Origin of the sequence: Nocardioides nematodiphilus (assembly GCF_020216525.1) — a bacterium.
GTDB classification, from domain to species: Bacteria; Actinomycetota; Actinomycetes; order Propionibacteriales; family Nocardioidaceae; genus Nocardioides; species Nocardioides nematodiphilus.
In genome coordinates, this window is the sequence record NZ_JAIWOY010000010.1 from 56,660 (window position 1) to 114,330 (window position 57,671).

Consider the following 57,671-nt stretch of genomic DNA (forward strand, 5'->3'; position numbering starts at 1 on the left):
CGGCGTCGAGGCCCGTGCCCTGCACGACGTTGAAGACCCCGGCCGGGACGCCGGCCTCGTGCATGATGTCGGCGAGCAGGCTGGCGGTCAGCGGCGCCCACTCCGGCGGCTTGACCACGATGGTGTTGCCGGCGGCCAGCGCCGGGCCGATCCGCCAGGTGGCGAGCATCAGCGGGGCGTTCCACGGGGTGATGATCGCGACGACGCCCGCGGGGTCGTACGAGATGCGCTCGCGGTGGCCCCGGTTCGGGACCTCCATGTCGGGGTGGCCGAGCTTGTGCTCGGCGTAGTCGGCGAAGGCGCGGAAGTTCATCGCCACGCGCGGCATCACGCCGCGACGGTGGCTGCGGATCAGCGAGCCGTTGTCGCGCGTCTCGACGAGGGAGAGGTCCTCGATCCGGGCCTCGATCCCCTCGGCGACCCGGCGCAGGATCGCTGCCCGCTCCCCGACGGGCAGCGCCGCCCAGGCCGGGAACGCCGCGCGGGCCGCGGCGACGGCCGCGTCCACCTCAGCGGACGTCCCGGCATGCACGTACGCGATCACGGTCTCGTCGATCGGCGAGACGTCCTCGAACGTGGTCGCCGAGGCGACCCGCTGCCCGCCGATCCAATGGCGGGTGTCGACCTCGACGCCCTCGACGCTCGCGCAGTCCTGACGCATGGATCCTCCATCGAGCTAGATCGTTTGGATCCAAACGTATGACTCGGAACAGGCGTCGTCAAGGGAGTCAGGACGCTCGAAAAATTTCCCAGGCGACTCTCGACAGATCGTTTGGATGCAAACTAATGTGCGTGGCCTGCATCACGTTCCTGACGTGACATCGCCCCGGAGGTCCCCCTGATGAGCACCCCGACCCACACCGTCGCCGACTCGGCGACGCCCGGCGAGAGCCTCTCGCGCAACAAGCTCGGCATCGCCGGCATCGTCTTCTTCGTCGTCGCGGCAGCAGCGCCGCTGGTCGGCATGACCGGCGCCGTCCCGGTGGCCATCGGCCTCGGCAACGGCGCCGGCGCCCCGGGCGCCTACCTGGTCGCCGGCATCGTGCTGCTCATCTTCAGCGTGGGCTACTCCACGATGAGCCACGAGGTCTCCAACGCGGGCGCCTTCTACGCCTACGTGGGCCGCGGTCTCGGCAGCATCGCAGGCGTCGGCTCGGCGTTCACCTCACTGGTCGCCTACCTCGCGGTCCAGCTGGCCATCTTCGGCTTCTTCGGCTCCGTCGCCTCCACCCAGCTCAACGCCAAGCTCGGCACCGACCTCTCGTGGTGGGCCTGGTGCCTCATCGCCTGGGCGATCGTCACCGTGCTCTCGGTGCTGCAGGTCGACATCGGCGCCAAGCTGCTCGGCGTGCTGATGGGCGTCGAGGTGCTCTCGCTGGTCCTCACGGCGCTCGCGGTGATCTTCCAGGGCGGCGGCAAGGACGGCCTCGACCTGGCCGCCTCGTTCGCCCCGAACCACATCTTCGCCGGCGGCTTCACCGGCGGCGCGGGCATCGCGCTGGCCTTCGCCTTCGCCTCCTTCATCGGCTTCGAGGCCACCGCGATCTACGCCGAGGAGGCCAAGGACCCGAAGCGCGCGGTCCCGATCGCGACGTACACCGCCATCGGCCTGATCTCCGTGCTGTTCGCGGTCACCTCCTGGGCGATCGTGTCGGGCATCGGCAGCGCCGACGCCGTCGGCAACGTCATGAAGGCCTCCGACAACCTGGGCAACCCGGCCGAGGTCGTCTTCTCGGTGGCGCGCGAGTTCGTCGGCGGCTGGCTGGCGACCACGATGAGCTGGCTGGTCCTCTCCTCGCTCTTCGCCGGCCTGCTCGCCTTCCAGAACAGCGCCGCCCGCTACTTCTTCGCGCTCGGCCGGGCCCGCGTCCTGCCGCGCGTCTTCGACCGGGTCAACAAGCACGGCGCCCCGGTCGTCGGCGCCCTCGCCACCTCGGTCATCGCCGGCGTGGTCATCGTGATCTTCGCGATCGCGAAGAAGGACCCGTTCCTCAACATGTTCAGCTGGTTCAGCTCGATGACCGTGCTGGCCATCCTGCTGGTCGAGGCGCTGGTGTCGCTGTCGGTGATCGTGTACTTCGCCAGGAAGGGCGCGTCGCACTGGTGGCGCACGCTGCTCGCCCCGGCCCTGTCGATCCTCGGTCTCGGCATGGCGTTCTACCTGGTGATGGCCCGCTTCGGCCTGCTCGCCGGCACCGTCGCCGCCGGTGTCGACCCGACCACGCAGACGTTCGGCCTCTCAACGCTCGGCTGGTTCCTGGTGCTCCTGCCCGCCATCAGCCTGGTCGTCGGCCTCGCGGTCGGCGCGCTGCGCAGGAACACCGAGAACGCCGACGCGATCGCGGACCTCGTCAGCTAGCTCGCGGCGACGCCGTACGTCCGGGTGGCCCAGTCACTCAGGCGTACGGCGATCGCCTGCATCGCGTCGGCAGCCACGCCGGCGCCGTCCCAGGCCGCGACCAGCCGGACGCTGAGCAGCCCCCCGCCCGGCAGCGCCACCGCGAGCGGCACCAGGCCGTACCGGGGATCGTCGGAGACGACCGCGATCCCGCGGCCCGAGGCGGCGAGGGCCTGGGCGACGGTGCCGTTGGCGGCCTCGGTGAGGCGTGCGGCCGAGAGTCCGGCGCTCACCAGCGCGGCGTCCAGCGCCTCGCGGGCGGTGAAGGTCGTGGGCAGCGCGATCAGGTCCCGCTCGACGAGCTCGCCCAGCTCGACCCGCTCGCGTCCGGCCCACGGGTCGTCGGGACGCACGTGCGCCCAGACCGGGAGGACCGCCAGCGGAAGCCAGCGGTGCGGACGCCCGGGGCGGTCGGTCCCGATCGCCAGGTCGGCCCCGCTCTCCAGCATCGCCGCGCTCGTCATCCCGTCGCCGGCGACGACGTCGATGACCGGCTCGTCAGGGGCCATCGTGGCCACGAACGGTGAGACCACGTCGACCATCGTCACGGTCGGCGCCGCGACCCGTACGCGCTCGACCCGACCGCGCGCGTGGAAGGCGGCGGCGTCGGCGAGGGCGTCGACGTCCCCCAGCACGCGTCGCACCGCGGGCAGCAGCTCGCGCCCGGTCCGGCTCAGCACCAGCCGCCCGGCGCCGCGGTCGAACAGCGGTACGCCGAGCTCGTCCTCGAGCTGGCGCAGCTGGCGCGACAGGTTGGGCTGGGTGACGTGCACGCGCTCGGCAGCGGCGGAGACCGATCCGGCGTCCGCGACCGCGACGAGATACCGCAGATGTCGCAACTCCATCGCATGCCTCCTGAGCATGGGAAAGATCAGAAAGAAGTATTGGACAGCATAGGCCTGGCGGTCGAACACTGGGAGCATGAGCACCGAAACCCCCACGGTCAACGGAGTCCCCCAGGAGCGTCGCCTGGTCACCGACCTGCCCGGCCCGCGCTCGGCCGAGCTGATGGCCCGCAAGCTCGCCGCGGTCGCCGGCGGCGTCGGCACCACCATGCCCGTCTTCGCCGCCAAGGCCGCGGGCGGCATCATCGTCGACGTCGACGGCAACCACCTGATCGACCTCGGCTCGGGTATCGCCGTCACCACCGTCGGCAGCTCCGCCACCCAGGTCGTCGAGCGCGCCAAGGCCCAGCTCGACGCCTTCACCCACACCTGCTTCATGGTCACCCCCTACGACGCGTACGTGGAGGTCTGCGAGGCGCTCGCCGAGCTCACCCCGGGCGACCACGACAAGAAGTCGGCCCTCTTCAACTCCGGCGCCGAGGCCGTCGAGAACGCCGTGAAGATCGCCCGCGTGCACACCGGTCGCGACGCGGTCGTCGTGTTCGACCACGCCTACCACGGGCGCACCAACCTGACGATGGCGATGACGGCCAAGCAGATGCCGTACAAGCACGGCTTCGGGCCGTTCGCGGGCGAGGTCTACCGCGCCCCGATGTCGTACCCGCTGCGCGACGGCGGCCTGTCCGGCGAGGAGGCCGCGGCGCGCGCCATCGACGTGATCGAGAAGCAGGTCGGCGGCGACCAGGTCGCCTGCGTCGTCATCGAGCCGATCCAGGGCGAGGGCGGCTTCATCGTCCCGGCCGACGGCTTCCTGCCGGCCATCGCCGAGTGGTGCACCAAGAACGGTGTCGTCTTCGTCGCCGACGAGATCCAGGCCGGCTTCTGCCGCACGGGCTCGTGGTTCGCCGTCGAGCACGAGAGCGTCGTCCCCGACCTGATCACCACCGCGAAGGGCATCGCCGGCGGCCTGCCGCTGGCTGCTGTCACCGGCCGCGCCGAGATCATGGACTCCGTCCACGGCGGCGGCCTGGGCGGCACGTACGGCGGCAACCCGGTCGCGGCCGCCGCGGCGCTCGGCGCGATCGCCGAGATGAAGGAGCACGACCTCAACAAGCGCGCCCTGCAGATCGAGTCGATCATCGTCGCCCGCCTGCTCCAGCTGCAGGAGATGCACCCGGCCATCGCCGACATCCGCGGCCGCGGTGCCATGATCGCGATCGAGCTGACCAAGCCCGGCACCCTGGAGCCGGACGCCGCCCTCGCGGGCGCGATCGCCAGCCGGGCGCGGGAGGCCGGCATCGTCGTGCTGACCTGCGGCACGTATGGCAACGTCTTCCGCTTCCTGCCGCCCCTGAGCATCAGCGACGAGCTGTTGCACGAGGCGTTCGACGTGCTCGCGACCGTGATGGGTGACCTCGCATGACCGGGCAGTTCGTCGTCCAGAACCCCGCCACCCTCGAGCCGATCGCCGAGGTCCCCGACCTCGGCGTCGACGAGGCGATCGCGGCCGTCGAGGCGGCGCACGCGGCGTTCCCGTCGTGGTCCGCCACTCCCCCGCGCCAGCGCAGCGTCATCCTCCACACGGCGTTCGAGCTGATGATCCGCGACAAGGACCGACTCGCCGCGCTGATCTGCCAGGAGAACGGCAAATCGCTCACCGACGCGCACGCCGAGGTCGCGTACGCCGCCGAGTTCTTCCGCTGGTTCAGCGAGGAGGCGGTTCGGTCCGGTGGCGACTACACCGAGTCGCCCGCGGGCGGCACCCGCACGATCGTGCGCCACAAGCCGGTCGGCGTCGCCGCCCTCGTCACGCCGTGGAACTTCCCCGCCGCGATGGCGACGCGCAAGATCGGCCCGGCGCTCGCGGCCGGCTGCACCGCGGTGCTCAAGCCGGCGGAGGAGACCCCGCTGACCGCGCTCGCGATCGCCGAGCTGCTGCGCGAGGCGGGCCTGCCCGACGGCGTCCTGCAGATCGTCACCACCACGGACGCGCCCGCCGTGGTCGCGGCCTGGCTGGAGGACCGCCGCGTACGGAAGATCTCCTTCACCGGCTCCACCGGCGTGGGGCGCCAGCTGCTGCGCCAGGCCGCCGACCGGGTCGTCAACGCATCGATGGAGCTGGGCGGCAACGCCCCCTTCGTGGTCGCCGACGACGCCGACCTCGATGCCGCGGTCACCGGCGCGATGATCGCGAAGTTCCGCAACGGTGGACAGGCCTGCACCGCGGCCAACCGGTTCTACGTGCACACGCGCGTGGCCGAGGAGTTCACCACCCTGCTCGGCGCCGCGATCGAGAAGCTCGTCGTCGGCGACGCCGCCGACGGCGCCGCGATCGGCCCGCTCATCAGCGCCCGCCAGCTCGCCGGCGCCCGCGCCCGGCTCGACGAGGCGATCGCCGCGGGCGCGCACGTCGCGGCCCAGGCGCAGCTGCCCGACCTGCCGGGCCACTTCCTGGCCCCGACGCTGCTCACCGGCGTCGCCCCGGACGCCACGGTCGTCACCGAGGAGCTCTTCGCCCCCATCGCCCCGATCGTGACCTGGGACGACGACGAGGACCTCGTGCGGATGGTCAACGACAGCGAGTACGGCCTGGCCGCCTACGTCTTCTCCGGCGACCTCAAGCGGGCCATCAGTCTCTCCGAGCGGATCGACGCTGGCATGATCGGCGTCAACCGCGGCCTGGTCTCCGACCCGGCGGCGCCGTTCGGCGGGGTGAAGCAGAGCGGCCTCGGGCGTGAGGGCGCGCGGGAGGGGCTACTGGCGTTCCTGGAGCCCCAATACCTCAGTGTCGACTGGAGCTGATCGAAGAGATGACCACGCGGACCGACCCGACCACGCCCGCTGCGACCCGGGTCGAGCACGATCTCCTCGGGGATCGTGACGTTCCCGCCGACGCGTACTGGGGCGTCCACACCCTGCGCGCGCTGGAGAACTTCCCGATCACCGGCGTGCCGATCGGCGACAGTCCGTACCTCGTGGAGGCGCTGGCGGCCGTCAAGGAGGCGGCGGCCAGCGCCAACCACGATCTCGGCCTCCTCGACGACGAGCGCTACGGCGCGATCGCGCAGGCCTGCGCCGAGATCCGCACCGGCGGGCTCACCGACCACTTCGTGGTCGACGTCATCCAGGGCGGCGCCGGCACCTCGACCAACATGAACGCCAACGAGGTGATCGCCAACCGCGCCCTCGAGCTGCTCGGGCACCCGCGTGGCGCCTACGACGTGCTGCACCCCAACGAGCACGTCAACCTCAGCCAGTCGACCAACGACGTCTACCCGACCGCGGTGAAGATCGCGATCGTCAAGGCGACCTACGCGCTGCTCGACGCGATGGCGCAGCTGCAGGAGAGCTTCGCCCGCAAGGCCGCGGAGTTCCACGACGTGCTCAAGATGGGCCGCACCCAGCTGCAGGACGCCGTCCCGATGACGCTCGGGCAGGAGTTCGCGACGTACGCCGTCATGCTGGGCGAGGACCGCGACCGGCTCGCCGAGGCGGTCACCATGCTGTACGAGATCAACCTCGGCGCGACCGCCATCGGCACCCAGCTCAACGCCCCCGACGGCTACGTCGAGGCGGCGCGCCAGCACCTCGTACGGATCACCCAGCTGCCGCTGGTCACCGCCACCGACCTGATCGAGGCCACCCAGGACTGTGGCGCCTTCGTGCACCTCTCCGGTGTGCTGAAGCGGGTCGCGGTCAAGACCAGCAAGATCTGCAACGACCTGCGGCTGCTCTCCTCCGGCCCGCGGGCCGGGTTCAACGAGATCAACCTGCCCGCGCGCCAGGCCGGGTCGAGCATCATGCCCGGCAAGGTCAACCCGGTCATCCCCGAGGTGGTCAACCAGGTCGCCTTCGAGGTGGTCGGCTTCGACATGACCGTGACGATGGCGGCCGAGGCCGGCCAGCTGCAGCTCAACGCCTTCGAGCCGGTGATCTGCTACTCGCTCTCGGCGGGCCTGTGGCGGCTGCGCCAGGCGATGATCGTGCTCGCCGAGAAGTGCGTCGACGGGATCACCGCCAACCAGGAGCGGCTGCGCGAGTCGGTGGAGAACTCGATCGGGCTGGTGACCGCGCTCAACCCGTACATCGGCTACCAGGCGGCCACCGACATCGCCCGCGAGGCGCTGTTCACCGGCGCCGGTGTCGCCGAGCTGGTCGTCGCGCATGGCCTGATGGACGCCGAGCAGCTCGCCGCGATCCTGCGTCCGGAGGTGCTGGCCCACCTGCAGCACGCCGAGACGACGCCGAGCGCCCCCGAGGCGACCGGCGACGATCCCGAGACGGAGTGATCGCTCAGGTCGTCTCAGCGCCGGCCGAATAGGGCATGCGAGCAAGGACTCGCTCACCCCGCGCCGATGGAACGGCACGCTTCACCGAAGAGAGCTTCGTGCCTTGAGTGCTACCCGTTCCACGGCTGACCGCGGCCTGCGCGCCGTTGCGCGCGTCCGCGGCGTGCGAGAGCACGACAGCCGCCTCGGCCTGCAGATGGCCCTGGTCGAGCAGCAGGCCCTCGAGGAGCGTGCCACCTCCGTCGCCGAGCGACTCGCCTCCCTGCCCGGTGACGGCGCCCGTACGCCCGCCGAGCTCCTGACCTTCCGCAACGGCGTCGCAGCCCTCGGCCTGCACTACCGCGAGGCCTTCGAGGAGGCGATCTCCCACGAGATCGTCGTCGAGGGCGCCCGGGCGCAGTGGCACTCCGACAAGACCCAGCTCTCCGCGGTCGAGAACCTCCTCGCCCGGCGCGCCGAGCGCCGCCGGGTCGAGCGCAACAAGGCCGAGGCCAAGGAGCTGGACGACCTCGCGTCGGTCCGCTGGGCCCGCGACGCCGCCGCCATCAAGGCGGCCGCCGCCCGAGCCACGGCGGGTGCCCGATGAGCCTCGGCCTCGAGACCGCCATGATCACCGACATCACCGCGCGGATCCAGCAGATCCAGGGCACCCTGAGCGCGCTCTCCGGCCCGACGGCCACGACCGGCGGCGACACCGCCACCGCGTTCGCCACCGCGCTGCGCGCCGCGACCCCCGGCTCCACCGCCGGCAGCGGCGTCATCCTCCCGGGCTCCTCGGGCGCGACCGGCTCCGCGGCGGGCAGCGACGTGATCACCGACGCCCGCAAGTACCTCGGCACCCCGTACGTGTGGGGCGGCACCAACCCGGCCACCGGCCTGGACTGCAGCGGCTTCACCCAGCAGGTCTACGGCGACCTCGGCATCGACCTGCCCCGTGTCTCGCGCGACCAGGCGAACGTCGGCACCCCGGTCTCCTCCCTCAGCGATGCCCAGGCCGGGGACCTCCTCTTCTTCGGCTCCCCGGTCCACCACGTCGCCATCTACGAGGGCAACGGGATGATGATCGAGGCCCCGCACACCGGCGACGTGGTCAAGGAGATCAAGGTCGCCGACTTCGGCGAGCCGGTCTCCGGCATCCGCCGGGTCCTCGGCAGCTCGCTGGACACCTCCGGCGCCGCCCGGGTCGCCACGTCCGCGAACCCGATGGTCACCGGTGCACCGTCGGCGGGGGTCTCGGGTGACACCCCGTACGCGAGCGTGATCAACGCCGCCGCCGCTCGTACGGGTGTGCCCGCCTCCCTCATCGCCGCGGTCGCCAAGCAGGAGTCCGGCTTCAACGCCAAGGCCGTCAGCGGCGCCGGCGCGCAGGGGATCATGCAGCTGATGCCGGCGACCGCGAAGGGGCTCGGCGTGAGCAACCCGCTCGACCCGGTCCAGTCGATCAACGGCGGTGCGAACTACCTCGCCTCCATGCTCAAGAAGTTCAACGGCGACACCTCGCTCGCCCTGGCCGGCTACAACGCCGGTCCCGGCGCAGTCCTCAAGTACGGCGGTGTGCCGCCGTATGCCGAGACGCAGAACTACGTCCGCAACGTCCTGGCCCTGACGGAGGCATCGTGAGCATCGCTCCCTTCCAGCCCGCTTCGGCGGCGCCCCCGTCGCCCCAGAAGACGGAGGGCAAGTCCGCCGCGGCCGGCAAGGGCGACCGGCACGACGACGCCGGCACGGACAGCGGCCTCGGCTTCCTCGCCGAGCTCGCCGCCGCCTCGGTGGCGATCACCCCGGTCATCCCGCAGGCTCCCGTCCCCACCCTGCTGACCGGCCGGACCGGCGACGCGCTCGCCGGTGGGACGAAGGGCGCGGCCACCACGGCCCTCATGGCCGAGCTCGCGGCCAACGCCGCCGACGGCATGACGGCGACCGGCCTGCCGACCGCGCTCGCCGCCACCACCGGGCTTCCCGGCACCACGACCCCGGCACCGGCCGGAACGGCGCAGGTGCTCGCCACCGGCGCGGTCGCCGCCTCGGCCGCAGCGCTCACCCAGGCGGCTCAGCCGATCCCGGCCACCGCCGCGACGCCCGCGAAGCCGGGCGCCGCCGCCGCGAAGACCGCCTCCACGACCATCGCCGCGCCGACGGCGCAGGCCGCCGACACGCCCGCCGCCGATGCGCCGCCCGCTGCGGACGCGACCGACCTCACGGCTCTCCCGGCCACCGGCGACCCGACCGCGACGGACACCGCGCCCGTCCCGGCCACGCCGGCTCCGGCAGCCACCGACGCGGCCCTCGCCACGATCGCCGCCTCGGCCGCGACGGACTCCCTGGCGGCCGCTGCGGTCTCCGCGCCGACCCCGATCGCCAACGACCAGCCGCCGGCGCAGACCACCGCCGTCCTGCGCCAGGTCTTCCCGGAGATCACCAAGGCCGCGGCCACCGGGCCCGGCACCCAGCGCATCGCGATCACGCTGCACCCCGACGACCTCGGCGAGGTCCGGGTGACCGTCGTGGTCCGCGGCGACAGCGTCCGCGTCGACGTGGCCACCGACCCGCTCCACGGCGTCGCCCGGACGGCCCTCGAGCACGGTGCTCCCGAGCTGCGCCGGCTGCTCGAGGCCACCGGCGCCGACGCGAAGGTCACCTTCCGCGAGTTCGGCACCCCCGGCAACGGCTCGACGACCGGCTCGGCCGCCGATGGGGGCCGCAGCCAGGGCTTCGCCCAGGCGCAGGCCCAGCTGCAGGCCCAGGCCGAGGCCCGCTCCAACGGCCAGGGCGGCAACACCTCGTACGCCTCCGCCCGCCCCGACGGAACCGAGCCCTCCGACCCCACGACGCCCGCGGGCGCACCCGAAGACACGTCCGCCCCGACCGCTCGACGCGCCACCTCCGGCGTCGACCAGCTCATCTGAGGAGTCAGACCATGACCGTCTCCCCCATCACCGGCGACTACGGCATGTTCGCCGCGAGCAACGCCACCGGCGCCACCGGCGCCGCCGACACCCAGGCCGACTCCAAGATGTTCATGGACCTGATGGTCGCGCAGATGAAGTACCAGGACCCGATGAACCCCGCGGACACCTCCACCATGCTCACCCAGAACGCCACCTTCACCCAGGTCCAGGCGGTCCAGGAGATGCAGAAGGAGATGGGCCTGGTCCTCTCCAGCCAGCTGGCCTCCAGCACGGTCGCGATGATCGGCAAGAACGTCAGCTGGGTCGGTGCCGACGGCACCCTGAAGAGCGGCACCGCGACCGGCACCGTCTACACACCCTCCGGCCCGGTCCTCATGGTCGGCGACGAGAAGGTCCCGGTCGGCTCGGTCGCCGGCGTCGGCGACACCACCGGCTACGACTACTCCGCCAGCAACACCGACAGCACCCAGGTGTACACGCCGCCGACCGGCTACGTCACCCAGAACGCCTGACCCAACCCGTACGCCCAATCCACCACCGAACAAAGGACATCGCGATGCTTCGTTCACTCTTCGCCGGCATCAGCGGCCTGCGGGTCAACCAGACCGCGCTCGACGTCACCGGCAACAACATCGCCAACGCGAACACCGTCGGCTTCAAGAGCTCCAGCACGGTCTTCTCCGACACCCTCTCCCAGATGCTGACCGCAGCCTCCGCCCCGGCCGGGAACGGCAACCTCGGTGGCACCAACGCCATCCAGATCGGCCTCGGCACCCAGCTCGCGGCGGTGAAGACCAACTTCACCCAGGGCGCCAACGAGACCACCGGCGTCCCCACCGACATGATGGTCAGCGGCGACGGGTTCTTCGTGGTCGGCGACGGCTCCAACAGGTACCTCACCCGCGCCGGTGCGTTCTCGTTCGACACGAACGGCAACATGGTCGCGCCCGACGGCAAGCTCGTCCAGGGCTACGCGGTGTCCGGCTACGCCGACACCGAGGACCTGACCACCACGCCGCCGACCCACGTCGGCGACCCGATCTACGCCAACCGCGCCAACGACGGTGGCACGCCGCCGGTCATCGACAGCACCGACACCGCCGGCACCGGCCTCGGCACGATGAACCTCAAGATGAACGACGACGGCACCACCAGCGGTCCGCTCGGCACCTACTGGGCCGCACGCGGCTACGACGGCTCCACCCCCGCACTCGCGATCCCGAAGCTGCAGTCGTACACGATCGGCCGCGACGGCACCGTCACCGGCACGTACTCCAACGGTGAGCGCCTCGCCATCGGCCGGATCGCCATCGCCAACGTGCAGAACCCGCAGGGCCTGGAGAAGGCCGGCGACTCGGAGTACGTCTACAGCCCCAACTCGGGTCTGATCGAGTACGGCGCTCCGGGCGAGAACAGCGACTACGGCCAGAACGGTCTCATCACCACCGGTGCCCTGGAGATGTCGAACGTCGACCTCTCGCAGGAGTTCACCAATCTGATCCTGGCCCAGCGCGGCTTCCAGGCCTCCTCGAAGGTGATCACCACCTCCGACGAGGTCCTGGAGACGCTGGTCAACATGAAGCGCTGATCCCGACGCTTCGCAGGTTCGGGGTCCTCCCTCGTTCCCCGTACTACGGCGGGCCGCTCCCCGGGAGCCGCCCGCCGTTGTCGTTCCTCGACTCGCTCAGGTCCATCCGTGCAACGCCGATCAGCAGTGTGGACCGGCCACGGACGGCTGGAGCACAACCGCTAACTCGCACAAGGACGGTGCGCCCATGATCACGCTCACCCGCCTCTCCGGGTCGGTGTTCCTGCTGAACCCCGACCTGATCGAGCGCGTCGACAGCACGCCCGACACCATCGTCACGCTCCTCGACGGCAAGAAGTACGTCGTCGCCGAGTCGATGAGCCAGGTGGTCGACTCGATCGTGGCCTTCCGCGCCGAGATCATCGCCCTGGGTGCCGTGCTCGAGGCCGTCAACCCGCACATCACCCGCACGCTCACCGAGATCCCCGAGCCGCGCACGCCGTACCTGGCCGCCGTCTCGGAGATCGCCACGACGCCTGGCATCCGCCGGACCGGAAACGAGGACTGATGGATCTCGCAACCCCCGTCGGCGTGATCCTGGGCTTCGCCGTCGTCATCGTCGCCAACATCATGGAGGGCGGCCACCCGAGCAGCCTGTTCCTGATCCCGCCGATGCTGCTCGTCTTCGGTGGCACGCTCATGGCGACGATCGCCGGCGGCACGATGGCCGACGCGAAGACCGCCGTGAAGTCGCTCAAGCGGGCCTTCACGGGCAAGGTCGCGCCGGCCGGCGACCTGGTCCCGCACATCATCACGCTCGCCGAGCGCGCCCGTCGCGAGGGCCTGCTGGCCCTCGAGGACGCCCTGCGCGACATCGAGGACCCGTTCCTGGTCAAGGGCGTCACGATGGCGATCGACGGCACCGACCCGGACGAGCTGCGCGACATCCTCGAGGCCGAGGTGCACGCCAAGAAGGCCGAGGACAAGCAGGCCGCGAAGTTCTACACTGACGCCGGCGGCTACGCCCCGACGGTCGGCATCATCGGCACCGTCATGGGCATGGTGCACGTGCTCGAGAACCTCACCACCCCGGCCGCCCTCGGCCCCCTCATCGCCGGCGCCTTCGTCGCCACGCTGTGGGGCGTCGGCTCGGCGAACCTGCTCTTCCTGCCGCTCGGCAGCCGCCTCAAGCGCCTCGGCGCCCTCGAGGCCGCGCGGATGGAGCTCACCGTCGAGGGCATCTCGGCGATCCAGTCCGGCTCCAACCCGCGCCTGGTCGCGGAGAAGCTCAAGTCGCTGCTCCCCGCGGACCAACAGAACGCTGAAGAGGCCGCGTAATGAGTGCCAGCAAGGGGTCGGCGGTCGCCCCGGCGCGCCGGCGCAAACGGCAGGAGGAAGAGGAGGAGCACGAGAACCACGAGCGCTGGATGATCAGCTACGCCGACATGGTGACGCTGCTCCTGGTCCTCTTCATCGTGCTCTACGCCCTCTCCCAGATCGACATCTCGAAGTACTCCCAGTTCAAGTCCGGCCTGGTCTCGGGCTTCGGCCGCGCGGACCACATCCTGTCGGGTGACAGCCCGATGTCGGACCGGACCGGCGGCTCCTCGGGCGGCTCGGAGATGGTCAACCCGCAGATGATCTCCAACCTGCCGGCCGATCAGGCCGCGCTGGTGAAGAACGCGGTCGCCGAGGCCAACATGCAGGCCAAGCAGCGCGCCTACTCCGACGCCGAGGGCCAGGTGAAGTCGCTGCTCCAACTGTGGAAGCAGATGCAGAGCGCCCTGAGCAAGAAGGGCCTCGCCGGAGACGTCCGGGCCGCGATCGACGAGCGCGGCCTGGTGGTCTCGCTGGTCTCGCGCCACGTCGTCTTCGAGCCGAACGTCGCCACCCTCACCCCGCGCGGCCAGCTGATCCTGGACACGATCGCACCGGTGATCGCCTCGATCAGCGAGCCGATCGACGTGGACGGCCACACCAACCAGGTGAAGGTGAAGCCGAAGTACTACCCCACCGACTGGGAGCTCTCCTCGGCGCGCGCCGTCACCGCGCTGCGCCGGCTGAGCGAGCACGACGGCATCCCCGACCGGCGCCTGCGCGCGACCGGCTTCGGCCACACCAAGCCGCTCGAGAACCCCGCCATCAAGGGTTCGCAGCAGATCAACAAGCGGGTCGACATCGTCGTCCTGTCCCAGGCCCCGGCCGAGTCCCGGGCCCTCTACCAGCAGGCGTACGCGCAGCTGACGAAGACCGAGCACACGACCGGAGACAAGCCGTGACCATCACCGCCATGCCGCAGACCGACGCTGCCGCCAAGCCCAAGGGCAGCAAGCGCAAGCTCATCCTCGCCGTGGTCGCCGTCCTGGTGATCCTCGGCGCCGGTGCGTGGTTCGTGCTGAAGCCCGCCGGCAAGCCGGCGGCGCCCAAGCCCGGCCCCGTGGTCAAGCTCGACTCGATCCAGCTCAACCTCGCCGGTGGCCACTACCTGCGTCTGGGCCTGGCGCTGCAAGAGACCACCTCCGCGAAGGAGGACGTCGACGGCAGCAAGGCGCTGGACGCCGCCATCGACCTGTTCAGCGGCCAGTCGGTCACCGACCTCGATCAGGGCCAGGCCCGCAACGCGCTGAAGACCAAGCTCAGCCACACGGTGACCGCGCTCTACGAGGGCGACGTCATGGGCATCTACTTCACCGAGTTCGTCACCCAGTAGCTCCCAGCCCGGGCCACCCTAGGCCCGTTCGGGCTATGAGGTCAGGACCTTCAGCCAGGGCCGAACGTCTCAGATGCCCCGGCGCAGCGCCGAACCCAGGAACGTGACCATCGCTCCCCCTTCGGCCTCGCGCCCGGGCCACACCGGTTCGCGGCCCCGGAGGCGTACGCGTGCCGGCGAGCCGGTGCCCTACGACTTCCGCCGGCCGATCCAGCTCTCCCGCGAGCACCAGCGGATCCTCATGCTCGGCTTCGACGGGTTCGCCCGCCAGGCCACGACGGTCTTCACCTCGTCGCTGCGCACCGTGTGCCAGCTGACGCTGCAGACCATCGAGCAGCGGACCTACAACGAGTACGTCGAGTCCCTCGGCCAGCAGACGTACATGATGCTCTTCGCCGCCGACCCGATGACCGGCCTCGGCGTGCTCGAGATGCCGGTTCCGGCGGTCATGTCCTGCGTGGACCACATGCTCGGCGGCCCCGGCAGCGACGACCAACCCGACCGTCCCCTCACCGAGATCGAGGGCGGCGTCATCAAGGGCTTCATGGACCGCCTGCTCAACGAGATGCGGTACTCCCTGGCCGCCGTGCTCCCGCTGGAGCCGGCCGCCGCAGCGGTCGAGTACGCCCCGCAGTTCGCCCAGGCCGCGAGCCCGGCCGACGTGATGGTCGTGGTCGAGTTCGAGCTGCGGATCAACGAGCGCGCCCACCGCTCCACGATCTGCCTGCCGTTCAGCGGCCTGCACCCGTACCTGACGAACTCGTCGAACCCGGGCCCGGTCTCCGACCGCGAGCGCGCCGCCCGCGCACACGCCGGTCAGATGCTGCGCCAGCAGATGGACCACGTGCCGGTCTCGGTGGCGGTCCGCTTCCACCCGACCCAGCTCGGCCCGACCGACCTCAGCCAGGTCCAGGTCGGCGACGTGCTGCGGCTCTCGCACTCCTCCACCGCACCGCTCGACGTCACCCTCGACGGTGCGACCTTCGCGCACGCCACCCCCGGCGCGCACGGCCAGCGGCTCGCCGCACTGATCGTGAACACCCCCAAGGAGAACTCATGACCGACATCTCTCACGACGACCTCGCTGCCGCGGCAGCCGAGGCCGCCGCGGCCGTGCTGCCGTCGGCCACGCCGCTCTCCGCGGGTCCGGCCCAGCCCGGCTCCCCCTTCGTCACCGCTGCCTTCGCCGGCGCCACCATCGCCGACCTGGCCGGCCCCGTGTCCGGCCGGATCGCCGTTCTCGTCGGCAAGGACCTGGTCGACGCGTTGGCCGACTCGCCCCTGGGCGGTCTCGACCTCGCCGCGGCCACCCAGCCGGCTCTCGATGCCGCCGCGAACATCCTCGGTGCGCAGGCCCGGCCGGCCACCGAGGTCGACCTCGCCCTGGTCGTCAACGACCTCGGCGGCGAGTTCACCACCGTCCCCCTCATCGGCGCCGGCATCGCCGCCGCGGTGCTCGTGCCGCAGGCCACCTTGCAGAACGCCCAGCCGAACCTGTCGGGCGCTCCGCTCGCGCTCGACCTCTCCGACGTGCTGAGCGCGGCCGACGCCGCCGACAGCGGCCCCGCCGCTGCTCCGGCCGCCCCGGCTCCGGCCGCCGTCAGCTTCGACACCCCGCTCGCCGCGGCCCCTCCGGGCAGCGGCATGCCGCGCGGCATGCAGGCCCCCGCCGGCTCCGGTGCGGCTCCGGCCCCGGTCCACGTCCCGGTCGCGCGCGGCATCGAGATGCTGCACGGCGTCGACATGGAGGTCACGGTCGAGCTCGGCCGTACCCGCATGACGGTGCGCGACCTGCTCGCGCTCTCGCCCGGCGCCGTCCTGGAGCTGGACCGCGCCGCCGGCAGCCCGGCCGACCTGCTGGTCAACGGCCGTCTCATCGCCCGCGGCGAGGTCGTCGTCGTCGACGAGGACTTCGGCCTGCGCGTGACCGAGATCCTCGACCCCGACGCCGTCACGGTCTGATCCTGTGACCGCACTCGCCCTCCGCCTGGTCTTCTCCCTGGCCATCGTCGTCGGACTGCTGCTGCTCCTCGCGCGGTTCGCCGGTCGACGGTTCCAGGGGAAGACGGGCGCCGTCATCCAGGTCGTCCACCGCCAGCAGCTCTCCCGGGGAACGGGCGTCGCCGTCATCACGGTCGGCGAGCGGGTGCTGGTGCTCGGCACGACCGAACAGCAGGTCACCCTGCTGACCGAGCTGGAGCCCGACGAGCTCCTCCTCGACGACGACCTCGAAGAGCTCGACGAGCTCCTCGAGCACGATCTTGAGCACGCTCAGGCCGCGGAGGAACCGCGCGCCCGTACCGTGCTGGCCCACCGGGCCGCCACGCCGCAGACCAAGGATGGTTCGCTGGCTGGCTCGGTGTTGTCCGCGGAGACCTGGCGCCAAGCGCTCAAGGTCGCCCGCGGCACCGCACGCGACGCCTCATGAGGGCGCTGCTGCGCCGGACCGCCACCGTCAGCGGTGTCCTCGCGGTCCTCCTCATGACGACCGCCACCGGCGCGCTCGCTGCGCCGGGCGACGGCACCGGCGTCACCATCGACGTCGGCGGGATGGCCGACAAGCCGTCCACCTCGCTGGTCACGATCATCGCGCTGACGCTGCTCAGCCTCGCCCCGGCGATCCTGCTCAGCTGCACCGCGTTCACCAAGATCCTGGTGGTGCTCGGCCTGACCCGCAACGCCCTGGGCCTGCAGGGCACGCCTCCCAACCAGGTGCTGGCCGGTCTCGCGCTCTTCCTGAGCCTCTTCATCATGGCGCCGGTCCTCTCGGCGATGAACCACACCGGCGTGCAGCCCTACCTGAGCGGCCACCTGAGCGCTCAGAAGGCGTACGACAAGGGCATCCAGCCGCTCAAGACGTTCATGCTGCACAACACCGACGACGACAACCTGCAGCTGCTCGACAGCGTCGCCAAGCGGGAGGCGCCGGCACAGCGCGCCGACACCCCGATGGCCACCCTGGTCCCGGCGTTCGTGCTCTCGGAGCTCAAGGACGCCTTCGTCATCGGGTTCATCATCTTCATCCCGTTCCTGATCATCGACGTCGTCGTCTCCGGCGCGCTGATGGCACTGGGCATGATGATGATGCCTCCGGTCGTGGTGTCGCTGCCGTTCAAGATGCTGCTGTTCGTCCTGGTCGACGGCTGGGCGCTGATCATCAAAGCACTGGTGGCCAGCTATGGGACCTAGCTTCTTCGGGCTGAGCGTCCTCGAGGTCACCGACACCGCGATCCTGCACCTGGCCATGCAGGTCATCCAGGTCTGCCTCAAGCTGAGCATGCCGATCCTCGCGACGGCGCTGGCGATCGGCTTCACCGTCTCGCTCTTCCAGTCGATGACGCAGATCCAGGAGGTGACCCTGTCCTTCGTCCCGAAGGTGCTGGGCGTCTCCGCGGTCCTGCTCGCCAGCGGCAACTGGATGCTGCACACGATGATCGCCTTCACCCAGCAGCTGTTCGCGCAGATCCCCGACCTGCTCAAGTAGTGAGGGCGCTGCGATGACCCTCACCATCAACGGCGTCGCGCTGCTGGCGTACCTGCTCGCGGCCGTACGGATCCTGGGCTGGATCGCCCTGGCGCCCCCGTTCAACAGCAAGAGCATCCCGAACATGGCGAAGGTGACCCTCGCTCTCGGGCTCTCCTTCGCGATCGCGCCGACGCTGGCCAAGCAGCCGGTTCCGCAGAACTCGATCGACCTGGTCGTGGTCGCCCTCACCCAGGTCCTCATCGGCGCCGCGATGGGCTTCGTCACCCAGCTGCTCTTCGACACCATCGCCGCGGCCGGCTCGATCATTGACGTCCTGGGCGGCTTCCAGGTCGCGGCCGCCTTCGACCCGTTGTCGTTCAACGTCAACAGCGTCTTCGGCAAGTTCCACTCCCAGCTGGCCGTCATGCTGCTCTTCGCCTCCGGCGGCCACCTGATGGTGATCGGCGGACTGCTCAAGACCTTCGAGTTCGTGCCGCTGATGACGTTCCCCGACATCACCGGGTGGGGCGATGCCATGACGACCGCGATGTCGATGTTCTTCAGCGTCGCGCTCCAGATCGCGCTCCCCCTCGGCGCGGTCTTCTTCATCACCGACCTCGCGCTCGCCCTGCTGACCAAGGTCTCCCCCGCGCTGAACGCGATGAGCATGATGTACCCGGCTAAGATCGGGCTGACGCTCCTGCTGGTCGGCATGTCCTTCCCGGCGCTTCCCGAGGCCACCTCCCGGATCACCGACCTCATCATGCAGGCGATGAACGCCATGGCCGGGTCCGGCTGACATGGCGGGCGAGGACAAGACCGAGAAGCCGACCGGGAAGCGCCTGAGCAAGGCGCGCAAGGACGGCAACATCGCCCGTACGCAGGAGTTCGGCCAATGGGGCTCGCTCTTCATCCTGACGCTCGCGATCGGCCCCCTGCTCACCCACGAGGCGATCCGGCTCCAGGACCTGATGAAGGGCTCCCTCCAGGCCATCGGCAACCCCGACCCGAAGGTCGCCGCGCAGCTCCTGCGCAGCGCCGGGATCCAGACCATGCTCACGCTGGTCGCGCTCGGCACCGGCATCATGATCATCGGCGTCGTCGCCGCGGTCGCGCAGGGCGGCATGAACGTCTCCACCAAGCAGATCAAGCCGAGCTTCAAGAAGCTCAACCCGATCAGCGGCCTGAAGCGGATGTTCGGCCCGCAGGCGCTGTGGCAGGGCCTCAAGACCCTGTTGAAGAGCGCCCTGCTCGGCCTGGTCGTCTACAGCGCGGTCAAGTCGATCATGCCGATCATCGGCGGCGGCCTGATGCCGATGAGCGAGGTGCTCGAGGTCCTCCGCACGCACGCCATCTCGCTGATGCGCACGGCCGCCGAGATCGGCCTCGTGCTCGCCGCGGTCGACTACGTCGTCGCCCGCCGCAAGCGGATGAAGGGCCTCAAGATGACCAAGCAGGAGGTCAAGGACGAGCACAAGCAGTCCGAGGGCGACCCGAAGGTCAAGGGCGCGATCCGCTCGCGCCAGATGGCCATCGCCCGCCGCCGGATGGTCAACAACGTCGCCGAGGCCGACGTGCTGCTGGTCAACCCGACGCACGTCGCCGTGGCGCTCAAGTACGACCCCGCGCTGGGAGCCCCCCGCGTCGTCGCCCGCGGCGCCGGCGCGATCGCCGCCCGGATCCGCATGGTCGCCGCCGAGGCCGCCGTCCCGACGGTGCACGACGTCCCCCTGGCACGGGCGCTCTACCGCTCCTGCGAGGTCGGCCAGGAGATCCCCCGCGAGCTCTTCGCCGCGGTCGCCTCGGTGCTCGCGTTCGTCATCTCCCGGCGCAACCGCGGCGAGTCCGGCGGCTCGCACCAGACCCCCCGCCTCCTCGATGAGGAGCTGCCGGCCGTACCGCGCTCGACGCAGCGCCGCCGGCGCATCACGCCACCTGACTCAGATCGCTCCGAACCCGGCCGATAGGCCCCGTGGCACCAGGACGGTGCCACCCCTGTGGTGCCACGGACGGCGCGAACCCAGCGGCCCGAGAGGCATTGGTTGTGCCCGCGAAGTCCCTCGCCAAGCTAGGCGTGCCGATCGGCATCGTCATGATCGTGGTGATGCTCGTCGTCCCGCTGCCGGCGGCAGTGCTCGACCTCCTCATCGCTGCGAACATCGCCGCCTCGCTCCTGGTGCTCCTGACCGCGATCTTCGTCAACCGCGCGCTCGACTTCGCGTCGTTCCCGTCGGTCATCCTGGTCCTGACGCTGTTCCGGCTCGCGCTCAACGTCTCCGCCGCCCGGCTCGTGCTCCTGCACGGCTACGCCGGCAAGGTGATCAACACGTTCGGCCACTTCGTCGTCGGCGGCTCGCTGATCGTCGGCCTGATCGTCTTCGTGATCCTGCTGATCATCCAGTTCGTGGTCATCACCAAGGGTGCGGGCCGCGTCGCCGAGGTCGGCGCGCGCTTCACCCTCGACGCCATGCCCGGCAAGCAGATGTCGATCGACGCCGACCTCAACGCCGGCCTGATCGACGACGAGGAGGCCAAGCGCCGTCGCGCCGAGGTCCACGCCGAGGCAGACTTCCACGGCGCCATGGACGGTGCGACCAAGTTCGTCCAGGGTGACGCCGTCGCCGCCATCATCATCACGGTGGTCAACCTGATCGGTGGCCTCGCCATCGGCATCATCATGAACGGCCTCGACGTCCTCGAGGCGATCAACACCTACTCGCTGCTCTCCATCGGCGACGGTCTGGTCTCCCAGATCCCGGCGCTGCTGCTCTCGGTCGCCACCGGCCTCATCGTGACCCGCGCCGCGGGCACCGAGGACATGGGATCCGACATCGTCCGCCAGATCGGATCGCGCCCGCTCCCGCTGCGCATCGCCGGCATCGGATCGCTCGCGATCTGCCTGATCCCCGGCCTGCCGAAGATCCCGTTCGTCATCGTCGGCGGCCTGATGCTGCTCGCCTCGACGCGCGCCCAGGCGACGCTGGACGCCGCCGCCGAGGAGGCGGGCGCCGCCTTCGACCCGCTGCTCGACGCCCCGGCGCCGAAGAACCCCGACGCCCCCGAGCAGCTCGCGGCCGACATCCAGGTCGACCCGCTCGGCCTCGAGCTCGCCGCCGACCTCATCGACCTGGTCGATACCTCCGCCGGCGGTGACCTGCTCGACCGGGTCAAGGCCCTGCGCCGGAAGATCGCCACCGACCTCGGCATCGTCATCCCGCCGGTCCGTACGCGCGACAACCTCGACCTGCCCCTGCGGCACTACGCGATCACCCTCTTCGGTGTCGAGGTCGCCCGCGGCGAGGCGCCGCGAGGCATGGTGCTCGCCATCGGCGACTTCCTGGGCGCCCTGCCCGGCCAGGCCACCCGCGAGCCGGTCTTCGGCCTCGACGCGAAGTGGATCCCCGCCGAGCTGCGCCACCAGGCCGAGATGGGCGGCGCCACCGTCGTCGACCGTGCCTCGGTCGTCACGACCCACCTCTCCGAGGTCGTCACCGCCCACGCCGCCCGGCTGCTGGGCCGCGAGGACGTCCGGCTGCTCACCGACGTGGTCAAGCGCAGCCACCCCGTCGTGGTCGAGGAGCTCACCCCGGTCCTGCTGTCGCTGGGCGAGGTTCAGCGGGTGCTGCGCTCCCTGCTCGACGAGGCCGTCTCGGTGCGTGACCTGGTCCGGATCTTCGAGGCGCTCTCCCTGCGGGCCGCGGTCTCCAAGGATCTCGACGGCCTGGTGGAGGCGGCCCGCGCGGCCCTCGGCCCGGCGATCGTCGCGCCGTACCTCAGCAACGGCACCGTCGCCGCGATCAGCCTCGACCCGCTGCTCGAGCAGGGCATGCTCGAGGCGCTTCGCGCCACCGACCAGGGTGCCGTGCTCGCGCTCGACCCCGACGCCGCGCAGAACGTCCTGACCAGGGCCGCCCAGCTCGCCGAGAAGGCCGAGAACCAGAACCTCCGGCCCGTGCTGGTCTGCGCGCCGCAGGTGCGCGCGGCCGTACGCCGCCTGCTGGCACCCGCCCTGCCGCGGCTGCCGATCCTGTCCTACAACGAGATCAACGGCGCCACCTCCATCAACTCGGTCGGCGTGGTCAGCGCTAGCCGGGTCGACGGCGGCGCCAACCTGTCGGTGGTGGGAGCGTGACGACGATGCAGCTGCACTCGATCGAGCCGACGAGCGCCCCGCGCGTCTTCACCGGTGCCCTCTCCCCCGAGGTGTTCACCGTGAGCGCGCTGCTGAGCATGCCGGCGGTGTGGACCGCCGTGGTCGAGCAGGCGCTGCCGTTCGACGTGCTCACCGAGCGGTTCCTGATCGTGCTCTTCACGATCGCGCTGCTCGCCGAGCTGATCCGTCGCCTCGGCGAGGGCGGCGCGCTGGAGACCGATACCCGAGCGATGGGCAACGCCGTCGCGACCACCGGCGCGGGTGCCGGGCTGACCGCCACGCAGCTCTTCGACGACGCCGCGTACGACGCCGATCCGTACGGTGCGGACCCACTCTCGACCGACGGGTTCAGCGGCTTCTCCGACGACTTCTCCAGCCCGCTGGACGCTCCGCTCGCCGGCTTCGGCGACGACATGGACGCCGACAGCCCGCTCGCGCTCGGCACTGGCGACGACTTCGGTCTCGGCGACCTCGACGCGATGGATCTGGCGCCGCTCGACCTGAGCGCCGACCCGTTCAACGACCCGGTCTGATCCGGACCGCGCGCACCATGGCGGCCCTCGCCGGGTCGTCTCAGCGGTGGGTCGGGACGATCCAGTCGAGCCGGTTGCGCTCGATCCGCAGCAGCCCGCCGAGTCGCTCGGCGCGGGTGCGGAGGTTGGTCAGGCCGCTGCCCAGCGATCCGTTCTCGCCAGCCGGGATGCCGACGCCGTCGTCGCCGATGCGCAGCAGGGTCCAGCGCGGCGAGACGTGCAGCTCGATCGCGGCCGAGGTCGCCCGGGCGTGCTTGACCACGTTGGAGAGCGCCTCGCGCATGGTGGCCAGGACGTGGTCCCCGAGGTCACCCTCGAGCAGCTCGTCGACCGGTCCGCTGTGCTCGAGCGTGGGCCGGAAGCCGAGCGGGGCGGCGTACTCCTCGGCGAGTGCCTCGATCTGGTCGAGCACCGTGCCGACGCGCGAGCTGCGCAGGCCGTAGATGGTGGCGCGCAGGTCGCGCATGGTGGCGTCCAGGTCGCGGATCATGCCGGTGAGGGTCTCGCCGGTCGGCGCGTCGACGGTGCGCCGCAGCGCGCTGAGCTGGAGCCCGGTGGCGAACAGCCGCTGCACCACACCGTCGTGCAGGTCGCGGGCGATGCGCTCGCGCTCGGCACCGACCGCGGGTGCCTCGTCGGCCGGGAGGGCCCCTGCGCCGGCGGCCACGGCCCGTCGATGGACGATGGCGTTGCTGATGGCCTGCCCCGTCGCGGCGGCGAGGCGCCCGACGAGCAGCACGTCGCGGGCGTTGAACGGCTCGCCGTCGGCGCGCGGCGCCAGGTGCAGCCGGGCGTACGGGGCGTCGTCCGCCGGGATCTCGGCCACCAGGCCGCCACGGGCCTCGGCGAACGCGTCGGCGCCCGCCGCCTCACGTGCCTCGCCGTACAGGATCGCGCGGTCCTCGCCGCTCTCGCCGACGTCGAGCCCGACCATGCCGTGCGAGGCGCCGGTGAGGACGCAGGCCGCCTCGACCGTCCGCCGCAGGATCCCGTCGAGCTCGAGGTCGACCGAGACCGCCAGGACAGCCTCGATCAGCAGCTCCACCGAGGGGGACAGCTCGGCCGAGCACAGGGCAGCACCCGCCGCGCCATCGGTCAGGGACGCGCGGCGGCGTCCTTCGGCTTCTCCCATGATGCGTCCATGGTAGTGATCCGGGACACCTCGCGCCGAGGTTCTCCTCACTCCGCTCCGCGTGCCGCGCTTACTCTGGATCCATGTGCCGCAACATCCGTCCCCTGAACAACTTCGAGCCGCCGGCGACCCCGGACGAGGTCTCCGCCGCCGCTCTGCAGTACGTGCGCAAGGTCAGTGGTACGACCAAGCCCTCGCAGGCCAATCAGGCCGTCTTCGACCGGGCCGTCGCCGAGATCGCGCACATCACCCAGCACCTGCTGGAGGACCTGGTCACGACCGCTCCGAAGAAGGACCGCGAGATCGAGGCGCAGAAGGCCAAGGAGCGCGCCGCGCTCCGTTACGCGACCTGATCGTGACTGTCGCCGCCGCTCGCTGACGTCCGGCTTCAGGAGCCGGGGTGGCCGAGCACCCCGCGGAGCTCGCCGAGCAGGTCGACGACGTCGTGCAGGCCGGCCTTCTCGGGCCGTACGTCGGTGTCGGTCATCCGCTCCGCGGCGAGGTCGATCGGGAGCCGCGCACCGATGCGCAGGTTGTAGTGCGGGTCGTGGCCGTCGCCGCCCACCGCGATCACGGTCGCGCCGTGGAACTCGCCGTCCTGATCGGTGACCACCAGGTCGTCGCCGACCTCGAGGACGTCGTCCAAGCCGGTGCGGGCGTGGGGAACCACGACGCGGCCGTCACCGACCAGGTCCTCCGCAGCAAGACGAACGTGCACCAGCTCCACCGGGAATCCTTCCCCCCGACCCTGCGATCCTTCGCGGGTCCTACAGCTTCTTTACGAAGATATGATCGGCAGCTTCGGTCACGATCTCTGCCGTCTCGCCGCCCGATCCCAGCAGAATCCCTTCCGGAGTGGCGATCACGGTCACGGTTCGGTCGGGAAGCGCCCCCACGCGGCGCAGCGCGGACATCAGGGTCTCGTCCTTCTGCATCTCCTCGGAGATGCGGCGGATCAGCACGGTGGTGCCTCGCGTGGTGTCACTGTTGGGGCCGACGACCTTCGACAGCGCCTCGACGCCCGTACGGAACTCCTCGCCGGTGCTCTCGGCGCCGAGCTCGGCGAGCCCCGGGATCGGGTTGCCGTACGGCGACTCGGTCGGGTGGTCGAGCAGCTCGAGCAGCCGCTTCTCGACGGTCTCCGACATGACGTGCTCCCAGCGGCAGGCCTCCTCGTGGACCAGCTCCCAGTCGAGGCCGATCACGTCGGTCAGCAGGCGCTCGGCGAGGCGGTGCTTGCGCATCACGCGGGTGGCGAGGCGCTCGCCCTCCTCGGTGAGCTGGAGGTGGCGATCACCCTCGACGGTGAGCAGGCCGTCGCGCTCCATCCGGGCGACGGTCTGGGAGACGGTCGGGCCGCTCTGGTGCAGACGCTCGGCGATCCGGGCACGCAGCGGGACGATGCCCTCCTCGACCAGCTCGTAGATGGTCCGCAGGTACATCTCCGTGGTGTCGATGAGGTCGCTCACGCCTCCATCCTACGGGCAGGCAAGGCTTCCCTTTGCTCTTGCTGTGGCCGAAGGTGACGCAGGGCACGGACCCGTAAAGTTGCCGGTGTCAACCATTTGGCGTAAAGTTGACCCCATCAACCATTAGGTACGCAACCAAGCGCCCGTCCGTACGAGAGATCAGAGATACATGTCGCAGGACGTCACCGTCGCCGCTCCGGCTGAGCAGGCACCCATGTCGCACAAGGAGATCCTCGAGGCACTCTCGGGTCTCCTGATCGCGATGTTCGTCGCGATCCTCTCCAGCACCGTGGTCACCACGGCGCTGCCCACCATCGTCTTCGACCTGCACGGCACCCAGACCGGCTACACCTGGGTCCTGGTCGCCACCATGCTCGCGATGACCGCTACCACCCCGATCTGGGGCAAGCTCGCCGACCTGTTCAGCAAGAAGCTGCTGATGCAGATCGCGCTGCTCGTCTACGTGTCCGGCTCGGCGCTCGCAGGTCTGTCGCAGTCCATGTCGATGCTGATCGGCGCCCGGGTCATCACCGGTCTCGGTGTCGGCGGCGTGATGGCGCTGATCCAGATCATCATCGGCTCGATGGTCTCCCCGCGCGAGCGCGGCCGCTACTCCGGCTACATCGGCGCCTCGTTCGGTCTCGCGACCCTGCTCGGCCCGCTCGTCGGCGGCGTCATCGTCGACAGCGCCTTGGGCTGGCGCGGCTGCTTCTACGTCGGCCTGCCGTTCGCGATCATCGCGTTCGTCGTGCTGCAGATGAAGCTCCACCTGCCCACCATCAAGCGTGAGGTCAAGATCGACTACCTGGGCGCGACCCTGCTCATGGGCGGCGTCAGCATCCTGCTGATCTGGGTCTCCCTGGCGGGCCAGCAGTTCGAGTGGGCCTCCTGGACCACCGTCGCGATGGTCGTCGGCGGCCTGGTCGTGCTGGGTCTCGCGATGCTGGTGGAGGCCAAGCACGCGGCCGAGCCGATCATCCCGCTTCAGCTCTTCAAGGACCGCACCATCTCGCTGGCCACCTTCGCCGCGATCATGGTCGGCGTCGCGATGCTCTCGGCCACCACGTTCATGGCCGAGTACTTCCAGACCGCCCGCGGCATGAGCCCGACCCACGCCGGTCTGATGTCGCTGTCGATGGTCGTCGGCCTGATGAGCACCAGCATCATCTCCGGTCGCATGATCAGCAGCACCGGCAAGTGGAAGATCTGGCTCGTGTGGGGCATGGTCGCCGTCACCGCCGGCACGGCGCTGCTCGGCACGATCGACCACACCACCTCGCTGTGGGTGGTCGGCACGTGGATGTTCATCCTCGGTGCGGGCCTCGGCTGCACCCAGCAGAACCTCATCCTCGCGGTGCAGAACAACGTCGACCAGGCGAACATCGGCGCCGCCAGCTCGGTGGTCGCGTTCTTCCGCACGCTCGGCGGCGCGATCGGCGTCAGCGTCTTCGGCGCGATCCTGTCGCACCAGGTCATCTCGAAGGTGACCCACGGCGTCCCGGCGCTCATCTCCGGCGGCCTTGTGACGCCGGCTGAGGCCAAGTCGCTCAGCGCGGGCAGCGTCGAGACCTCGGGGACCCTGCCGCCGGCCCTGGGCCGTCTGCTCGAAGCCGCCAACGGCGACGCGACCGGACACATCTTCCTGTTCGCGGTACCGTTCGCGGCGCTGGCCCTGATCACCGTGCTGTTCATCAAGGAGGGCACGCTGCGGACCACGCTGGACACGATCAAGGAGCCGGAGATCGACATGGAGCTCGCTGCCGAGCTGGAGATCGGCGAGGCCCTGAAGGGTTCGCGGAAGTGAGCGAGCGGAGCGCAGCGTTCGATGCGGTGACCGCGGAGCTGCGGGTCATCGGGCGACGGATGAAGCAGGTGATCGCGGAGCGCGCGACCGCCATCCACCCGCAGCTGCAGTCCGCCTCGTACTACCTGCTCGTCCACCTCGTCGAGAACGGCCCGACGCGCGGCAGCGAGCTGGCGTGCCAGTTCGGCATCGACAAGGGCGCGATCAGCCGACAGATCCAGCACCTGGTGGACCTCGGCCTCGCGGAGCGGACCCCGGACCCGGAGGACGGCCGCGCCCAGCTCGTCTCCGCCAGCGAGGAAGCGGTCCGGCTGATCGACGAGACCGTCGCCAAGCAGCGCAGGGTCTGGCGCGAGCAGCTCGCCGACTGGTCCGACGCCGAGCTCGCCTCGCTCGCCGCACAGCTGGGTCGCTTCAACACCGATCTCGGCTGAGTACCTACGGACAACACCACGGCGGTCGCTCCCACCAGGGAGCGACCGCCGTTCTGCATGTGATCGGGCGCTCGGCCGCCTACGCGACCTCCTCCTCGTCGTCCAGGCCGCCGGCGAACTGCGACTGGTAGAGGCGGGCGTACGCGCCGCCCGCGGCGAGGAGCTCGTCGTGGGTGCCCTGCTCGACGATCGCGCCGGCCTCCATCACCAGGATCAGGTCCGCGTCGCGGATCGTGGAGAGCCGGTGCGCGATGACGAACGAGGTCCGGTCCGACCGCAGCGCCGCCATCGCCTGCTGCAGCAGCAGCTCGGTGCGGGTGTCGACGCTCGAGGTGGCCTCGTCCAGGATCAGCAGGTCGGGCTGGGCGAGGAACGCCCGCGCGATCGTGATCAGCTGTCGCTCGCCGGCCGACAGCTTGCCGCCGTCGCCCTCGATGAGGGTGTTGTAGCCCTCCGGGAGGGAGTGCACGAACCGGTCGACGAAGGTCGCGCGAGCCGCCTCGAGCATCTCCTCCTCGGTCGCGTCGGGCCGGGCGTACGTGATGTTGTCGCGGATCGTGCCCTCGAAGAGCCAGGTGTCCTGCAGCACCATGCCGATCCGGCTGCGCAACGCGGCGCGGGGCATCGCGGTGATGTCGACGCCGTCGAGCGTGATCCGCCCCGAGCGCAGCTCGTAGAACCGCATGATCAGGTTGACCAGCGTGGTCTTGCCGGCTCCCGTCGGGCCGACGATCGCGACCGTCTGGCCGGGGCTGGCCACCAGCGAGAGGCCCTCGATGAGGGGCGTCTCCTCGTCATAGCGGAAGGAGACGTGCTCGAAGCGCACCTCTCCCCCGCCCACCGGGACGGAGGCGCCGGAGCCCGCCTCGACGACGGGGTCCAGGCGCTGCTCGTCGGCGTCGAGCAGCTCGAAGACACGCTCGGCCGACGCGACGCCCGACTGCAGCAGGTTGGTCATCGAGGCGACGGTGGTCAGCGGCTGGGTGAACTGGCGGGAGTACTGGATGAAGGCCTGCAGGTCGCCGACGGTGATGTGGCCGCCCGAGACCCGTAGACCGCCGATGACGGCGACGAGGACGAACTGGATGTTCCCCACGAACATCATCAGCGGCATGATCAGGCCGCTGACGAACTGAGCGCGGAACGACGCGTCGTAGAGCCCGTCGTTCTGGTCGCGGAAGATCCGCTCGACCTCGTCCTGACGCCCGAAGACGGTGACGAGCTCGTGGCCCGAGAAGGTCTCCTCGATGTGCGCGTTGAGCGCACCCGTGCGCCGCCACTGGGCGATGAACTGCCCCTGCGACCGCTTCATCACGTTGCCGGTCAGGAACATCGCCACCGGCACGCAGACCAGCGCGACCAGGGCCAGCAGTGGACTGATCCAGAACATCTGGATCAGCACGAAGACCACCGTCAGCAGCGAGGTGAGCAGCTGCGACATGGTCTGCTGCAGGGTCTGGCTGACGTTGTCGATGTCGTTGGTGACGCGGGACAGCAGCTCGCCGCGCGGCTGTCGGTCGAAGTACTCCAGCGGCAACCGGTTGACCTTGTCCTCGACGTCGGCGCGCAGCCGCTGGATGGTGCGCTGCACCACGCCGTTCATGATCCAGCCCTGGGCGCCGGCCAGCAGCGAGCCGAGCAGGTAGACCGCGAGCACGATCTCGAGGCGGTGGGCCAGCGCGGTGAAGTCGATGCCGGCGCCACCCCGCTGCTGGCTGAACCAGCCGTCGACGATCACGTTGGTGGCGTGGCCCAGCAGGCGCGGGCCCAGCGACATCAGGAAGACCGAGACCACCGCGAGCGAGACGACGCTGATCGCGGCGGCGCGCTCGGGGGTCAGGCGGTGGATCAGGCGCCGGGTCGAGGCCTTGAAGTCGTGCGCCTTCTGGCCGACCTGGCCGCCACCCATCGGGCCGGGGCCGTGCTGAGCGACGATCCGCTCGGTGACCTTCATCTGGCCACTCTTCGTGGACTCGGACATCAGGCCGCCTCCTCCGCGCTCAGCTGGGAGGCGACGATCTCCTGGTACGTCGCGCAGGTCTCGAGCAGCTCGTGGTGGGTGCCGCGGCCGACCACCAGCCCGTCCTCGAGCACGATGATCAGGTCGGCGTCGCGGATCGTGGAGACGCGCTGGGCGACGATCACCACGGTGGCATCGCGCGTCTCGGGCGCGAGCGCGGCGCGCAGCCGGGCGTCGGTGGCCAGGTCGAGCGCGCTGAAGGAGTCGTCGAACAGATAGATCTCCGGCTTGCGGACCAGCGCCCGCGCGATCGCGAGCCGCTGCCGCTGCCCTCCGGAGAAGTTGCTGCCGCCCTGCACCACCGGCGACTCCAGCCCGTCCTCGAGCGTCTCGACGAAGTCACGCGCCTGTGCGACCTCGAGGGCGTGCCAGAGCTCCGCGTCGGTGGCGTCCGGCTTGCCGTGCAGCAGGTTGGAGCGGATCGTGCCGGTGAAGAGGAACGCCTTCTGCGGCACCAGCCCGAGTCGGCTGTGCAGCGCGTGGGGATCGAGGAGACGTACGTCCACGCCGTCGACCAGGACGCGGCCGGCGGTCGCGTCGAAGAGCCGCGGGATGAGGTTGACGAGGGTGGTCTTGCCGGCGCCGGTGGAGCCGATCACCGCGACCGTCTGGCCGGGGCGGGCCGACAGGCTGACGTCGGCGAGGACGGGCGACTCGGCGCCCGGGTAGGTGAACGCGACGTTCTCCAGGTCGAGCTCGCCGTGGCTGCGCACCTCGGTGATGCCCGCGGTCGGCGGGACGACGCTGGAGACGGTGTCGAGGACCTCGGCGATGCGGTCGGCGCAGACGGTCGAGCGCGGTATCTGCATCAGCAGGAAGGTCCCCATCATGACCGACATCAGGATGAGCATGAGGTAGGAGAGGAACGCCGTCAGCGGGCCGACCATCATCCCGTCGGCGACCCGGTGCCCGCCGAACCAGAGCACGGCGACGCTGGCGGCGTTGACCACCAGCATCACCAGCGGGAACATCATCGCCATCCAGCGGCCCGCGGCCATCGAGACGGCGGTGAGGCCGTCGTTGGCGTCGCCGAAGCGGGCCGTCTCGAGGGGCTCGCGGACGAAGGCGCGCACCACCCGGATGCCGGTGAGCTGCTCGCGCAGCACCCGGTTGACGCTGTCGATCCGGGTCTGGACGAGGCGGAAGTTGGGCACCATCCGGCTGACCACGAAGCCGACGGCGGCGAACAGGACCGGGACGACGACCGCGAGCAGCCAGCTCAGCCGGAGGTCCTGGCGCATCGCCATGATGACGCCGCCGACCATCATGATCGGGATGGTGACCGCCATCGTGCAGCCCATCAGGCCGAGCATCTGGACCTGCTGCACGTCGTTGGTGTTGCGGGTGATCAGGGACGGGGCGCCGAAGCCGCCGACCTCCTTGCCGCTGAAGCTCCCGATCCGGTGGAAGAGGTCGCGGCGCAGGTCACGGCCGAAGGCCATCGCCGAGCGTGCCCCGAAGTAGACGGCGCCGATCGAGCACGCGATCTGGACCAGCGAGACGAGCAGCATCACGGCGCCCTTGCGGACGATGTAGCCGTTGTCGTTGAGCAGGACGCCCTTGTCGATGATGTCGGCGTTGACGCTCGGCAGCAGCAGCGCCATCAGCGTGCTGACGAACTGCAGCACCACCACGACGGCGAGCCACTTCTTGTACGGGGTCAGGTAGTCGCGCAGGACGCGAAGCAGCATGCGATCTCCGGTCGAGAAGTCAGTTGTTGCGGTTCGAGAGGTCAGATCTCGAGGATCGAGTGGTCAGTGTGCGTCAGGGCGCCAGTCGATGAGTGGTCCAAGCGTCACGGTTTCGGACGTAGACGAGCCGGTCGTGCATCCGGCCGATCCGGCCCTGCCAGAACTCCACGCTCGTGGGGACCACGCGGTAGCCGCCCCAGTCGCCAGGGACCGGGACGTCCTGCCCGGCGAAGCGGGCCTCGGCGGCCGCGTACGCCTCGTCGAGCTCGCCGCGCCCCGCGACGACCTCCGACTGGTGCGAGGCCCAGGCGCCCAGCTGGGAGCCACGCGGACGCTGCGCGAAGTAGGCGGCGACCTCCGCGCGCGGCAGCGGCACCGCGGTGCCCTCGACGCGCACCTGGCGCTCCAGGTCGTGCCAGGGGAAGAGGAGTGCGATCCGCGGGTCGGCGGCCAGCGCCCGGCCCTTGCGGGAGGCCTGGTTGGTGTAGAAGACGAAGCCGTCGGCGTCGAACGACTTCAGCAGCACGAACCGCGATGAGGGAGCCCCGTCCGAGTCGGTGGTGGAGACCACCATCGCGTTGGGCTCGCGCACCCCGGCCGTACGCGCCTCGACGTACCAGCGCTCGAACATCACCACCGGGTCGGGCGCCAGATCAGCCTCGCTCAGACCGCCCCTGCTGTACTCCTCACGCGCGGTTGCCAGATCCATGGACACGAGACTAGACGCCCTGCCGGCCGTGCTGTTCAGGCGCTGGGCCAGCGTGAGAGCGTGAGGGTTGCCCTCTCGGCGAGGTCGTCCGGCAGAATGCCCGACGGACTCCGAGAAGTAAGGACTGAGGATGACCGAGGTACACCACGGGCTTGAGGGCGTCGTCGCGTTCGAGACGCAGATCGCCGAGCCCGACAAGGAGGGCTCCGCGCTCCGCTATCGCGGCGTCGACATCGAGGAGCTCGCCGGCCGGGTGCCGTTCGAGAAGGTCTGGGGCCTGCTGGTCGACGGCACCTTCGCGCCGGGGCTGCAGCCCGCCGAGGCGTACTCCCTGCCCGTCCACACCGGTGACGTCCGCGTCGACCTGCAGTCCGCGATCGCCCAACTGGCGCCCGCGTTCGGGATCACCTACACCTACGACTCGACGCCGGAGAAGGTCCGCGAGGACCTCGGCCGCGTCGCCGTCATGGTTCTCGCCTGGGCCGGCCAGTCCGCTCGCGGTATCGGCCACCCGGTCGTCCCGCAGCGCGAGGTCGACAAGGGCCAGACCCTGGCCGAGCGCTTCCTCATCCGCTGGCGCGGCGAGGCTGATCCGCGTCACGCCAAGGCGATCGACGCCTACTGGTCCAGCGCCGCCGAGCACGGCATGAACGCCTCCACCTTCACCGCCCGCACCATCACCTCCACCGGTGCGGACGTCGCGGCCGCCATGTCGGGCGCCATCGGCGCCATGTCCGGCCCGCTGCACGGCGGCGCCCCCTCCCGCGTGCTCGGCATGATCGAGGACGTCGAGCGGATCGGCGACGCCCGCAAGTACATCAAGGGGCTGCTCGACTCCGGTGAGCGCCTGATGGGCTTCGGCCACCGCGTCTACCGCGCCGAGGACCCGCGGGCCCGGGTGCTGCGCCGCACGGCCAAGGAGCTCGGCGCCGAACGCTACGCCGTCGCCGAGGCCCTCGAGCAGGCCGCCCTGGCCGAGCTGCGCGAGCGTCGCCCGGACCGCGTGCTCGAGACCAACGTGGAGTTCTGGGCGGCCATCGTCCTGGACTTCGCCGACATCCCGGCGCACATGTTCACCTCGATGTTCACCTGCGCCCGCACGGGTGGCTGGTCGGCGCACATCCTGGAGCAGCGCACCACCGGTCGTCTGATCCGCCCGTCGGCCGTCTACACCGGCCCCGCCACCCGCCCGGCCTCGGCCATCGAGGGCTGGGACGGCGCCTGGGCTCAGTAACCCGCCTCGCCACAGGGTCACGGTGACCTCTTGCGGCGAGAGTGACCCTTCCTAGAGGTCACTCTCGGCGCAAGAGGTCACGGTGACCCTGTGGCGTCTCCGGGGTCAGAGCCGCTTGGCGAAGCAGCGGCAGAGCGGGTGCTCGGCGTAATGCCCGAACGGCTCCACCAGCTCGTAGCCCGCGGCCCGGTAGAGCCCGACGGCAGCGACCTGTGGCGCGCCCGTCGAGAGCACGAGCGCCTCGTGGCCCGCGGCCCGTGCCGTCTCCTCCAGGTGGGCCAGCACCACGCGCGACAGGCCCTGGCCCCGCAGCTCGTCGACGACGTACATCCGCTTGATCTCCGCCAGGCGGGAAGTGCCGAGCCGGGTCAGGTCGTCGCGTCGGCGCCAGCCTCCGGCGGCCACCGGCCGGCCGTCGAGATACCCGACGACGAAGTGTCCGATCGGCGCGACGAAGTCCTCGGCGTGGGTCTCGTCGGCGTCGCCGCCGTCCTCGCCGCCGTAGAGCGCGACGTAGAACGCCAGCGCGCCCGCGACGAGCATCCGGGCGTCGGGATGGTCCAGCCGTACGTCACGCAGCTCCAGCACGGGCTTCACGCTAGAGGCGGCCGCAACCCGTTTCAGGCCAGCGCGGTCCCGCAGGCGTCGCAGAAGCGGGCGCCGGCATCGTTGCGCACACCGCACGTCGAGCAGTACGGCCCGCTCGCCGCGGACCCGGGCTGCTCCTTGCCGATGCCCAGGATGCCGGCACCGTCGGTGAGGTAGGACGCGGTGTCCTTGAGGACCGGCGCGGCCTCGCCCGCGACGTAGCGCGACGCGGCGCCGAGGAAGCCGGCCTGGAGCATCCACCCGCCGACGGCGAGCAACGGTAGCCCCGCGAAGACCATCCAGAAGTTCCCCGGCCCGGAGTCCTCGCTGAAGGGCTCGGCGTTGAACGAGTGGAAGAAGGAGACCATCCCGCCGATCACGAGACCCAGGGCGATCAGGCTGACGATGGTCCCCCCGACCCGCAGGAACGTGCGGACGCCGGACTGCTGCCGAAGACCGGGGCTGGTGACCATGGATGGCTCCTATTTCTGTGACGGCGCGTGCGACTGGGACAATTCCCACGACGAACCAGCCGAAACAGAAGGTTGCCCGATGACTGCCGCTGATCTCCGGATTCCCGCCGACCTTCTGCCCGCCGACGGCCGCTTCGGCTCGGGCCCGTCCAAGGTCCCGGACGGCCGTCTCGAGGGGCTGGCCGCGACCGGCCGCTCGCTCATCGGCACCTCGCACCGCCAGCCTCCGGTGAAGCAGCTGGTCGGGCGGGTCCGCGCGGGCCTCTCCGAGCTCTTCGCCCTGCCCGAGGGGTACGAGGTCGTGCTCGGCAACGGCGGCTCGATCGCGTTCTTCTCGCTCGCCACGTACGCGCTGATCCGCGAGCGCAGCCAGCAGGTGGTGTACGGCGAGTTCGCGAAGAAGTTCGCCTCGGAGGCCCAGGCCGCGCCGTGGCTGGGCGACCCGACGATCGTCTCCGCCCCGCACGGCACCCTCGCGGTCCCGGTCGCCGAGGAGAGCGTGGACGTCTATGCCTGGACCCACAACGAGACGTCGACCGGCGTGATGTCGCCGGTGCTGCGTCCCGATGGCGCGACCGCGGACCAGCTCACCCTCGTCGACGCGACCTCCGCGGCCGGCGGCCTGCCGCTGGACGTACGACAGAGCGACGTCTACTACTTCGCTCCGCAGAAGTCGTTCGCCTCCGACGGCGGGCTGTGGGTCGCGCTGATGTCGCCGGCCGCGATCGCGCGCGCCGAGGAGATCGCGGCCTCGGGCCGCCACATCCCAGCGTTCTTCGGTCTCGCCGACGCGATCAAGCAGTCGCGGCAGGACCAGACGGTCAACACCCCGGCGGTCGCCACGCTGTGGCTGATGGCCGAGCAGATCGACTGGATGAACGGCGCCGGCGGCCTGGACGGCATGGTCGTGCGCACCACCGCCAGCTCCACGGCCCTCTACGACTGGGCCGAGGCCTCCTCGTACGCCTCGCCCTTCGTCGCCGAGCCGGCGCACCGCTCGCTCGTCGTGGGCACCATCGAGCTCGACCCGGCCATCGACCGGGGCGTCGTGATGGACGTGCTGCGCGCCAACGGCATCGTCGACGTCGACGCGTACCGCGGCGTCGGCACCAACCAGCTGCGCATCGCGATGTACCCCTCGGTGGACGCCGCCGACGTCACCGCGCTGACCCAGTGCATCGACCACGTGGTGGCCCACCTCTAGGACATCGTCCGACGCGACGCGCGTCGATCTGAGGTAGCGGATCGGGAGGACTCCCGATGTGGCCGCCTACCTCAGACGCCGAGGCTCGTCGCATGAGCCTTTACGACCCCACCTCCGTCCACGCCGAGCACGCCTACCGCTCGGAGCAGATCCGCAAGCAGATCGTCGACGCGCACCACGCCCGCGAGCTGCGCAAGCAGCGTCGCCGGCACCGCCAGTCGCTGGCGATCATCCGCTGGTATCTCGGATGACCGCAGCCCCGTCAGCGGGGATCATGTCTGATGTGGTGCACGCCAGCCGGACCCTGATCGGACGCGACGAGGAGCTCGACGAGCTCGAGCAGCGGCTCACCGCGGCGACCGCGCGCAGCCACGTGCTGCTCGCCGGCGACGCCGGCGTCGGCAAGACCCGGATCCTCCAGGAGCTGTGCGCCCGGACCCGGTCCGCCGGCGCTCAGGCGTACGTCGGCCACTGTCTGGACCTCGGCGAGTCGGCGCTGCCCTACCTGCCCTTCTCCGAGCTGCTCGACCGGGTCGCCGGCGACGTGCCGGAGATGGTCGAGGAGGTCGGTCGCGACTACCCCGACCTGGGTCGCCTGCAGCCCGTGCGGCGACTCCTCGGCGCCCGGGGCGACGCGGGCGGCGACGTCGACCGGATGCAGCTGTTCGCCGGCGTCCAGGCCCTGCTCGAGGCACTCGCCGCCCGCGCACCGCTGCTCGTCGTCATCGAGGACGTGCACTGGGCCGACCAGTCCACGCGTGAGCTGTTGACGTTCCTGCTCACCCGGCCGCTGACCGGCCCGGTCTCCATCGTCGCCAGCTACCGCACCGACGACCTCCACCGCCGTCACCCGCTGCGCCGCCAGGTCGCCGAGTGGTCGCGGCTGACCGGGGTCGCCCGGATCGCGCTCGCCCCACTCGGCGAGGCGGAGGTCCGCTCGCTGGTCAGCGCCCTCGACCCGCAGGCGAGCGAGCCCGAGAAGGCCGCCATCGTGGCCCGGGCGGAGGGGAACGCGTTCTTCGTCGAGGAGCTCGTCGGCGCCGCCAACGGACCCGACCGGTGGGTGCCGGACGAGCTCGCCGACGTGCTGCTGGTCCGGCTGGACCGGCTCGGCGTGCACGCCCGTGACTTGGTCCGTACCGCCGCGGTCGCCGGCCGTACGGTCTCGCACACCCTGCTGGCCGCCGTCACCGATCTGAGCGGCGACACCCTCGACAACGCCCTGCGCGAGGCGATCGAGGCCCACGTCCTCGTCGCCGGCGAGGGGGCGTACTCGTTCCGCCACGCGCTGCTCGGCGAGGCCGTCTACGACGACCTCCTGCCCGGCGAGCGCGCCCGGCTGCACGCCCGGTACACCGCTGCCCTGTGCTCGGGCACCGCGCCGGGGACGTCCGCCGACCTGGCCCGGCACGCCCGGCTCGCCGGCGACCTCGACACCGCCCTGGCCGCGAGCATCCGCGCCGGGCGCGACGCGGCGGCGATGGCGGGGGCCGAGGAGGCCGCGACCCAGCTCGAGTACGCCCTCCAGCTGCTCACCGATCCGGCGCGGCGGCTGCCGGAGGGCGAGTCGCTGGCGCGCGTCGCGGAGGCCGCGACCGAGGCCCTGCTCGCCGGTGGTCACACCAGTCGCGCCGCCCGGCTCGCCGCCGACCAGCTGGCGCACTGCCCCGAGGACGCCAGCGAGGACCGGGCCCGGCTGCTCACCGTCCTGGCGATCAGCCTCGCGCTGATCGACGACACCACCCACGACCGCGACGCGGTCGGGGCCTCCCGGGAGGCGGTCGCGCTGAGCGTCGATGCCCCGGCCGGTCTCCGGGCCCGGATCCTGGCCAACCACGCCCAGGTGCTGCACATGGTGCGCCACCCCGACGCCGAGCAGGTGGGCGTCGAGGCGCTGGCCTACGCCGAGGCGCACAACCTGCCCCGCATCGCCTCGGCGGTGGCCTCGACCCTGAACTCCGGCGGCCGGTCCCGGACCTCGCCGGAAGCCTTCCGCGAGCAGACGCGGATCGCGATCGAGCGGGCGGCCGACGCGGGCAACGTCTCCGCCGAGCTGCAGGCCCGATTCATCCTGGGGCGCTCGTACGAGGACGAGGCCGACTGGCCCGCGGCCGAGGCGGCGTTCCGCTCGGCGGTCACGCTCGCCGATCGGTCCGGGCTGCCGTGGGCGCCCTACGCCTTCGAGTCCCGCTTCCAGCTCGCCTGGGTGCTCGCGACCGACGGGCGCTGGGACGAGGCGCTGACCGTGCTGGCGATCGCCGCTCCGGGTGCCCCGACGACGCCGTACGCGGCACTCGACGCCCTGCGCCTCTCGATCCTCCAGGGACGCGGCGAGCAGGTCCCGACCCGGGTCCATCGGGGCCAGTGGGCCGTCGACGGCCTGGTCACCGTCTACAGCGCCGGGGTCGAGATGCGCGCCGCGGCGAGCGGGCCCGCGGTGATGGCGGCGTACGGCGACGCGCACGACACGCTCGCCCGGATCTGGGGCGAGCGGTACGGCGCCGGGACCCGCTTCGTCGCGACCGCTCTCGGTCGCATCGCCGACCTGGTCGCGGGCGCCGAGGTCGACGCGGACGGGCTCGCGCGGGTCCCCGACGCGATGGCGTTGCTGGCCGCGAACGCGCGCCTCGCGGCGCCGCAGTACGAGGATGCCGGCTGGGGACCCGAGGGCCGTGCCTGGATCGCCCGCGCCGGTGCCGAGCAGCTGCGCCTGTCGTGGCTGCTCGAGGGCGACGAGCCGTCGCCGGAGCTGGTGACGGCGTGGCAGGAGACCGAGGCCGCCTTCGAGGAGTTCGGCCACGTGCACGAGCTGGCGATGGTCCGTACGGTCCTGGCCGGGCTCCTGCGCGCGACCGGCGACCGGGACGGCGCCCGCCGGGTGGCGAACCTGGCGCGGGAGGCGGCGCTGAGGCTCGGCGCGCGGCCGCTCCTGGAGCGTCTGGGCCCCGACCGCACGGCCGCCGCGCCGGGCGGCGCTCCCGCCGATGGGGTGGCGCTCACCGCACGGGAGGCGGAGATCCTCGCGCTGGTGTCCGACGGGATGAGCAACGGCGAGGTGGCCAAGCGGCTGTTCATCAGCACCAAGACCGTGTCGGTCCACGTCTCGAACATCCTGGCCAAGCTGGGTGCCGCGAGCCGCACCGAGGCGGCCGCGATCGCCCGGCGACGGGGCCTGCTCGCCTGAGGCCCTGCTAGGCGTCGTCCTCGTTGGCGATCAGCCGCAGCGTCGCGCGCTCCAGCGCGACCTGCCGCTCGTCGGGGTTCGCATAGGTGCGCGACGTGGCGCGCGCGATGGTGCGGCCCTCCTCGTACGCGCTGACCACCCGCGGGTCGACGTACGAGCTGCGCGCCAGGGCCGGGGTGTTGCCCAGGAACTCCGAGACCTCACGCATCGCGGCCGCGACCACCCGCTTGCGGGCCGCCGCTGACGCCGCCTCGGGTGCCTCCGCGAGCGCGGCCGCCGCCAGCACGGTGGCGTGCCACGTGCGGAAGTCCTTCGCCGTCGCGTCGACCCCGGTGACCTCACGGACATACTCGTTGACCAGCTGCGGCAGCATCGCCTTCCACACCCGTCCGTCGCGGTACGCCAGCAGCTGCTCACCGCCGCGCCGGCGGCGCATCACCTGCAGCGCCTCGTCGACCATCGCGTCGTCGATCTCGATGCGGTGATCGACCCCGGACTTCCCGGTGAAGACGAAGACGAGCCGGTCCTGCACGCGTCGCACGTGCTGGCGCTGCAGCGTGGTCAGTCCGAAGGACCCGTGCGCGTCCAGGTAGACGTCGTTGCCGATCCGGAAGTAGCCGAGATCCATCAGGCGCACCGCGACCGCGCAGGCGCGCTCGCGCGGCATCCCGTCACGGCGCAGGTCGGTGAGGATCCGCTGCCGGGCCGTGCCGAGCGCGCGACCGAAGTCGAGGACCCGGTCGAACTTCTCCGCGTCGCGCCGGGTGCGCCAGTCCGGGTGGTAGAGGTACTGCCGGCGACCGGCCGCGTCGGTGCCCACCGCCTGCAGATGCCCGTTCGCGTACGGGGTGATCCAGACGTCCGTCCACGCCGGCGGGATGGCCAGCGCCCGGATCCGCGCGACCTCCTCGGGTCCCAGCGGTGAACCGTCCTGGTCGCGGTAGGCGAAGCCCCTTCCGGCCCGCCTGCGCGTCCAGCCGGGCTGCTCGGGAGATGTACGCCTCAGCCGGACCATGCGGCGCAGTACCCGCTCAGGGGCGCCGCAATGACCGCAGGAATCCGCCGAGGGCGACCGCGGCCGCTCCGCCGCCGAGGACCCACGGCCACCACGCTCCGCCGGACTCCCCCGTCGTGCCGGTGACCGTGCTGTCGCCCTGCGGCTGATCGCTTCCCGGACCCGCGGGCCGATGCGCAGCCGACGGGAGCGCGCCGGCCGGGAGCCGCATCGAGACCACCTCGGAGTGCACGCCCTCGCTGGAGAGCCAGACGGTGCCCTCGGCGGCGACGCCGACGCCCTCGCCCTGGTCCTGGCGCGGCAGCGGGAAGGAGGCGATCTTGTCCATCGACGGCCAGCGGTACGTGGTGGCGGTGAAGTAGCCGCGCACGATCACCGCGTCCCCGCCGGGCAGGAAGGCGCCGTCGGTGGCCATCGGCAGCACCGCGGCGATCGGGAGCAGCGGGTTGTCCTGGCCGGCGACGAGCCGCTGCGGGGCCGCGTAGAGCGTGCCCCCGAGCCAGCCCTTCGTGGCGACGTAGAGCCGTCCGGTGGCGGGGTCGCACAACAGGGTCTCGGCGTCGTGGGCGCCGTCGGGATAGGACAGGGAGTAGATCGTCGGGTGCACGGTCCGCTCGCCGCGCCCCACGGGGACCCTCGCGACCTGGACATGCTCGCGCGAGGCGGTGTTGTCACCGATGTCGCCGACCCACACGTCCCTCCCGGAGGGCGCGGGGGCGAGCGCCTCGACGTCGCGCGGGCTCTGCGACCAGTGGGTCACCCCGACCGTACGACCGGCGTCGTCGACGACGAAGACCCGGCCGGTGTCACCCGAATCGTTGGTGGTCGCCCAGAGCCGATCCGTACCGTGCGCCCCGCCCACCACGACGAGTGCGGAGGCCTCGTCGATCGCCGGGTCCTGGAGGGTGAACCCGCCTGCAGGAGCCGATGCGGCGAGGACCAGCGCGGCCAGCCCTCGCATCGCAAGCATCAGAGCCCGAGCAGCTCACCCAGCTTGGGCTTGATCGCCCACGCCGCGATGAGCTCGTCGTACTCCTTCTTCACGCTGCCGCCCTTGACCGGGCCGCCGGTGCGGACCGCACGCAGGAGCGTGTTGCGCGGCGTGTGCTGGCTCTCCACGAACTGCACCACGTCGACCTTGTACCCGCTCAGCCGCAGCAGGGAGGCGCGGACGGCATCGGTCATCGTGTCGGCGAACCGCTCGCGCAGGATGCCGTGCCGCGTGATCATCGCGTACGGGGACGGGGTGGGCGTGCGGCGCAGCTGCGCCGCGATGTCGTGGTGACAGCAGGGCGCGGCGAGCACCAGCGGCGCCTCCCACGCGATGGCGTGGGCGAGGGCGTCGTCAGTCGCCGTGTCGCAGGCGTGCAGCGCGAGGACCACGTCGGGCGCCTGCTCGAGCTGGACGCCGTCGATCGTGCCGACCACGAACTCCGCATGCACGCCGAGCTTCTCGGCGACCTTGGTGTTGTGCCGGGCCGACTGCTCCTTCACATCGACGCCGGTGACGACGACGGGCAGACCGCGGACCTCGGTGAGGTAGCGCTGGGCGGCGAAGGTGAGATAGCCGTTGCCGCAGCCCAGGTCGACGATCCGCAGTGGCTCCTCGGCGGTGGGGCGGCGCAGCTTCTTGGCCGCCCAGGCGTCGTCGATCGCGGCGGAGAGCTGGCGCAGGAACTCCTCGACCTGGCGGTACTTCGCCTGTCGGCTCGGCTTGAGCCGGCCGTCCTTGTCGGAGAGGCCCAGCGCGATGAAGACCGCGTCGTCCTCGGGCAGCAGCCGCTCCTTGGGCTGGTCGTGCGAGCGGTCGACGACCGGCTCGCCGCTCTCGGCGTCGCCCGCCACCGCCGCCGCCTTGGTGGCGGTGGTGACCAGGGCCGTGTGCGGCGTCTTCGCCTCGATGGTGGTCTCGGTCTCGATCCCGTCGACCAGCGCGGTCACCGTCCAGCGACCGAACGGCACGTCCAGCAGCGCGTCCAGGGCCTCCAGGTCGCCGACGGGGTGGTTGGCGGTGAAGGCCTGCGTGGCGTCGTACGTGGTGATCTGCAGGTGCGTGCCGGCCTTGAGGTCGACGTAGCGGATCTCGGCTCGTCGCCACTCGGGCGTCGTGCCGCGCTGCTTGCCGCTCGCGATCGCCTTGACCAGCACCTCGGGGTCGCGGATCTGCGACCGCATCCTGTTCAGGGCCCGGAGCAGCGGCTCCGAGGTGCGCTCACCGCCGCTCATCGGTTCACCAGCTGGGCGATGACGACGATCACCAGCAGGGCGACCAGGGCGGTCGGGATGATGAGTCGACGCTGGCGGGGGTTCACTTCGCGACCTTAGAAGCGAAGAGCTCCGCGAGGTGCATCGTGGGCACGTCGGCGAGGTCGTCGAGCTGGACCCGGCAGGACATGCCGTCTGCGAGGATGACCGCGTCCTTCGACGCACCGCGCACGGCCGGCATCAGGTGCGTCTCGGCGACCGCGACGGAGACCTCGTAGTGGCCCTGCTCGACGCCGAAGTTGCCTGCCAGGCCGCAGCAGCCCGCCACCTTGGTGACGACCGCACCCGCCTTCTCGAGCAGCGCCTGGTCGACCTTCCAGCCCATCACGGCGCTCTGGTGGCAGTGCGGCTGGGCGACGACCTCGACGCCCTCCAGGTCCGGCAGCGGCAGGTCGAGACGCGTGACGAGCTCGGCGAAGGTGAGCAGCCCGTCGGCCACGACCAGCGCCTCCGGGGAGTCGCTCAGCTCGAGGGAGTCCGAGCGGAGCGTGGCCGTGCAGGACGGCTCCAGGCCCAGCACCGGCACACCGCTGGAGATGTACGGCGCGAGCGTGCGGACCGTACGGTCCATGATCGCCTTGGCCTTGTCGAGCTGGCCGGTGGTGATCCAGGTCAGACCGCAGCAGGCGTCGTCCTGGATGACCTTGACCCGCAGGCCCTGCGCCTCGAGGAACTCGATGGCGGCCAGCCCCGAGCGCGGGAAGAAGTGGTCGGTGAAGGAGTCGGCCCACACCCACACGTCCGGCTGGTCCGGGGCGCCGGTCGTGGCACGAGCGCCGTCGGCGCGACGCAGCGTCCGGGTCGCGAACCGCGGCACCGACCGGCGCTGGTCGAGCCCCGCCATCGCCTTCGCGATCCGCGCGAACGGCGGGATCCGCATGAGGAGGTTGATCACGAACGCCAGCGGCGCGGCGAGGCGCGCCCACTTCGGCAGCTGGCCGAGGAAGAAGTGCGAGCGGGGGCGCCGCTCCCCCAGCACGTCGTGCTTCTGGTGCAGCGACTCGGACTTGTACGTCGCCATGTCGATGCCGCTGGGGCAGTCCGAGGAGCAGCCCTTGCAGGCCAGGCAGAGGTCGAGCGCCTCGCTGACGGCGGGATCGGCGAGGCCCTGCACCAGCGCGCCGTCGAGCGCCTCCTGCAGCACCCGCGAGCGACCGCGGGTGCTGTCCTTCTCGTCCATGGTGGCCAGGTACGAGGGGCACATCACGCCGTTGGTCTTGGGCGCGACGCACTTGCCGACGCCGGTGCAGCGGTGCACGGCCGCACCCAGGTCGCCGTCGTCATGGATCAGCTTGAGACCTGTCCGCGGACGCGCGCGCGGGCGCACCGGACGCAGGTCGTCGGTGATCGAGGCGGGCCCCGCGTCGGGGGCCGTGATGATGCCGGGGTTCATCAGGTTCTCGGGGTCGCAGACCGCCTTGACCTGCTGGAAGAGCTCGATGGAGGTCGCGTCGTACATGTACGGGAGCAGCTCGCCGCGCACGCGGCCGTCGCCGTGCTCGCCCGAGAGCGTGCCGCCGTACTCCTTGAGCTTGATCGCGCAGGCGGTCATGAAGTCGCGGAACAGCTGCGCCGACTCGGGCTTGCCGGCCTCGAACGGGAAGTCGATGCGGCAGTGGATGCAGCCGTCGCCGAAGTGGCCGTACGGGATGCCCTGCAGGTTGTGCGCGGCCAGGATCTCGTCGAAGTCGCGCAGCCAGGCGCCGAGGTGCTCGGGCGGGACGGCGGCGTCCTCCCAGCCGGAGTAGGCCGGGGTCTCCAGCGAGCGGCCGGCCAGGCCGGCGCCGTCCTCGCGGATGCGCCACAGCGCGGCGGCCTCGCCGGCGTCGGTGACCAGACGGGTCGCGAGCGCCCCGCCCGCAGCCTCGAGCCGGGCGGTGACGTCGCGGGCGTCGGCGCCCGCGACCTCGGCGAAGAGCCAGCCGCCACCCTTCGGCAGCTCGGGCACGGCCGAGCCCTTGGCGCGGACCAGCTCGACGATGCGCGCGTCGAGGCCCTCGCAGGCGATCAGGCGGCCCGGCGCGGCGGCGAGCAGGGCCGGTACGGCCTCGGCGGCTTCCGCCATCGTCGGGTAGCCGAGCACCAGCATGAGGCGGCCGGGCTCGTCGGTGACGAGGCGGACGGTGGTCTCCAGGACGGTCGCGAGCGAGCCCTCCGTACCGACCAGGAAGCGCTCGAAGCGGCGGCGTTCGGGCAGCAGGTGCTCGAGCGAGTAGCCCGACACCTGGCGGCCGAAGCGGCCGAACTCGGTCCGGAGGTGGGCCAGGTTGGCGTCGGCGATCGCGGCCAGCCGCTTCGCCGTGGCCGACACGGTCTCGCCGCCCCAGACGCCGTCGGAGAACGAGGCCCGCTCGCCGTTGCCGAAGATGACGTCCATCGCCTCGACGTTGTCGACGGTGCGGCCGTAGCCGAGCGCGCGCGAGCCGCAGGCGTTGTTGCCGATCATGCCGCCGATGGTGCAGCGGGGGTGCGTCGACGGGTCGGGCCCGAAGCGCAGGCCGTACGGCGCGGCGGCGCGCTGCAGGTCGGCGTGGACCACACCCGGCTCGATGCGGGCCGTACGGGCCTCGGGGTCGATCTCCAGCACCCGGTTGAAGCCACGGGTGTCGACGACGATGCCCGGGCCGACCGCGTTGCCCGCGATCGAGGTGCCGGCGCCGCGCAGCGTGACCGGGACGCCGAGGGCGCGGGAGGCGTCGTGCACCGCGAGCAGGTCCTCGATGCTGCGGGCCTTGACGACGGCCTGCGGGATGACCCGGTAGAGCGACGCGTCGGAGGAGTAGAGCGCCCGGGCGAGGGTCGAGTCGTCGACCTCGCGCAGACCCCGCGTGCGGAGCTCCGAGGCGAGGTCGGCAGCGGCCAGGTCACCAGTCAGCGTCACCTGGTCATTCTCCCATCGACGCCCCGAAGATCCGAACCAGGTCGTCCTCGGTAGGACGCTTGGGAGCGATCGAGAGCAGCCGCTCCTGCTTGAGCGCACCGTCGACCAGGTCCCCGACGTCGCCGTGGGTGTAGCCGACCTCACTCAGCCCGGCCGGCATCCCGATGTCGTCCATCAGGCTCCGCAGCACGGTCGGCAGCACGTCGGGCCCGTCTCCGGTCACCGCCGGGTCGAGCAGCCGCGCCGCCCGGAGGTGCCGCTCCGGCGAGGCGTCGTAGGTGAACCGGAACGCCTCCGCGGCCGTCAGCGCCACCGACATCCCGTGCGGGATCACCGGGTGCCCGGCCGGATAGCCGGCGGGTGTGTAGTCGCGGACGCGGCCGGCGATCGGGTACGCGTCCGCGTGCGGGATGTGCACGCCGGCGTTGCCGAAGCCGAGCCCCGCGAAGGTGGCGGCCTGCGCCATCTCCTCGCGCGCCGGCACATCCGAGCCGTCCCGCACGGCCCGGCGGAACGAGCTCGCCAGCAGGCTCATCGCCTTCTCCGACCACATGTCCGCGATCGGGTTCGCCCCGCAGTACGGCACCCGCGCCTCGGGCGCCTTGCGCTCGAAGGCGGTGTACGGCTTGGCGGTGTAGGACTCCAGCGCGTGGCACAGGATGTCCATGCCCGCGCTCGCGGTGACCATCGCCGGCTGGGTCAGGGTCAGCGCCGGGTCGACGATCGCCAGGGTGGGGCGCAGCGCGGCGTGCGAGATGCCGGTCTTCACCTTGAGCGCCAGCACGTCCAGGACACAGACCGTCGTCGACTCGGCCCCGGTCCCGGTGGTCGTCGGCACGGCGATCAGCGGCAGCAGATCGTTGACCGGGGCGACGGCCCTGCCGACCGGAGCGTTGACGTAGTCCATCAGCTCACCGGGGTTTGTCAGCAGCAGGTTGACCGCCTTCGCGGTGTCGATCGACGACCCGCCGCCCAGCGCCACGATCGCCTCGAAGGGACCCTCGGCACGAGCGAAGTCGATCGCGAGCGCGAACGAGGCGTCGGTCGGCTCGACGGAGACCCGGTCGAAGACCACCACCTCGACCCCGGCCGCTCGAGCCTGATCCGCGACGCGCGCAGGATGCCCCGTCGCCGCCACGCCGGCGTCGGTCACCAGCAGCACGCGCCGCGCACCGCGCCGAGCCAGCTCGAACCCGATCTCGTCCGAAGCCCCGGTCCCGAACTTCAGCGCCGGGGCCGCATAGGTGAACACCGTCTCAGTCACCCCAGCAACCTAGCCGAGGCCCGCGGCCCACTGAGGCGGGCCGACGGACAGCGCGCGTCAGCGCGAAGCCAGAGCCGTCCGCACGACCCCGCGCACCTCGACCGCACCCGACTCGATCTCGGCAACGGGGATCCACTGCACCGCGTCGGTCGTCTGGTCCTGCGGATCCCTCCGCACCTCGATCCCCGCAGGCACCGTCGCCGCGAAGATCAGATGGATCCCGTGGAAGTCCTCGTACCGCCCGCTCGGCGCCATCCCGGCGAAGGCGGCGTCGTCGACGGCGAGCAGCGCGCCCGGCACGGCGACCACGCCGGTCTCCTCCTCGACCTCGCGAACCAGCGTGGCCAGCGGCGCCTCGCCGAAGGCGATCCCGCCGCCGGGCAGGTTCCACTGGCCGGGGTGCGGGCTGTGCACCGAGTTGCGACACAGCAGCACCTCCTCCCCCGCAGAGCCGGCGCGCACGATCAGCGCGTACGCCGAGATCCGCTGCACCTGCGCGGGCCGGTGGACCCGCAGCGCGTCACGGACCAGCGGCACGGTCGGGACGATGCCGTCCACCACGGCGGACAGGGGGTGCCAGGCCGCCTCGGCGGTGGTGCCGCCGACCTCGACCGTGTGCGGGACGGGCGAGTCGGCGGGGACCCAGCCGTCGTAGACGATCCGGAGCGCGTGCGCGTCCACGCGCTTGCCGCGCCAGTTGCGCTGACCGTGGTGGCTGAAGACGTGCGCGGTGTCGCCCACGGTCGCGGACAGGCCGGTCTCCTCACGGACCTCGCGGACGACGGCGGCGCGCGGGTCCTCGCCGTGCTCGATGCCGCCGCCGGGCAGCGTCCAGACCTCGTCGTCGGTGACGACCGCGGAGAGTCGGCTCAGCAGGATCTCCAGCCCGTGGTCGGGCGAGACCCGCTGGATGATCGCGTACGCCGCGACCCGCTGCCGGCGCGGGAGCCGGCGCGAGCCGCCGCGGCCTCCGCTCCGCGTCCCGCCGCGCCCCATCAGAGGCTCCCGAAGAGCGGGCGCTCGTCACGCTTGGCGACGCTGCGGCCCGCGCGACGCCACAGCCGCGCGGCCAGGTCGCGGTCCTCGTCGGTGACGAGGTTGCCCATCCAGCGCAACGCGAGCTGCATCATCCAGGTCGAGCGCATCCCGATCGGGCCGAGCGCGGCCACGATCTTGGGGTTGGTGGCGATCTCTGCGAGCCGGCGCGCCACGGCGAAGGACTCGCCGTAGTGGGCGCGCAGCAGCTCGGGCCACAGCGCCTCCAGTGAGACGTGGCGCGAGGCGGACAGGACGTCGGCGATCAGCCGGCCGGTCTCCAGGCCGTAGTCGATGCCCTCGCCGTTGAGCGGGTTCACACAGGCGGCGGCGTCGCCGATCAGCGCCCAGTTGGGCCCGGCGACGCCGGAGACGGCACCACCCATCGGCAGCAGCGCGGACGCCTCCGCCCGGAGCTCGCCGCTGAGGCCGAACTCCTCGCGGATCGACTCGGCGTAGACCCGCATCAGCGGCTTGATCGCGACATCGGCCGGGCGCTTCGCAGTGGCCAGCGTGCCGGCGCCGAGGTTGACCTCGCCGGTGCCGAGGGGGAAGACCCAGCCGTAGCCGGACAGCAGGTTCCTCTCCGCGTCGCGGAGCTCGAGGTGCGAGCTGATCCACGGGTCGTCGGTCCGGTCCGAGGTGACGTACGAGCGGCCGGCAACGCCGTACACGGTGTCGCGGTGCCATTCCCGGCCGAGGACCTTGCCCAGCGGCGAGCGGACGCCGTCGGCGACCACGACGCGCTGCACGTCGATCGAGCGCCCGCCGGAGAGGATCACGGTGGAGATCCGGCCGTCGGGCCCGCGCACGACGTCGCTGGCCCGCATGCCGTCGACCGCCGTCGCACCGGCCTTGATGGCCACGGTGCGCAGGTGGTCGTCGAGCTCGGTGCGTGCCACGGCCGACCCCCAGTCGGGCAGGCCCGTACCCGACGTCCCAGGGCCGGGCCAGCGCAGCTCGAGGGTCTGGCCGAAGCCGTGCGCGCGCAGGCCGTGGTTGACGGTGTGCGTGCGCACCCAGTCCTCCAGCCCCAGGCGCGACAGCTCGGCGATCGCGCGCGGCGTCAGGCCGTCGCCGCAGGTCTTGTCGCGCGGGAAGACGGCTGCGTCCACCAGGACGACGTCGACGCCGGCGCGGGCCAGCCAGGCGGCCGCCGAGGAGCCCGCCGGCCCCGCACCGACGACGAGGACATCGGTCGATGCGGGCAGCGCGGTCATGCGCAGAGGCTACCTGGGAGTCAGCGGACCTTCCGCAACGCCCGATGGCTCAGCTGGAACCCGCCGTCCCCACCGCCCAGCGGCTTCGCGCACGCCAGCGTCCGGTACGCGACGAACTGACTGGCTCGTGCGTTCGGCACATAGACCCGGAAGCCATCGGCCCGGGTCGGGTGACACTCCCGCTTGGGGAAGTTGAGCGCGTCGGCGATCTGGGCCAGGCTCGTCGCCCGCTCACCGGGCCGGAGCACGAAGCTGCGCACCGGCGTGCCCGCCGCCCGCGTCGCGGGCGAGCCGAGCTGGGTGCCGTCGCCGTGCCCGACGAGCGAGAGCCCGCCGAACCCACCGGTACGGCAGGCGTGGTCGCCCACGTTCGTGTAGCGCAGCGCGACGTACGCGCTGCCGGCTGCGGCCCCCTTCGGATGCAGCGTGACGTGCAGATCGGCGTTGGTGCAGGCCGGGGCGCCCGCGGCGGACGCCGTGCTCGGGAGCGCCAGCGCGCTGCCGGCGAGAAGCAGACCCGGTAGGGCCCTCGTGAAGCGGTTCATCGTCATACCTCCTGACAGAGAGACGCGTTCGCTCCTTCCATGGTTGCACCGCCCGGCGACGACCCCCGGAAATGCACCGAGCGGGCGCGGATCCCGGAGGATCCACGCCCGCTCAGCGGACTAGCTCAGACTCGCGTCAGTTCTGGTAGGAACCGAAGTCGAAGTCGTCCAGGGCCACGGCCTGACCCGACCCGGTGGCACCGAAGTCGTAGTCGTAGCTGTCGTAGCCGGTGACGGAGTAGGCCGCAGCGCGGGCCTCCTCGGTCGGCTCGACCCGGATGTTGCGGTAGCGCTCGAGGCCGGTACCGGCCGGGATGAGCTTACCGATGATGACGTTCTCCTTCAGGCCGCGGAGGCTGTCGGAGCGACCGTTGATCGCCGCGTCGGTGAGGACTCGGGTGGTCTCCTGGAAGGAGGCCGCCGAGAGCCACGACTCGGTGGCGAGCGAGGCCTTGGTGATGCCCATGAGCTCCGGACGACCCGAGGCCGGCTTGCCGCCCTCGGAGACGACGCGACGGTTCTCGGACTCGAACTTCACGCGGTCCACGAGGTCCGACGGGAGCAGGTTGGTCTCGCCCGACTCCAGCACCGTGATCCGGCGCAGCATCTGCCGCACGATGATCTCGATGTGCTTGGCGTGGATGGACACACCCTGGCTCTTGTAGACGCCCTGGACCTCGTCGACGAGGTGCTGCTGCGTCGCCCGGATGCCGAGGATGCGGAGCACCTCCTTCGGGTCCTGAGTACCGGCGGTCAGCATCTGGCCCACCTCGATGTGGTCGCCGTCGGCGACCAGCAGGCGGGAGCGACGCGAGACCACGTACTCGATGACCTCGGAGCCGTCGTCCGGGGTGAGCAGGACCTTGCGGGCCTTGTCCGTCTCCTCGATCTCCACGCGGCCGGCGGCCTCGGCGATCGGGGCGACACCCTTGGGCGTACGGGCCTCGAAGAGCTCGACGACACGCGGGAGACCCTGCGTGATGTCGGCTGCCGACGCCACACCACCGGTGTGGAAGGTACGCATGGTCAGCTGCGTACCGGGCTCACCGATGGACTGGGCCGCGATGATGCCGACGGCCTCACCGATGTCGACGAGCTTGCCGGTGGCCAGCGAACGGCCGTAGCACTTGGCACACGTACCGGTCTTGGCCTCACAGGTCAGGACCGAGCGGACCTTCAGCTCGACGACGCCGGCCGCGACCAGCTCGGCGATCTTGACGTCACCGATGTCGCTACCGGCCGGGGCGAGGACCTCGCCCGTGGTCGGGTGCACGACGTCCTCGGCCGCGGTGCGGGCGTAGGCGGTCGTCTCGACGTCCTCGTGGGTGATGTCGACCAGGTGACCACGCTCGGTGCCGCAGTCCTCCTCGCGGATGATGACGTCCTGCGAGACGTCCACCAGACGACGGGTCAGGTAGCCCGAGTCGGCGGTACGCAGCGCGGTGTCAGCAAGACCCTTACGAGCACCGTGGGTCGAGATGAAGTACTCGAGCACGGAGAGACCCTCGCGGAAGTTGGCCTTGATCGGCCGCGGGATGATCTCGCCCTTCGGGTTCGCCACGAGGCCTCGCATAGCGCCGACCTGGCGGATCTGGTTGAAGTTACCCGAGGCACCGGAGGTGACCTGCATGAAGATCGGGTTCTTCTTGTCGAACGCGTCCTCCATGGCCTGGCCGACGACCTTGGCGGCCTCGGTCCAGATCTCGACGAGCTCCTGACGGCGCTCCTCGTCGGTCACGAGACCACGCTCGAACTGCTTCTGGATCTTGGCGGCCTTGTCCTCGAACTCGGCCAGGATCTCGATCTTGTTCGCCGGGGTGGTGACGTCGTCGATCGAGACCGTGACGCCCGAGCGGGTCGCCCAGTGGAAGCCGGCGTCCTTGAGCGCGTCCAGCGAGGCAGCGACCTCGACCTTGGGGTAGCGCTCGGCCAGGTCGTTGACGATCGCACCGAGCTGCTTCTTACCGACCTCGTTGTTCACGAAGGGGTAGTCGGCCGGCAGGGTGTCGTTGAAGATCGTGCGACCCAGGGTGGTCTCGACGATCTCGCCGGTGTCGAGACGGATCTTGATCTTCGACTGCAGCGTGATCTCGCGGCGGTCGAACGCCATGATCGCCTCGGCCTGCGAGCCGAAGGCACGACCCTCGCCGGGCTGGTCCTCGCGGTCGGTCGTCAGGAAGAACAGACCGATGATCATGTCCTGCGACGGCATGGTGACCGGGCGGCCGTCCGACGGCTTGAGGATGTTGTTGGTCGAGAGCATCAGGATGCGAGCCTCGGCCTGGGCCTCCGCCGACAGCGGCAGGTGGACAGCCATCTGGTCGCCGTCGAAGTCGGCGTTGAAGGCGCCACAGACCAGCGGGTGCAGCTGGATGGCCTTGCCCTCGATCAGCTGGGGCTCGAACGCCTGGATGCCGAGACGGTGCAGCGTGGGCGCACGGTTCAGCAGGACCGGGTGCTCGGTGATGACCTCTTCGAGGACATCCCAGACGACCGGACGAGCGCGCTCGACCATCCGCTTGGCGGACTTGATGTTCTGCGCGTGCGACAGGTCGACGAGGCGCTTCATCACGAACGGCTTGAACAGCTCGAGCGCCATCTGCTTGGGCAGACCGCACTGGTGGAGCTTGAGCTGCGGGCCCGAGACGATGACCGAACGGCCCGAGTAGTCGACGCGCTTGCCGAGCAGGTTCTGACGGAAGCGACCCTGCTTGCCCTTGAGCATGTCGGAGAGCGACTTGAGCGGGCGGTTGCCGGGACCGGTGACCGGGCGACCACGACGGCCGTTGTCGAACAGCGAGTCCACGGCCTCCTGCAGCATCCGCTTCTCGTTGTTCACGATGATCTCGGGGGCACCGAGGTCGAGGAGACGCTTGAGGCGGTTGTTGCGGTTGATCACACGACGGTAGAGGTCGTTGAGGTCGGAGGTCGCGAAGCGGCCACCGTCGAGCTGCACCATCGGGCGCAGGTCCGGCGGGATGACCGGGACGGCGTCCAGCACCATGCCGACCGGCTTGTTGCCGGTCTTGCGGAACGCGTCGACGACCTTGAGGCGCTTGAGGGCGCGGACCTTGCGCTGACCCTTGCCGGTGGCAATGGTCTCGCGCAGGTTCTCGACCTCCTGGGCGATGTCGAAGTCCTGGAGGCGCTTCTGGATCGCCGTGGCGCCCATGTAGCCCTCGAAGTACTTGCCGAACCAGTTCTTCATCTCGCGGTAGAGGAGCTCATCACCCATGAGGTCCTGAACCTTGAGGTTCTTGAACGTGTCCCAGACCTCGTCGAGGCGGGCGATCTCGCGCTCGCTGCGGTCACGCAGCTGCTTCATCTCCCGCTCGGCGCCGTCACGGACCTTGCGCTTGGCGTCGGCCTTGGCACCGTCGGCCTCGAGGGCCGCGAGGTCCTCCTCCAGCTTCTTGGCGCGGTCGTTGATCGCCACGTCCATGCGGTTGGTCAGCATCTTGCGCTGCTGGTCGACCTTGGCCTCGAGCGAGGACAGGTCGCGGTGACGCGCGTCCTCGTCGACCGAGGTGATCATGTACGCCGCGAAGTAGATGACCTTCTCCAGGTCCTTCGGCGCGAGGTCGAGCAGGTAGCCCAGCCGCGACGGAACGCCCTTGAAGTACCAGATGTGGGTCACGGGGGCGGCGAGCTCGATGTGGCCCATCCGCTCGCGACGCACCTTGGAGCGGGTCACCTCGACGCCGCAGCGCTCGCAGATGATGCCCTTGAAGCGCACGCGCTTGTACTTGCCGCAATAGCACTCCCAGTCCCGGGTGGGACCGAAGATCTTCTCGCAGAAGAGGCCGTCACGCTCGGGCTTGAGCGTGCGGTAGTTGATCGTCTCCGGCTTCTTGACCTCACCGTGGCTCCACGTGCGGATTTCCTCCGCAGTGGCCAGGCCGATCCGAAGCTGGTCGAAGAAGTTAACGTCGAGCACTTTGGCTTCTAGTCCTTCGTTAGTTCTCGAAATTGAAGTCAGGTGGGACTGAGGGAGGTGGTGCGCCGGGCTGGGCCGGCGCACCACCGATCACTCAGACTTCTTCGACCGAGCTGGGCTCGCGCCGGGACAGGTCGATGCCGAGCTCCTCGGCGGCGCGGAAGACGTCCTCCTCCGCGTCACGCAACTCGATCTGCGTACCGTCCTGGCTGAGCACCTCGACGTTGAGGCACAGCGACTGCATCTCCTTGACGAGAACCTTGAACGACTCCGGGATGCCCGAGTCGGGGATGTTCTCGCCCTTGACGATCGCCTCGTAGACCTTCACGCGGCCCGGGACGTCGTCGGACTTGATGGTCAGGAGCTCCTGCAGGGCGTAGGCGGCGCCGTACGCCTCCATCGCCCAGACCTCCATCTCACCGAAGCGCTGGCCGCCGAACTGGGCCTTACCGCCGAGCGGCTGCTGGGTGATCATCGAGTACGGACCCGTGCTGCGGGCGTGGATCTTGTCGTCCACGAGGTGGTGCAGCTTGAGGATGTACTTGTAGCCCACGGCCACCGGCTCGGGGAACGGCTCGCCGGAGCGACCGTCGAAGAGCCGGGCCTTGCCGTTCTCACCGACGAGGCGGATGCCGTCACGGTTCGGCAGGGTGGCACCGAGCAGACCGGTGATCTCGTCCTCGCGGGCACCGTCGAAGACCGGCGAGGCGACCTTCGTGCCCGGAGCGGCCTTCTCGACGCCGATGGAGATCAGGCGCTTGGCCCAGTCGGTGTCCAGCTTGTCGCCGGTGAGGTTGAGGTCCCAGCCCTGGTTGGCGAGCCAACCGAGGTGGAGCTCGAGGATCTGACCGATGTTCATTCGACGCGGAACACCGAGCGGGTTGAGGATCACGTCGACCGGGGTGCCGTCCTCCATGAACGGCATGTCCTCGATCGGCAGGATCTTCGCGATGACGCCCTTGTTGCCGTGACGGCCGGCGAGCTTGTCACCCACGGAGATCTTGCGCTTCTGCGCGACGTAGACCCGCACGAGCTGGTTGACGCCCGGGGGAAGCTCGTCGCCGTCCTCGCGGTCGAAGACGCGGACACCGATGACGGTGCCCTCCTCGCCGTGCGGCACCTTCATGGAGGTGTCGCGGACCTCGCGGGCCTTCTCACCGAAGATGGCGCGCAGCAGGCGCTCCTCCGGGGTCAGCTCGGTCTCGCCCTTCGGGGTGACCTTGCCGACGAGGATGTCACCGGTGGTGACCTCGGCGCCGATGCGGATGATGCCGCGCTCGTCGAGGTCGGCCAGCATCTCCTCGGAGACGTTCGGGATGTCCCGGGTGATCTCCTCCGGACCCAGCTTCGTGTCGCGGGCGTCGACCTCGTGCTCCTCGATGTGGATCGAGGTGAGGTAGTCCTCCTGCACGAGGCGCTGCGACAGGATGATCGCGTCCTCGTAGTTGTGACCCTGCCACGGCATGAACGCGACGAGCAGGTTCTGGCCCAGAGCCATCTCGGCGTCGTCGGTGCACGGACCGTCGGCGATCGGCGAGCCGACCTCGAGACGGTCGCCCTCGCGGACCAGCGGGCGCTGGTTGATGCAGGTGCCCTGGTTGGAGCGCATGAACTTCTGCAGCTTGTACGTGGTGTACGTGCCGTCGTCGTTCATCGACTCGATGAGGTCGGCGGAGACCTCCTTGACCACACCGGCCTTCGTCGCGGTGACGACGTCACCGGCGTCGACGGCGGCGCGGTACTCGATACCCGTGCCGACGAGCGGCGCCTGGCTGCGCACCAGCGGAACCGCCTGGCGCTGCATGTTCGCGCCCATGAGGGCACGGTTGGCGTCGTCGTGCTCGAGGAACGGGATGAGGGCGGTCGCGACCGACACCATCTGGCGCGGCGAGACGTCCATGTAGTCGACGTCGGCGGCCGGGACCTCGCCGACCTCGCCCTCACGCTGGCGGACCAGGACGCGCTCGTCGACGAAGGCACCCGAGGCGTCGAGCCCCGCGTTGGCCTGCGCGATGACGTAGCGGTCCTCGTCGTCGGCGGTCAGGTAGTCGATCTTGTCCGTGACCTTGCCGTCGATGACCTTGCGGTACGGGGTCTCGACGAAGCCGAACGGGTTGATCCGACCGAAGGACGCGAGCGAGCCGATCAGGCCGATGTTCGGGCCTTCCGGGGTCTCGATCGGACACATACGACCGTAGTGCGACGGGTGGACGTCTCGGACCTCCATGCCGGCGCGGTCGCGGGACAGACCACCCGGGCCGAGCGCGGAGAGACGACGCTTGTGCGTCAGGCCCGCGATCGGGTTGGTCTGGTCCATGAACTGCGACAGCTGCGAGGTCCCGAAGAACTCCTTCAGCGCCGCGACGACCGGGCGGATGTTGATCAGCGACTGCGGCGTGATCGCCTCGACGTCCTGCGTGGTCATGCGCTCACGCACGACACGCTCCATGCGGGCGAGACCGGTACGCAGCTGGTTCTGGATCAGCTCGCCGACCGTGCGCATGCGACGGTTGCCGAAGTGGTCGATGTCGTCAGCGGCGACCTCGAGGGGGCCGGCCGGGGCCTCCACCTGGGTCTGGCCGTCGTGCAGCGCGACGATGTAGCGGATCGCGGCGACGATGTCGTCGACCGTCAGGGTCTGCTGGTCGAACGCCTCGGTCAGGCCGAGCTTCTTGTTCACCTTGTAGCGGCCGACCTTGGCGAGGTCGTAGCGCTTCGGGTTGAAGTAGTAGTTGTTCAGCAGCGTCTGGGCGGCCTCGCGCGTCGGCGGCTCGCCCGGGCGGAGCTTGCGGTAGATGTCCAGGAGCGCGGAGTCCTGGTCGGCGATGTTGTCCTTCTCGAGGGTCAGCATCATCGACTCGTACTGGCCGAACTCTTCGCGGATCTGCTCGTTGGTCCAGCCGAGGGCCTTGAGCAGCACCGTGACGTTCTGCTTGCGCTTGCGGTCGAGACGGACGCCGACCAGGTCGCGCTTGTCGATCTCGAACTCCAGCCATGCGCCACGGCTCGGGATGAGCTTGGCGGTGAAGATGTCCTTGTCGGACGTCTTGTCGGCGGCGCGCTCGAAGTAGACGCCCGGCGAGCGGACGAGCTGCGAGACGACGACACGCTCGGTGCCGTTGATGATGAAGGTGCCCTTGTCGGTCATGAGCGGGAAGTCGCCCATGAAGACCGTCTGGCCCTTGATCTCGCCGGTGTCGTTGTTCGTGAACTCCGCGGAGACGTAGAGCGGAGCGGAGTAGGTGAAGTCCTTCTCCTTGCACTCGTCGACGGTGTACTTCGGGTCGTAGAAGACCGGGTTGTCGAACGAGAGGGACATGGTCTCGGAGAAGTCCTCGATCGGGGAGATCTCCTCGAAGATCTCCTCCAGACCCGACTTCTGCGAGACGTCCTCACCGGCAGCTGCACGGGCGGCAAGCCGCTCCTTGTGGACGTCGTTGCCGACGAGCCAATCGAAGGAGTCGGTCTGCAGTGCGAGGAGCTGCGGGAGCTCGAGAGGCTCCGAGATCTTTGCGAACGAGATGCGGCGAGAGGTACCAGAGGCGGTGGTGCTGCGCGCGGCCAAGAGGTTTCCTTGCGAGTCGCTGGCTGATGTCGCTGCCCCCCTCTCCAACTACCACCGGGCAGGCAGAAGGGCATATGAGGGCATGCGCAAAGCGCAACGATAGCGCAAAAATACGGCCGCCACAATACTGGAGGCAGTCAGGCGGCTGCTTGCGGATGATCATGCGCCTCGTCGGCGCTCTGGTCAAGCAGCAGCGCCGACGCGCGCGTCGCTACTCGGGGATCTGGTTGGTCTTCAGATCGTCGACCAGCCAGCGCGACCCGACCTTCGCCATCGTCAGCGTGACCTGGTTCTGGAAGACCACCGGGGTCGGCGAGGCCTTGTTGGTCCGCGGCTGGTCGATCAGCAGGAGCACCTGGACCCGATCGGAGTCGGCGCGCACGACCGCGGCGCCGACCACCTTCGTGCTGACCACGGTCTGCGTCTCGACGGCAGCCTTCTTGACCAGGGTCTCGAAGGTGTTGTCGTACCCCTGCTTGCCACCGCGGTAGGAGTCCGTGAGGTAGCGATCGGCCGCAGCCTGGTCCTGGTCCAGGTGGCGGTAGTCGTAGGACAGCACCGGAACCACCGCGACCTTGGCTGCGGCGACAGCGTCGACCGCGTGCTCCTCGATCTCGGTCGCCTTCGAGCCGCTGGCGACCTGGACGGAGTCCTGGACGACCTTCGCGGGGGCGGGGCGCGCGCTGAGGATCGCCGCGATCGCCACGGCGGCCACCGCGACGACACCGACGGTGGCGAGCAGCCAGCCGGGCACGAGGTACGGCTCCGCGGCCCTGGCTCCGGCGTCGGCCTCGGCCGGCGGCGGAGTGGGGAGCGCAGCGACCGTGTCGAGACCCTGCTCGGGCTCGGACGTGGCGTCGGGCTCGGGCGTGGCGTCGGGCTCGGGCTCGGTCGGCTCGGGCGTGATCTCCGCGTCGTACGCGCTGCGCCGGGCCGGGTCGAGCAGCACCGCGGCGGCCTCGCTGAGCGTGGCGAAGCGGCGCTCGGTCGGGTCGAGGTCGGCGATCGCGGTGCGCCAGGCGCTGCGGATCGTCGCCTCGTCGGCGCTGGGTTCGACGCCGAGCAGGTCGTACCAGGTGGGGGTCGGCATGCTCATCGGCGTACTCGCTTCGCTCCGTGCGCGCACGAGGCACGTGGCGCGCTGCCCTGGATGTCTCGCTCGCTGCGCGCG

General features: G+C 70.7%; 50 protein-coding genes (1 of these 50 cut by a window edge). 29 read left to right on the forward strand and 21 right to left on the reverse strand.

Annotated features, from left to right (window positions below):
* A protein-coding gene (locus tag KSO98_RS15415; RefSeq protein ID WP_225286569.1) for an aldehyde dehydrogenase crosses the window boundary here: on the reverse strand, positions 1–661 show its 5' end (the start). Its footprint begins 815 nt before the window's first position; the window shows 661 of its 1,476 coding nt (coding positions 1–661); its start codon is at positions 659–661; its stop codon lies beyond the left edge, outside the window.
* Positions 662–841: 180 nt separating this feature from the next.
* Between KSO98_RS15415 and KSO98_RS15420 the strand changes: the two genes are divergently transcribed.
* A complete protein-coding gene (locus KSO98_RS15420; protein WP_225286570.1) occupies positions 842–2,359 on the forward strand; it encodes an APC family permease in 1,518 nt (505 codons plus the stop codon).
* Here KSO98_RS15420 and KSO98_RS15425 read toward each other — a convergent pair.
* Complete coding sequence (locus KSO98_RS15425; protein ID WP_225286571.1) at positions 2,356–3,243, reverse strand: LysR family transcriptional regulator; 888 nt, start codon at positions 3,241–3,243, stop codon at positions 2,356–2,358. The genes KSO98_RS15420 and KSO98_RS15425 overlap by 4 nt on opposite strands.
* A 76-nt stretch (positions 3,244–3,319) precedes the next feature.
* Here KSO98_RS15425 and gabT point away from each other — a divergent pair, with 76 nt between their 5' ends.
* The 21 genes from gabT (at position 3,320) to KSO98_RS15535 (ending at position 22,831) form a co-directional block, all read left to right on the forward strand.
* Positions 3,320–4,666, forward strand: a complete 1,347-nt coding sequence (gene gabT / locus KSO98_RS15430; protein WP_225286572.1) for a 4-aminobutyrate--2-oxoglutarate transaminase — start codon at positions 3,320–3,322, stop codon at positions 4,664–4,666.
* Entirely contained in the window at positions 4,663–6,045 is a 1,383-nt protein-coding gene (locus tag KSO98_RS15435) for an NAD-dependent succinate-semialdehyde dehydrogenase (protein ID WP_225286573.1), read from the forward strand. The genes gabT and KSO98_RS15435 overlap by 4 nt, the downstream gene beginning before the upstream one ends.
* 8 nt (positions 6,046–6,053) lie before the next feature.
* On the forward strand, positions 6,054–7,532 hold the full coding sequence (locus KSO98_RS15440; protein WP_225286574.1) for an aspartate ammonia-lyase: 1,479 nt from the start codon (positions 6,054–6,056) through the stop codon (positions 7,530–7,532).
* A 103-nt stretch (positions 7,533–7,635) separates the two neighbouring features.
* On the forward strand, positions 7,636–8,118 hold the full coding sequence (locus KSO98_RS15445) for a flagellar FliJ family protein (protein WP_225286575.1): 483 nt from the start codon (positions 7,636–7,638) through the stop codon (positions 8,116–8,118).
* Positions 8,115–9,152: a transglycosylase SLT domain-containing protein gene (locus KSO98_RS18990; protein WP_308012776.1), complete on the forward strand. Its 1,038-nt coding sequence runs from the start codon at positions 8,115–8,117 to the stop codon at positions 9,150–9,152. The genes KSO98_RS15445 and KSO98_RS18990 overlap by 4 nt, the downstream gene beginning before the upstream one ends.
* Positions 9,149–10,438, forward strand: a complete 1,290-nt coding sequence (locus KSO98_RS15460; protein ID WP_225286576.1) for a flagellar hook-length control protein FliK — start codon at positions 9,149–9,151, stop codon at positions 10,436–10,438. Before KSO98_RS18990 ends, KSO98_RS15460 begins: the two co-directional genes overlap by 4 nt.
* An 11-nt stretch (positions 10,439–10,449) precedes the next feature.
* A complete protein-coding gene (locus tag KSO98_RS15465) occupies positions 10,450–10,953 on the forward strand; it encodes a flagellar hook assembly protein FlgD (protein ID WP_225286577.1) in 504 nt (167 codons plus the stop codon).
* Positions 10,954–10,997: 44 nt separating this feature from the next.
* A complete protein-coding gene (locus KSO98_RS15470; RefSeq protein ID WP_225286578.1) occupies positions 10,998–12,029 on the forward strand; it encodes a flagellar hook protein FlgE in 1,032 nt (343 codons plus the stop codon).
* Positions 12,030–12,216: 187 nt separating this feature from the next.
* Positions 12,217–12,537: a flagellar FlbD family protein gene (locus KSO98_RS15475; RefSeq protein WP_225286580.1), complete on the forward strand. Its 321-nt coding sequence runs from the start codon at positions 12,217–12,219 to the stop codon at positions 12,535–12,537.
* Positions 12,537–13,307, forward strand: coding sequence for a flagellar motor protein (locus KSO98_RS15480; protein ID WP_225286581.1), 771 nt, complete (start codon positions 12,537–12,539; stop codon positions 13,305–13,307). Before KSO98_RS15475 ends, KSO98_RS15480 begins: the two co-directional genes overlap by 1 nt.
* Positions 13,307–14,248 carry an OmpA/MotB family protein gene (locus tag KSO98_RS15485; protein WP_225286582.1) on the forward strand — a complete coding sequence of 314 codons (942 nt, stop codon included), beginning with the start codon at positions 13,307–13,309 and terminating at the stop codon, positions 14,246–14,248. The genes KSO98_RS15480 and KSO98_RS15485 overlap by 1 nt, the downstream gene beginning before the upstream one ends.
* Positions 14,245–14,679: a flagellar basal body-associated FliL family protein gene (locus KSO98_RS15490; protein ID WP_225286583.1), complete on the forward strand. Its 435-nt coding sequence runs from the start codon at positions 14,245–14,247 to the stop codon at positions 14,677–14,679. The genes KSO98_RS15485 and KSO98_RS15490 overlap by 4 nt, the downstream gene beginning before the upstream one ends.
* Positions 14,680–14,782: 103 nt before the next feature.
* Positions 14,783–15,739 carry a flagellar motor switch protein FliM gene (locus KSO98_RS15495; RefSeq protein WP_225286584.1) on the forward strand — a complete coding sequence of 319 codons (957 nt, stop codon included), beginning with the start codon at positions 14,783–14,785 and terminating at the stop codon, positions 15,737–15,739.
* On the forward strand, positions 15,736–16,641 hold the full coding sequence (gene fliN, locus KSO98_RS15500) for a flagellar motor switch protein FliN (protein WP_225286585.1): 906 nt from the start codon (positions 15,736–15,738) through the stop codon (positions 16,639–16,641). The genes KSO98_RS15495 and fliN overlap by 4 nt, the downstream gene beginning before the upstream one ends.
* Positions 16,642–16,645: 4 nt before the next feature.
* On the forward strand, positions 16,646–17,107 hold the full coding sequence (locus KSO98_RS15505) for a flagellar biosynthetic protein FliO (protein WP_225286586.1): 462 nt from the start codon (positions 16,646–16,648) through the stop codon (positions 17,105–17,107).
* Complete coding sequence (gene fliP, locus KSO98_RS15510) at positions 17,104–17,868, forward strand: flagellar type III secretion system pore protein FliP (protein WP_225286587.1); 765 nt, start codon at positions 17,104–17,106, stop codon at positions 17,866–17,868. The genes KSO98_RS15505 and fliP overlap by 4 nt, the downstream gene beginning before the upstream one ends.
* A complete protein-coding gene (locus tag KSO98_RS15515) occupies positions 17,858–18,163 on the forward strand; it encodes a flagellar biosynthetic protein FliQ (protein ID WP_225286588.1) in 306 nt (101 codons plus the stop codon). The genes fliP and KSO98_RS15515 overlap by 11 nt, the downstream gene beginning before the upstream one ends.
* Positions 18,164–18,176: 13 nt before the next feature.
* On the forward strand, positions 18,177–18,944 hold the full coding sequence (locus KSO98_RS15520; RefSeq protein ID WP_225286589.1) for a flagellar biosynthetic protein FliR: 768 nt from the start codon (positions 18,177–18,179) through the stop codon (positions 18,942–18,944).
* A gap of 1 nt (position 18,945) precedes the next feature.
* Positions 18,946–20,112: an EscU/YscU/HrcU family type III secretion system export apparatus switch protein gene (locus tag KSO98_RS15525; RefSeq protein ID WP_225286591.1), complete on the forward strand. Its 1,167-nt coding sequence runs from the start codon at positions 18,946–18,948 to the stop codon at positions 20,110–20,112.
* Positions 20,113–20,189: 77 nt separating this feature from the next.
* Positions 20,190–22,277 carry a flagellar biosynthesis protein FlhA gene (flhA, locus tag KSO98_RS15530; RefSeq protein WP_225286592.1) on the forward strand — a complete coding sequence of 696 codons (2,088 nt, stop codon included), beginning with the start codon at positions 20,190–20,192 and terminating at the stop codon, positions 22,275–22,277.
* A 5-nt stretch (positions 22,278–22,282) separates the two neighbouring features.
* A complete protein-coding gene (locus KSO98_RS15535) occupies positions 22,283–22,831 on the forward strand; it encodes a hypothetical protein (RefSeq protein ID WP_225286593.1) in 549 nt (182 codons plus the stop codon).
* A 40-nt stretch (positions 22,832–22,871) separates the two neighbouring features.
* Here KSO98_RS15535 and KSO98_RS15540 read toward each other — a convergent pair whose 3' ends face one another.
* Positions 22,872–23,963 carry a sensor histidine kinase gene (locus KSO98_RS15540; protein ID WP_225286594.1) on the reverse strand — a complete coding sequence of 364 codons (1,092 nt, stop codon included), beginning with the start codon at positions 23,961–23,963 and terminating at the stop codon, positions 22,872–22,874.
* A gap of 83 nt (positions 23,964–24,046) precedes the next feature.
* Here KSO98_RS15540 and KSO98_RS15545 point away from each other — a divergent pair, with 83 nt between their 5' ends.
* Positions 24,047–24,316 (forward strand): DUF2277 domain-containing protein, encoded by a 270-nt coding sequence (locus tag KSO98_RS15545; protein ID WP_225286595.1) that lies wholly within the window; start codon positions 24,047–24,049, stop codon positions 24,314–24,316.
* A 35-nt stretch (positions 24,317–24,351) separates the two neighbouring features.
* Here the strand turns inward: KSO98_RS15545 and KSO98_RS15550 are convergent, their stop codons facing one another.
* The gene (locus KSO98_RS15550; RefSeq protein WP_225286596.1) at positions 24,352–24,690 is read right to left on the reverse strand and encodes a hypothetical protein; all 339 of its coding nucleotides are present in this window, start codon (positions 24,688–24,690) and stop codon (positions 24,352–24,354) included.
* A 40-nt stretch (positions 24,691–24,730) separates the two neighbouring features.
* Positions 24,731–25,432, reverse strand: coding sequence for an iron-dependent transcriptional repressor DtxR (locus KSO98_RS15555; RefSeq protein WP_225286597.1), 702 nt, complete (start codon positions 25,430–25,432; stop codon positions 24,731–24,733).
* 169 nt (positions 25,433–25,601) lie between these two features.
* Between KSO98_RS15555 and KSO98_RS15560 the strand changes: the two genes are divergently transcribed.
* On the forward strand, positions 25,602–27,236 hold the full coding sequence (locus KSO98_RS15560) for an MDR family MFS transporter (RefSeq protein WP_225286598.1): 1,635 nt from the start codon (positions 25,602–25,604) through the stop codon (positions 27,234–27,236).
* On the forward strand, positions 27,233–27,670 hold the full coding sequence (locus KSO98_RS15565; RefSeq protein WP_225286599.1) for a MarR family winged helix-turn-helix transcriptional regulator: 438 nt from the start codon (positions 27,233–27,235) through the stop codon (positions 27,668–27,670). The genes KSO98_RS15560 and KSO98_RS15565 overlap by 4 nt, the downstream gene beginning before the upstream one ends.
* A 79-nt stretch (positions 27,671–27,749) precedes the next feature.
* Here the strand turns inward: KSO98_RS15565 and KSO98_RS15570 are convergent, their stop codons facing one another.
* The 3 genes from KSO98_RS15570 to pdxH form a co-directional block, all read right to left on the reverse strand.
* The gene (locus tag KSO98_RS15570; RefSeq protein ID WP_225286601.1) at positions 27,750–29,651 is read right to left on the reverse strand and encodes an ABC transporter ATP-binding protein; all 1,902 of its coding nucleotides are present in this window, start codon (positions 29,649–29,651) and stop codon (positions 27,750–27,752) included.
* Positions 29,651–31,381: an ABC transporter ATP-binding protein gene (locus tag KSO98_RS15575; RefSeq protein WP_225286602.1), complete on the reverse strand. Its 1,731-nt coding sequence runs from the start codon at positions 31,379–31,381 to the stop codon at positions 29,651–29,653. Before KSO98_RS15575 ends, KSO98_RS15570 begins: the two co-directional genes overlap by 1 nt.
* A 73-nt stretch (positions 31,382–31,454) precedes the next feature.
* Positions 31,455–32,090, reverse strand: coding sequence for a pyridoxamine 5'-phosphate oxidase (gene pdxH / locus KSO98_RS15580; protein ID WP_225286603.1), 636 nt, complete (start codon positions 32,088–32,090; stop codon positions 31,455–31,457).
* Positions 32,091–32,220: 130 nt separating this feature from the next.
* Here pdxH and KSO98_RS15585 point away from each other — a divergent pair, with 130 nt between their 5' ends.
* Entirely contained in the window at positions 32,221–33,324 is a 1,104-nt protein-coding gene (locus tag KSO98_RS15585; RefSeq protein WP_225286604.1) for a citrate synthase 2, read from the forward strand.
* Between the two features lie 105 nt (positions 33,325–33,429).
* Here the strand turns inward: KSO98_RS15585 and KSO98_RS15590 are convergent, their stop codons facing one another.
* Both KSO98_RS15590 and KSO98_RS15595 read right to left on the reverse strand, forming a co-directional pair.
* Positions 33,430–33,912 carry a GNAT family N-acetyltransferase gene (locus KSO98_RS15590; RefSeq protein WP_225286605.1) on the reverse strand — a complete coding sequence of 161 codons (483 nt, stop codon included), beginning with the start codon at positions 33,910–33,912 and terminating at the stop codon, positions 33,430–33,432.
* 32 nt (positions 33,913–33,944) lie between these two features.
* Entirely contained in the window at positions 33,945–34,385 is a 441-nt protein-coding gene (locus KSO98_RS15595) for a zinc ribbon domain-containing protein (RefSeq protein ID WP_225286606.1), read from the reverse strand.
* A gap of 79 nt (positions 34,386–34,464) precedes the next feature.
* Here KSO98_RS15595 and serC point away from each other — a divergent pair, with 79 nt between their 5' ends.
* The 3 genes from serC to KSO98_RS15610 all read left to right on the forward strand — a co-directional run bounded on the left by serC (position 34,465) and on the right by KSO98_RS15610 (position 38,773).
* Positions 34,465–35,589 carry a phosphoserine transaminase gene (gene serC / locus KSO98_RS15600; protein ID WP_225286607.1) on the forward strand — a complete coding sequence of 375 codons (1,125 nt, stop codon included), beginning with the start codon at positions 34,465–34,467 and terminating at the stop codon, positions 35,587–35,589.
* Between the two features lie 92 nt (positions 35,590–35,681).
* On the forward strand, positions 35,682–35,840 hold the full coding sequence (locus KSO98_RS15605) for a hypothetical protein (protein WP_225286608.1): 159 nt from the start codon (positions 35,682–35,684) through the stop codon (positions 35,838–35,840).
* A gap of 23 nt (positions 35,841–35,863) precedes the next feature.
* Positions 35,864–38,773: a helix-turn-helix transcriptional regulator gene (locus tag KSO98_RS15610; protein WP_225286609.1), complete on the forward strand. Its 2,910-nt coding sequence runs from the start codon at positions 35,864–35,866 to the stop codon at positions 38,771–38,773.
* Positions 38,774–38,780: 7 nt separating this feature from the next.
* On the opposite strand, the gene KSO98_RS15615 is transcribed toward KSO98_RS15610, so the two are convergent.
* The 11 genes from KSO98_RS15615 to KSO98_RS15665 form a co-directional block, all read right to left on the reverse strand.
* Complete coding sequence (locus tag KSO98_RS15615; RefSeq protein ID WP_225286610.1) at positions 38,781–39,788, reverse strand: DNA topoisomerase IB; 1,008 nt, start codon at positions 39,786–39,788, stop codon at positions 38,781–38,783.
* 16 nt (positions 39,789–39,804) lie between these two features.
* Positions 39,805–40,758, reverse strand: coding sequence for a hypothetical protein (locus tag KSO98_RS15620; protein WP_225286612.1), 954 nt, complete (start codon positions 40,756–40,758; stop codon positions 39,805–39,807).
* Entirely contained in the window at positions 40,758–42,014 is a 1,257-nt protein-coding gene (locus KSO98_RS15625; protein ID WP_225286614.1) for a class I SAM-dependent methyltransferase, read from the reverse strand. The genes KSO98_RS15620 and KSO98_RS15625 overlap by 1 nt, the downstream gene beginning before the upstream one ends.
* Before the next feature lie 82 nt (positions 42,015–42,096).
* The gene (locus KSO98_RS15630; protein WP_225286615.1) at positions 42,097–44,934 is read right to left on the reverse strand and encodes an FAD-binding and (Fe-S)-binding domain-containing protein; all 2,838 of its coding nucleotides are present in this window, start codon (positions 44,932–44,934) and stop codon (positions 42,097–42,099) included.
* A gap of 4 nt (positions 44,935–44,938) precedes the next feature.
* Positions 44,939–46,198 (reverse strand): hydroxyacid-oxoacid transhydrogenase, encoded by a 1,260-nt coding sequence (locus KSO98_RS15635; protein WP_225286616.1) that lies wholly within the window; start codon positions 46,196–46,198, stop codon positions 44,939–44,941.
* A 57-nt stretch (positions 46,199–46,255) separates the two neighbouring features.
* A complete protein-coding gene (locus KSO98_RS15640) occupies positions 46,256–47,194 on the reverse strand; it encodes an NUDIX hydrolase (protein WP_225286617.1) in 939 nt (312 codons plus the stop codon).
* Positions 47,194–48,453 carry a geranylgeranyl reductase family protein gene (locus KSO98_RS15645; protein ID WP_225286618.1) on the reverse strand — a complete coding sequence of 420 codons (1,260 nt, stop codon included), beginning with the start codon at positions 48,451–48,453 and terminating at the stop codon, positions 47,194–47,196. Before KSO98_RS15645 ends, KSO98_RS15640 begins: the two co-directional genes overlap by 1 nt.
* A gap of 20 nt (positions 48,454–48,473) precedes the next feature.
* A complete protein-coding gene (locus KSO98_RS15650; RefSeq protein WP_225286619.1) occupies positions 48,474–48,998 on the reverse strand; it encodes a DUF4232 domain-containing protein in 525 nt (174 codons plus the stop codon).
* A gap of 136 nt (positions 48,999–49,134) precedes the next feature.
* Positions 49,135–52,935 carry a DNA-directed RNA polymerase subunit beta' gene (locus KSO98_RS15655; RefSeq protein ID WP_225286620.1) on the reverse strand — a complete coding sequence of 1,267 codons (3,801 nt, stop codon included), beginning with the start codon at positions 52,933–52,935 and terminating at the stop codon, positions 49,135–49,137.
* A 94-nt stretch (positions 52,936–53,029) separates the two neighbouring features.
* Positions 53,030–56,500: a DNA-directed RNA polymerase subunit beta gene (gene rpoB, locus KSO98_RS15660; RefSeq protein ID WP_225286621.1), complete on the reverse strand. Its 3,471-nt coding sequence runs from the start codon at positions 56,498–56,500 to the stop codon at positions 53,030–53,032.
* Positions 56,501–56,711: 211 nt separating this feature from the next.
* The gene (locus tag KSO98_RS15665; protein ID WP_225286622.1) at positions 56,712–57,596 is read right to left on the reverse strand and encodes a J domain-containing protein; all 885 of its coding nucleotides are present in this window, start codon (positions 57,594–57,596) and stop codon (positions 56,712–56,714) included.
* Positions 57,597–57,671: the final 75 nt, after the last annotated feature.

Excerpts from the sequence above, each read along its gene's own strand:
- KSO98_RS15420 (WP_225286570.1), top strand. The coding sequence starts at position 842 with ATGAGCACCCCGACCCACACCGTCGCCGACTCGGCGACGCCCGGCGAG.
- KSO98_RS15425 (WP_225286571.1), bottom strand. The coding sequence starts at position 3,243 with ATGGAGTTGCGACATCTGCGGTATCTCGTCGCGGTCGCGGACGCCGGA.
- gabT (WP_225286572.1), top strand. The coding sequence starts at position 3,320 with ATGAGCACCGAAACCCCCACGGTCAACGGAGTCCCCCAGGAGCGTCGC.
- KSO98_RS15435 (WP_225286573.1), top strand. The coding sequence starts at position 4,663 with ATGACCGGGCAGTTCGTCGTCCAGAACCCCGCCACCCTCGAGCCGATC.
- KSO98_RS15440 (WP_225286574.1), top strand. The coding sequence starts at position 6,054 with ATGACCACGCGGACCGACCCGACCACGCCCGCTGCGACCCGGGTCGAG.
- KSO98_RS18990 (WP_308012776.1), top strand. The coding sequence starts at position 8,115 with ATGAGCCTCGGCCTCGAGACCGCCATGATCACCGACATCACCGCGCGG.
- KSO98_RS15465 (WP_225286577.1), top strand. The coding sequence starts at position 10,450 with ATGACCGTCTCCCCCATCACCGGCGACTACGGCATGTTCGCCGCGAGC.
- KSO98_RS15470 (WP_225286578.1), top strand. The coding sequence starts at position 10,998 with ATGCTTCGTTCACTCTTCGCCGGCATCAGCGGCCTGCGGGTCAACCAG.
- KSO98_RS15475 (WP_225286580.1), top strand. The coding sequence starts at position 12,217 with ATGATCACGCTCACCCGCCTCTCCGGGTCGGTGTTCCTGCTGAACCCC.
- KSO98_RS15480 (WP_225286581.1), top strand. The coding sequence starts at position 12,537 with ATGGATCTCGCAACCCCCGTCGGCGTGATCCTGGGCTTCGCCGTCGTC.
- KSO98_RS15485 (WP_225286582.1), top strand. The coding sequence starts at position 13,307 with ATGAGTGCCAGCAAGGGGTCGGCGGTCGCCCCGGCGCGCCGGCGCAAA.
- fliN (WP_225286585.1), top strand. The coding sequence starts at position 15,736 with ATGACCGACATCTCTCACGACGACCTCGCTGCCGCGGCAGCCGAGGCC.
- fliP (WP_225286587.1), top strand. The coding sequence starts at position 17,104 with ATGAGGGCGCTGCTGCGCCGGACCGCCACCGTCAGCGGTGTCCTCGCG.
- KSO98_RS15515 (WP_225286588.1), top strand. The coding sequence starts at position 17,858 with ATGGGACCTAGCTTCTTCGGGCTGAGCGTCCTCGAGGTCACCGACACC.
- KSO98_RS15520 (WP_225286589.1), top strand. The coding sequence starts at position 18,177 with ATGACCCTCACCATCAACGGCGTCGCGCTGCTGGCGTACCTGCTCGCG.
- KSO98_RS15525 (WP_225286591.1), top strand. The coding sequence starts at position 18,946 with ATGGCGGGCGAGGACAAGACCGAGAAGCCGACCGGGAAGCGCCTGAGC.
- KSO98_RS15535 (WP_225286593.1), top strand. The coding sequence starts at position 22,283 with ATGCAGCTGCACTCGATCGAGCCGACGAGCGCCCCGCGCGTCTTCACC.
- KSO98_RS15540 (WP_225286594.1), bottom strand. The coding sequence starts at position 23,963 with ATGGGAGAAGCCGAAGGACGCCGCCGCGCGTCCCTGACCGATGGCGCG.
- KSO98_RS15545 (WP_225286595.1), top strand. The coding sequence starts at position 24,047 with ATGTGCCGCAACATCCGTCCCCTGAACAACTTCGAGCCGCCGGCGACC.
- KSO98_RS15560 (WP_225286598.1), top strand. The coding sequence starts at position 25,602 with ATGTCGCAGGACGTCACCGTCGCCGCTCCGGCTGAGCAGGCACCCATG.
- KSO98_RS15570 (WP_225286601.1), bottom strand. The coding sequence starts at position 29,651 with ATGTCCGAGTCCACGAAGAGTGGCCAGATGAAGGTCACCGAGCGGATC.
- KSO98_RS15575 (WP_225286602.1), bottom strand. The coding sequence starts at position 31,381 with ATGCTGCTTCGCGTCCTGCGCGACTACCTGACCCCGTACAAGAAGTGG.
- pdxH (WP_225286603.1), bottom strand. The coding sequence starts at position 32,090 with ATGGATCTGGCAACCGCGCGTGAGGAGTACAGCAGGGGCGGTCTGAGC.
- KSO98_RS15585 (WP_225286604.1), top strand. The coding sequence starts at position 32,221 with ATGACCGAGGTACACCACGGGCTTGAGGGCGTCGTCGCGTTCGAGACG.
- KSO98_RS15595 (WP_225286606.1), bottom strand. The coding sequence starts at position 34,385 with ATGGTCACCAGCCCCGGTCTTCGGCAGCAGTCCGGCGTCCGCACGTTC.
- serC (WP_225286607.1), top strand. The coding sequence starts at position 34,465 with ATGACTGCCGCTGATCTCCGGATTCCCGCCGACCTTCTGCCCGCCGAC.
- KSO98_RS15605 (WP_225286608.1), top strand. The coding sequence starts at position 35,682 with ATGAGCCTTTACGACCCCACCTCCGTCCACGCCGAGCACGCCTACCGC.
- KSO98_RS15610 (WP_225286609.1), top strand. The coding sequence starts at position 35,864 with ATGTCTGATGTGGTGCACGCCAGCCGGACCCTGATCGGACGCGACGAG.
- KSO98_RS15615 (WP_225286610.1), bottom strand. The coding sequence starts at position 39,788 with ATGGTCCGGCTGAGGCGTACATCTCCCGAGCAGCCCGGCTGGACGCGC.
- KSO98_RS15620 (WP_225286612.1), bottom strand. The coding sequence starts at position 40,758 with ATGCTTGCGATGCGAGGGCTGGCCGCGCTGGTCCTCGCCGCATCGGCT.
- KSO98_RS15625 (WP_225286614.1), bottom strand. The coding sequence starts at position 42,014 with ATGAGCGGCGGTGAGCGCACCTCGGAGCCGCTGCTCCGGGCCCTGAAC.
- KSO98_RS15640 (WP_225286617.1), bottom strand. The coding sequence starts at position 47,194 with ATGGGGCGCGGCGGGACGCGGAGCGGAGGCCGCGGCGGCTCGCGCCGG.
- KSO98_RS15645 (WP_225286618.1), bottom strand. The coding sequence starts at position 48,453 with ATGACCGCGCTGCCCGCATCGACCGATGTCCTCGTCGTCGGTGCGGGG.
- KSO98_RS15650 (WP_225286619.1), bottom strand. The coding sequence starts at position 48,998 with ATGAACCGCTTCACGAGGGCCCTACCGGGTCTGCTTCTCGCCGGCAGC.
- KSO98_RS15665 (WP_225286622.1), bottom strand. The coding sequence starts at position 57,596 with ATGAGCATGCCGACCCCCACCTGGTACGACCTGCTCGGCGTCGAACCC.